This window comes from Staphylococcus sp. 231237_7MaSpsaltlick (assembly GCF_043107035.1).
The window spans coordinates 115,344-170,290 of the sequence record NZ_JBICNX010000003.1; the positions used below are offsets into that span (position 1 = coordinate 115,344).

Here is a 54,947-nt window from a genome sequence, read left to right on the forward strand (position 1 = left end):
TTATCTAATGATACAAATTGCATATAGTTACCATCATAATTCCCATTTAACACGACAGCTACATGTCCATGACCAGCACCGTAGTTACTGTTGAATACAACAATATCGCCTTCCTGTGCTTTGAAATCAACCGTATTTTCATACACAGTGGCTAAGCCATCAAAATTATTATCTGTCGGTATATTCTTAGCTTGTGCGCCCTGTAATGTTCTACCACTGATGTGTGACCAATAAAAGTTTGCTAGGTCGTAACATTGTGCTCCCCACCAACCATCATAATCTAAATATTTACCTTCTAATGACTTGAGATACGCGACTGCTTCTTTTTTAGTCTTTGTAATCGTCATTATTGTATGCCCCCATTATCTTTACTATCGTGGAAAATTTTACCATCTTTATTATCTTGTGTTGCATCTACTGTTGGTGTTGTCCCTTGCTTTTTATCGAGTTTCTTTTGTTTCATTTCAATGTTTGCTTCATGACCTTCTTTAGTCACTGGATTATCTTTATAAGCTGTATATAACGCTACGATAGTTAATAAGATTGAACTGATACTGTCTTCATCCACCGGTATAGGACTAATATTTTTAGTCGCTAACCACTGGTTAATTAATGCTAAAATTAATACGATAAATCTAACTGCTGCACCGATTGTCATTTTCATAAATTTAACCTCCAAAATAAAAAGCCGACCGAAGTCGACTTATCTAAATAATTGTGCTACTAGTCCAATGAGTGGGACGATGACAACACCAGCTGTACCAATAATTTTGATTAGTACATCTCTGTTACCTTTCGTCTCCGCGTCCAATTGTCCTTGTAAGCTTGTTATCTTTTCTCCATGTGCTTGTGTTTTATACTCTAAATCTGTCACTCGTGTACCAACCGTCGTCAAAGATTCACTAATCTTTTCTAAATGTTTCTCTGACTTTTCTTGTGATTCAAAGGATTTCTGTTGTAATAATGTTTGTTGATCTACTTTATTCAAAAGTTGGTTATAACTATCTGTATGCTTTTTATCTACATCATTAATACGTTGGTGAATCTTCCCCCGTGAGTTTTCCCATTCATGACGCAGTACATATTTATCTTCTGCCATAAATATCTACACCGCCCATAAAACCGACAAAACCTAGCCAAGCCGTCATAACAACAAATTGTGATGGAGTTAGCCAATTAATTGAGTTATATATACCTGCTGATGCCATAAGAAAATGAATAATAGCACTTCCTGTTCCACCAATTAACATAAAGTAGTTAGAAACATTATTGATTGAACGTTTCCCAAAGAATAAACTAGCTAGAATTAAAGATGCGCCAAAAACGAGTAACAAGAATCCCCATAACCATATCGGCATAACTTCATGTAGTGCTCTGTAGAATTCGCTTTCGTTCAGAACTGATTCTTGGTTAACAAACCAATAAACACCTCTTATATCTACAAACACACCTAAGCCAAATAAAGATAAAGTAGCTAGCTTTTGTGGTAACTCAAATTTACCTTCCATAGATTCACCTACTTTCTATATAATAAAAGCCACAAGCTATTCAGCCTGTGACTCTGGATATTTCTCTCCTGTAATCAATGCGTATTCTTCTTTATCTATAACTTCCATATCTACAAACCATTTTATTTGATTGTTCGTGTAACAACCCCAACCGTACATTGTTTTGATATCTTCATACTTCGGAAATAGCATCTTCATCTTTATCCACCTCTTTAATATCATCTATAGCTTGATTTAATCTTACTAACTCTTGTGATAATTGAGAGTTATGTTTAGACAATTGCATAACCATTGTATTGGCTTGCACTAACTGTACTTGCATTGTTGCGAACATTACACGTAGTTCCTCATCTGTACCAGGTGTGACAATTGTGGTTGGTAAGGTCGGCAAATTGATTTCAGTTTCTTCTTCAAAGTCACTATTTACTTCAATTGTCCCTTTATTGTACAAATAACGTTTAGGTTTGAAATAAATCATAAAGTCTTGTGGTACTATTGAATCATCAATTTCAAAATCCCCATCCAAACTACCAACTATGGCGTAATCAATAATTTCATTTTTCTTATTAATTAATATTCTCATTATTTATACACCCCTATAATTTTCTGAATGGTAAATTTGTTAGCATTAGCACCAGACCCTTCGCCAGTTAAAATGTTTACATAATTGTCTGAATTAATTTCTAATTTTTGTCTATTAATTTTCTTCAATGTACATTCATAGCTTATTGCGTCTGTCGCCTCCAAACCTACGATATTATCAGTGTTAATATTGATGTTACGTGTGCCAATTGGATTACCTAATGCAGAAAACTCACCACCAGGAAAGTCTCCAATAATATATAACATTATGAAATTGTCTAAATCTTCATCTAAATTAATGGCAGTACCGACACCACTTGCAGTACCTTCGAATAAAATTTTATTACGCTTATTATACTTTTCATCTGTATATTGTTTGGCATTATTTTCAGCTGTGTTAGCTTTCGCTTGTGAGCCTTGAGTTGTTTCAAGAGGATTTTCAGAATTTGATATACCAATTTTTTTCCAACCTCTATCCGCGCCACCACTATGGATAGTTTTTTGGTAAATATCGTTGTCATAACTCACAATTACTTGAATTTGTTTGCGTGAGTTATTTCCTTCTGTGATATTCACTTCGGCAAAGTATGACGCTTGGTTTGACATAATAGGCATATTGAAGTTGTTTGAACCAGCAGGTACAACACATTCATAATATCCTGGCGGATATGTTTCTATATTTTTCGAAAGATTGTCTAAATACGTACGTTTACCATCATTACCTGTCAACTTATACTTCTGCCAATCTTTACTTTGTCCTGTTGTAACTAATCCACTACCATTTACCGAAGATTTAAACGCTTCAAATTTTTCATCCATATATTGCTTATCTTCATCTAGCTGTTGACTATACGCTGTGCCTTTGTCGTCTAATTCCTGCATTTTAGCGACGTGGTTATCGTTGTAGGCTTTCTCTTTATCATTGATGAGTTTTGTGAGTGCCGTGATACCTTCTTGTGTTGTATCTTGTACTTGCGTAACATAGTCGTTCATATTTTCAAAGTCATTATTTAATTTCGTCATCATTTCAGCGACTTCTGCGCGCATGTCAGAAAAGTATTTAAACTCTCTAATTTTATCTTCGGCGGGTAAGTCTGCAATTAGGTCATTGGCAACGTTAAATGTAAATTGTCTTTGTACAACCACTTCTTCTTCGTCTAGAGTCGTTACATACACTTGCCCTTTAACTTCTGTCGCTAATTTCATAAAGTCGTCAGGGATTGTATAACTCACAACGCCATTTAGTTGATCTACAAAATCCAATTTCTCGTCTACTAAAAAACTATCCCCTGATTCAAGCGCGATGAAAACTTTAACGTTCTCTTCACTTAAAGCTAACGGATAGTCATTTCTAGTGATTTTAAATTGTAGTATTGCTGTCTCTCTATCTTGATTCCAAAACTGAACATTGAGCTTACTTAAACTTTGGTATTGGGCCGTTGTTTCAAGTTGTAAATTGGCTATTTTATCCATTGACATAGTTATGTCTCCTCTCATTATACTATTTTGCCCTCGAATAATGTCCAAGGTGAAATTCTTTCATTCTTTTCAGTAGAGAAATAAGCTTCATATGTTTGACCCACTGCCGTAGAATTTACACGGGACAATACAATTTTAAATCTACCTGATGTTACGCTTTCTACGTCACATGTCCATCCTGCTATACCAGGTGCAGGGTGATCCTTTAATTCACTTGAACGTTTCGTATCAATATACCATCGTTTATTAGTTATAATGCCTAATTGATTCATATCGGTAATATGACCAGGCACACTTTCGGCAGGACTATTCACGCTTGATGATTTTACTAGATTCCAATTAGTATAATTCTGACCTTGTCCGTTCATCTTATCTATAGAAACCATTCTTTGGAATATCATTAAATCACGTGAGTAACTATTTCTTGTTAATGTTTGTTTCACATCACCTGCAACGTTCGGAGCTGATACTTCTAAGAACCAACCAGCATCTCTCATTACTTTAGGTAATGGGAAATCAGTTAAATTTTGTGTATCTACCGTTGTCATATAATAATAACCAGGTTCAGTAACATCGGATAATTTAACATATTCAGAAAGTGGGAATGTTTTAGTTCTACCACCTGTTTCTGTCATTAATACTGGGGTGCTTTGTGCTGTTAATTTGTTATAAACATCTCTCATGAAAATACCGTGTATTTGATGTGCACGATAACTTACTTTCCCTACAGTAACACCAATTAATAGCGCTTTTTTACCTGTAGATTCATCGTAGTACATCTGCATGCCTTCAGCTTCTGCAAAATTACCAGGAAACTCATTCCCAATTTTCCCTACATCTGCTTGTTTTTGATATAGCTCTTTTCCCGTTTTCAAATCAAACACAGTTACAAAATTTGGAATATTAGGGTCTGAATCTCCTGTGTACCAATATAAGTTTTCGGAATCGAAAGTCACGCCTTGCATAGGTTGAGTTTTTTCTGTCAGCCTTAAAGGTATATCCATTTTATAAAGCACTTTATCTACTCTATTATCAACATCTTCTAATTTTCTAATTTCAATATAGTTGCGTGAATTTCTTGTTTCCCACTCTGATTCAGGATATTCAATTCTATATAGCATTAGCCCTTCGTGTTCATTGATAATAGGTGTAATATAAGGTAACTCTGGATGACCTGTAAATACTTCTTCCATATCATAATCTCCATACGAAAATTCTGTGTTAGGTCTGTATGAGAATCTGACTAGTTTATTAAATCCTTCGTCGTCTTTAATATGTGAGTAAATCCAAAGTTTATCGTCTATCCAACGGTAACCGTTATGGGTACCATGACCTCCATTTTTGATAAGCATTTTTGATAATGGAGCACCGTTTGATTGTAGTTTAGAAATCATATAATCTCCATCATAAGCTTGTGTCATATAAAAAACGCCTGTCTTATAATCTAAATGGAATGATTGCATAACCTTACTTACAAATGGAGATAAATTTGTAAGATATTGCCAATCTTGATTAGGTATATCGAAAGCAAATTCTTGTGCTAACACTTTTTCTTTTGCATCTTCTACTGATGCCATAATTTCATTTTTATCTGTTTCGAATCTTGTTGAATCTGATTGTAATCTATCAAAGAGCGTTGGATGCGCTGTTCCTTCATTATCGAGACGAGCGTCTTTCACCTCTTGTAAACTGTTTTTACCTTTGGATAACACTAAATTGTTGTAACGTTTGTTTATAATGTTTAATCCACGTTCTACAGTTTTAAATCGTTTATCCGTAATTTGTTCTGATCCATGCGCGTTTAATTCTTCATTTTTATGGTAACTAAATTGATTGTAGAATTGATTACTAAAATCTTCTACTCTTAAAAAGTTTGTGTGTAATTGATTTCTAAAATCTTGACCTAATGTAATTGTTAAACTTTTTTGTAGGTTTAATCTTCCCATCTGTTGTCCTCCTTATAATGTTACTGTCGTTCCTATAGGGAACCAATGTGTGTTTTCTATCGTTGATTGTGTAGCACCTTCCAAAACTATGTCGCCATTTGTTTGTATACGCCATCTAGCAAAATTAGTTGTACCACTTGTCTTTGAAGTGTTTTGTACAAAAGGTCTAGCATCAACGATATTATTAATCATATTTGCCGGTAATGTTCCTATAGTAGTTGAACCTTTTAATCCTTTGACAGCCCCTTTAAGCGATAAAAAAGAAACACCATTAACCGATACTAGACGGGCTTTTGGCGTTTCTTCTATACTATATTCAGTTATACCGCTATTCAAAGTTATATCTTGCCAATCAGTGCCTGTGACTGTCGGCATGTTTTCCACTACACTCTGTAGATTTTTAATTTGTGATTGAATTCCAACCATTTGACTATTAACGCCAGACAATTCTTCTTTTAAACTATCTATATCTAAATCACTTAAATTATCCGGCCATCCTTGTATTCCTTCTACGTGAACAAGTGGATAAAAATTTACATCATTATCATCTTTCATAAATACTATCGGTTCATTAGCCATCAGATAACACACTCCCAACTACATCTGTAAAATAATTACTTTTCACATTGTTATTAACATTCCAATTACCATTAGCTATTGAGTTTGTGGCTCGTTTCATTCTTAAGTCGATTTGATTTTGTATATCAATAATGTCTTTTTTAGCATTACTAAATTCTACTTCTACAGGTTGTCCCATGAACGGATGAAATTTGGTTAATTTAACTATTTTTAAATCTGTATTAAATCCTAATGGTTTGTGTATAAATCGAACTAAATTATTTTCTTTTAAATCTTCATTTGTTATATACCTACGTTCAAATGTATCTCCTAAATAATTAGTAGATAATTCAATCGTTGGTTCATCATTCAATTGTTCGATTAATTTCTCTCTTAAAGCACTTTTGGTAGTTACAGTATCATCAAACAAAGTAGGTGCTGTCATCTTGCCAAATGCTTCATAAGTGTTAGGCGATTTATATTCATCATAGGCGTAGTAAACATCTTTACCTTTCAATTTAGCTGTTAAGTTTAAAACGTTACCTTTTTCAGTACCTACATACATAACTGATTTTGTTTTATATTTAACGCTAGGGTCTGGACCTTTAAACACAGCTTTAAATGTATGCTCTCCTTTTTCTAAATTGTTAGCAATTACAATTTGTGTTGTTCTTGAAGTTTTACTATAACAACTATAGGTGCCTATTTTTTTATCATCAAAATACACATCAATCATTCCACCACGAGACATTTTTTTTAGTCCCCAAGTTAATGTTTCGTTACCCCATTTACATGTAAATGTTTTTGTATAGTAACTATTAGGTGTATCTACTCTCCATGTACCTTCTTTAAAAAAATTACCATTGTATTTCAAATCGGGTGGTTTGATTGGATTATAATTATTTGTTTCGGATTTTGTTTTCTTTTTACCAAATCCTCTGATATAAGTTTTCATATCAGTAGTTGTTATATCTACGGTCATTTCATCTGAATTACCACGATATATAATAGGTATATCTGACATTTGATAAAACATTTCTGGATGATAAAAATAAATTTTCTTGTTATCCGCAAAATAAATATAATTAAAGTATTCAGAACCTGCAACGATAAACTCCATTCCATTTTGACCACCTAATTCAGATACAGGAGCAACGCCATTAAACACGCCAATGATTTCATACTCAAAACCTAGATTATTGTTTTTAAATCCAAAGTCTAGGTATTGCTTTAAAGTGTAATTTGGTGCACTCTCGTCATCCATATCAGTATTTAATTCTTCACTTTCAATATCTTTATCTATAAAATGATTTTGAAACTCCATAAATATATGTTTTGCCACTATTTCAACAAACACAGTTTGACTATCATATTTAAGTGATGTGGATTTTATAACATAATACTGATCTTCATAAACGATGTAATTTTCATTTACTAACATATCAAAAATATCTTCGCTTCCACTTGCTTTATAAGCAGTAAATGAAATTGAACGTTCGTTATTTATTTCATATTCATATTTGAATGATGATAAATCATAGTCTTTTAAAATTTCCGCATAGCTTCCTGTTCGGTTCATTAGTATTAACTCTTTCATTTACTCACCTACCTATAAATAAAATCAAATTGAAATTCGACTGATACATTACTAACTCCTATACCATCGATTTCTATGTTATTAAATCCAGGGTCTAACTCAATCCAATCCCACTCAGTGTTAATGCCGACTCTGTTATCTCCAAGTATAGGATGGACGCCATTTAAAACAAGTGTTTGATATTCTTTCAAAGCACCTGTATAAGTAAATGTTGTTCCATTCATGTGGTTAGTCATTTTAAAGCCGTTTGGCGCATTTGCTTTTATTCTTATTATTAATTTGTGTTTTAGAGGATCTATCGCATCGTAACTTCCATTCCAAATTTCGAATCGTTTATTGTTATGTTGATACTTGATATCTCTATCAGTGATTAAACCATTTTCAAACTGCCAATTATCTGAAAGGAAATCAGTATCTAATGTGTCTTTTAATGACTCTGAATAACCTTTAATCACATTAAAAGTAACTTCAAATTCCCCGGCTTTTGAATTAACATCACTTATAGCATTACTTTCACATTGAACAGCGTATTTCTTACCAGGCATAAAAGAATGAACAATATAATAAGGCTCCCTTTTGAATAGGAGCCCTCTCATTTTGTGTTTCATTAAATTATAATCGTTTATATCATGGCCTTTAAAATAGAATCTTAAAACTAATTTAAAAGGTCCAAATGTACTTAAACCTGGAATAACACCGTCTCTGCCTTTCATCTCAATATTATTCGTTTGAACTTCCACATCTTCTTCTCTGAAATCTAATAGTTTCAAATATGGTAAGTCTGTAATCATAATATCGAATTTATTATTAAACATACGAGCTGTTTGTTTCAATAACTTACACCTCCTACAGACCGTAATTATATCCTCTTATTCTTTGTTTTTTACCCATAGCTTGAGTCACATCATCTGTGTTGAAACCTTTATCTTGTTGTTCGATATTCATCGTACTTGTAACTAATTGAGCTAGATAATCAATAGCTTGATGCATTTGATTAATTTGTTCATCTTGGCGTTCTACAACCTTTTTAAGCATAGAATCGTCATTAGACGTACTAGGTGATTTTAAATTGTTAGGTCGTTTATTACCTGTGGTAGATTTTCCGCCTTGAATATCTTGCGCTGCTAAAGCAAGTAATTTCATAGCGTCATTACGTCTACTAGGATCAGTAGGAATTACCCATTCTGGATAGCCTGCTTCAGCAATATTATACCAACCAGAATTTTTTATTAATCCACCTGTAGCAAAACGTCTATGTCCTGTTGGACCCCAACCGCTTTTGCCGTAAGGTAAATCACGTTTCCAGTTAGAGTTGTTAAAGAATGCAAGTAATTGGTCATAACCACTTTTAATGTTTCCGTGACCTTTAACTGCGTAGGATTTGAAAGTACTAGGTACATATTGTAATAAACCTTGCGCTGGTGTTCCTCTCAAGTTATTTATATCGCCTATGTTACCTTGAGTTACACCAGCATCACCATTAGATTCACGTTGTATTTGAGCTATGATACCTTGTAACTCTTTGTTAGATAAATTAACTTTCATTCTTTTGGCTGCTTTTCGAATTTCTGGTGCCCATTTAGAAGCTGCTTTTTTACCTCCACCAGTCAATCCTTTCAACCAACTCATTGGGTCTTTAGCTGTATCATTTCCCGGGTGATCACCTTTCATTAATTGGAAATGTAAATGTGCTCCTCGTACGAAATTACCAGTGTCACCTGATTTACCAATTAAATCACCAGCACTAACCTTTTGCCCTTTTTTAACTAATTGCTTAGACAAATGCATATACCAATTCCACATGTTTTTTCCTAATTGAACTTCTACTGACTTACCGCCACCGTAATCAGTCCATACATTAGAAACTTTACCGCCTGCAACTGCTTTAACATTAGTGCCTATTGGCATTCCGAAGTCCATACCGTAGTGTTTACCACCGTTAAAATTTAATCCGCCGGTGTAGTTACCGAATTTTTGCCATATTGGATGTTTGAATAACCAACTAGCATCTCCTTCTCCACCTTGAGCATCCTCTAACCAGCTTTTCAACAAATCAGTAGCACTTTGTTTTAATTTGCCAAACATCGCTTTCATCATATCAAAAGGTAAGCTTGCACCTTTAGGAATACCAAAAGATTTCATGTCTACCCCGAAACCTTCTAAAATTTTATTTAGTAACTTTCCAGGTTTACTTACCCAATCCATAACGTCTCCGACTTTATCGCCGAGCCACTTAGTGCCCTTACCTACGACACTTTTTGCACCTTCTAAAAATTCTGATGTTTTATCTTTTACACCATGGAATTTTTGCCCTGCTCCTTTACCAAAATCAGATACACCTTTTGTCACTTTATCAGCAACATTTTCGTACCAATGTTTCTTTTTATTTGTACCATTATGAAACTTAGGCATTGTTCCATTTGAAAAAGCTGGACTGCTACTTAGCGCACTATAAGTTTGAGCACCATTATAAACAGTTGATCCTTGTGGTAGATAAGCCGTTGTATCTCTATTAGGTGTAATAGCTGTTTTACCGTTTGGATAACGAATCATTTCATGTCGGAAACCGCCTGGTCCGTTACCTTTACCTTTATCGCCAACAGTAGCGAATGTGTCACGAGCGATTTTACCATTTTTCACAACATTAGTTGTAGTATTAGTATGGTCAGTACCGGTATGCAACTTAATAGATGGTAACTTTTTCATTCCAAGTTTATCGCCAACCCAGTTAACGCCTTCAATAAGTTTATTCAGACCTTTTTTAACTGCATTTACCATTCCGGTGATATGACCTTTGATTTTGTCGATAATCCCTTTCAAACCATTTTTCATGTTATTAAAAGTTTTCTTAACAGAATTCCAAATACTTGATGCAATTCCAGTTAATTTATTTTTAATTGTATTCCATACTTTTATAGCATTATTTTTAACACTTCCAAAAATATTCGAAACACCTTTTCTTAAAGAATTAAAAGTGTTTCGTACACCGTTCCATAAAGATTTAGCATAATTAACTACTTTATTACGAATCCAGCTCCATGCTTTGTAAGCTATATTTTTTACACCATTAAAAATTGCGGATACGCCTTTTCTTAAAGCGTTAAAAGTGTTTCGAACACCATTCCACAATGACTTAGCTCTTGAAATAACACCATTTTTTATAGAAGTCCAAACTTTTAGTGCAAAATTCTTAACTGCATTAAAAATTACAGAATTGACTTTCCTTACAAGTTTGAAATAATTAGTCACACCTGTATATAATAATTTAGCTAATCGAACTACTCCATTTTTTAAAGATGTCCAAACTCTAATTGAAAAATTCTTAACTGCGTTGAAAACTGTAGTAACGACCGTCTTAATCAAAGTGATATATAATCTCATTGCAGCTATCCAAAGCTTAACGATTTTTATAACACCTGATTTTATTGCGTTCCAAACCCATAATGCTGCTGCTTTTATACCGTTCCATATTGCAGATAAAACAATTTTTAATGCTTGAATTGGATTTTGTATAGCAAATTTAATGCCATTCCACGTTGCAATTGCTGCAGTTTTCAAACCGTTCCAAACTGCAATGCTTACATTTTTGATACCATTCCAAATACCGATAATATAAGGTTTTAAGAAACCAAATACTGATATGGCAGTAGCTTTAATTTGATTCCAAGCATTAATCACGAAATTACGGAAAGTTTCATTGTTCTTCCATAAATAAACGATACCTGCTACTAGTGCAGTAATAGCGGTAATAACTAATCCTATAGGACCTGTCATAAATTTAATAGCTAGACCTAAACCTTTGGTTGCTATAGTTGCTGCTTTTGTAACTCCTGTCCACACCACTGTTGCTGCTGCAGCAATTTTTGACTTAACTGCTTGCCCCATTTGCGCAACAGTTAATCCTTTAGTAGCATACATATATGCTATGGCTGCGGTTTGTGCAGCACTCATAACACCACGATATACAACTGTTGCTGCTCTTGCTACACCAGTGGCTATAGTTACACTGCCCATTACCGTTCTATATACGCCCCACATAGGAATGATTGCTGCTAATGTGCCACCTACAGCAGTCAATATACCTGTCATCATCCCCATTGTGTTATTTGCCGTCGCACCCTTAGCAATAAATCCAGTAATAGCAGTTGTAATACTAAGCACTACCGAACCAACTGGAGCCATACCTTTAACTAAACCAACAATAATGTTGCCAATGTTTTTTAATAACTGCCAAACTTTAGGGCCGTTTTGATTTAAATAAGCTATAAAGTTTTTAAATCCTTCAGTAGAAGATAAATTAGCTGCCCAATCTTTAAATGTTTTAGTTACTCCTGCCATACCCTGCATTACTGTTTGAGAATGACCACTAAAAGCTTGAAAAAGACTGATTATACCGCTGAATACATTACCAAATATTTGTCCTACAACAGGTAAATTCGTTTTAGTATACTCTATAAACTGAGCAATTCCTTTATCAGTACTAGTGCTATTTGCCCATGCATTGAATTTATTAGCTAGGCTTTCAATACCTTTACCAGTCCATGTAAATAGTGGACCAAATTCTGTAAACATGTGAGTTATACCATCACCAACACGCATTGCTGCATTGAGTAAATTTTGGAATATAGGAGGTCCTATATTATTAATAAGTTTGAAGGCATTTTGCGCATTTTCTGAAGAGGTAACCCAGTTACGCATTTCTTTAGATGCATTAGCAATCTTGTTAGTAGTCTGTGTAATGAAAGGTGTTAATTGTGTTAAAGCAATTCTTGCAATATTAATACCGTTAGCCATTGTGTTGAAAATTGCAGCCTGATTTGCTTTGACTAGATCTTTCCATTGGTTTTGTAAGCCACTTAATACATTTTTGTAGTTTCTGACTTCATTAGTAACACGTATTTCTCCGTCTTCTAACATTTTTAGTGCTGTTGTCGCTTGGCCTGTGAATGCCATAACACCACCTAATGCAGTTCCATATGCGCCACCCAAGCCAATAGCGCCACCAGCAGCTGCAGTTGCAGCACCACCAATACCAGCAATGGCACTTACTGCACTACCAGCAACCGGAATAATAGCGGAAATGTTCGCAATCAATCCACCCATAGCAATCCCTCTGACAACATAACCAACATTTCTAAAACTATTACCAATTTTATTGATTTTAGCATTAACTTCTTCCCAACGTTGACCCATTGCAGCAGCTGCTACGCCAATGCCACCAATGATTGTTTGTTTGCGTTGTAACTTCGATAATTCGTCATTAGTTTCATTAATTCTGTTTTGTAAAACATTATAAGCTAATGCATTTTCATAAACTTCTTTTTCTGCTTTATCTAACTTAGCGGGTAATTGGCCGACTTCTCGATTCAAAGAAGCGTAAGATTTTTCAGCATTATTTGCTTCTTTCTTAGCTTCAGTCATTGCAGTTTTAGCACTAACCATAGCATCATTATTTGCGTCACTGAATTTTTGTAATTCATTTTTCGCATTAGATGTGGCTATTTTAGATTCATTTAAATCTTTCTTTGCACTATCAACTGCTTTAGAAAGGTTGTTATAGTTAACCTTGGCCTTAGATAATTGATTACTTAAAGACGTTAATTCTGTTTTAGATGCTTTTCCTGATTCACTCAACTCTTTGAATTCTTGTTCTAATTCATCTACAGAACTTTTAGCGTTTTTCATTTTAGCACTTAATGCTGTAACAGTGTTTTGCATCTGTTTTTGAGCATTTTGTGCAGACTTAACACTAGATTGATGTTCTTTTAATTCATTATTCATCTTTTCATATGAATTACTCAAATCATCATATCGCTTTTTCGCATTTTGAGCGTTCACAGCCGATTCTTTAAGTTTGTCAGACATGTTTTCTTGTGCGTTTCTTAATTTATCCAATTTTTTCTGTGATTCTTCACTGACACGACCTTGTTGTGTAAGCTTTTTATTTAAACCTTCAAGTTCTGTTCCGTATTTATCTACTGATTTTTCGGCTTTATCAAAAGTTGATAAATTTGCTTTCATTTGTGCGTCAGCTGTTTTTAATTTACGTTGTAAATTAGCCATTCCTCTATCAATATCCGAGGTATCAATCCCTAAATCTATAGTAAATCCTTTTATATCACCTGCCATTTACATCCTCCTTTCTATAAAAGTTCATAAAAAAAGAGCTTAACTGGATTTACGTGGATCTTTACCAGTTATCGCTCCAATTAAGCTCTCGTTTGCTCCTACAGTTTTAGATTTGCTTTCTTTTTTATTTTTCAACTTCAATATTCTTATGAGTTCAAATATTTCTGTGTTATCTATATCTGTCATCTTCCATCCAGCTTCTAATAAATCTTGATAAATAATGTCTACGTTTTTAGACATGCTTTCGAAAGTCAAATCTTCTTTTGTTAGTGAACTACCATCTATTTTTTCTTTCCCGTGTCTTCGTTAGCTCCACTAACTTCAGTGATAATTGTTTCAAAGTATTTGTCACCATCAACGCCATCTTGCAATTCATCTACTGTGAATTGATTATTATATAAATCTTCTGCAATCATTTTCTCGATTTGATCCAACGTTTCTTCAAATTTTTCTGTTTGCTCAATAGTTAAACCTTCAGGATTTGTACTTAAAGCGCTCATTCTCATAGATAAACGTGTTCCCTTACGAGCTTGTTTACCTGTGAAACCACCTTGTTTATAAAACTTTTTCTCTTCACCGTTAATGTTTAATACTAATGCGTTTGCCATAATTTTATTTCTCCTTTTTCATCGGGTTTTCTATTCGACCGATTATTTTTATTATTTTTGTATACAAAAATAGGCGACCGAAGTCGCCTAAATATTATTCTGCTGTTACGTCTGCATCTGTTTCGTTAGAGTCTACATTTACATTCTGAGGTTCTTCAGGTGTAGCTTCTGAAACTGTTAAATTACAAGTAGCTGTCTTAGAACCATCATTCGTTGTAACAGTAATGTTAGCAGTACCTGCAGCTACCGCTGTTATTACACCATTTTCATCAACAGTTGCAATTGCATTATCTGATGTTGCATAAGTTAAAGTCTTATCTGTTGCTGTTGATGGTGAGACAGTCGCTTGTAAAGTAGACGAATCTCCAACGTTAAGCGCTAATTCTGTTTTATCTAATGTAACTCCTGTTACTTTAATAGGATTAGTTTTAAACGCCGGCACATTTACTTTAGTTGATTCTCCGTTTTCGTTAGCGAATGCCACTTGGAAAGTGCCTGCTGGGTAATCGGTATTAGCTTCTAATTCATTGATGGTAACACTAGCTGTTCCATCTGAACCTCTTTCTGCACTTCCTACTAAATCGGTACCTTTATAAACTTTTAATGTATCTGCCATTTCATTTCCTCCTTATTAATAATATGAACGCCCCTATTCTGCAGAGATTACAGCTGACTTGCTATTCACTGTAACCTCAACATTTTGGGGTTCGTTAGGGTGTTACCTGTTCGTTTGTATCAGGTTGCTCTGGAGTTTGTTCATTAGATACTTTACCGAAAATAGATTTAAAAATTGCATCTCTACCTTCAGTAGATCCTTTTTGGTCGTAGGCCATCATTACTGCTAAATCTTCATCAAAACCGCCTACTTCACGTTCCATAAATTGACCTTCAATTTCATCAGAACCGAATTCTACGCCATCTTCTTTAGTTTGCCCTTCCTTATTAGGACGTGTGAACACACCTTTAGATAATCCAAACCATTCTTTAGAACCGTCTTCCATAGTTCTTGGAATAGCAACAGCAGTATAAGTGATTCCGGAAGATTGACCAAAACCATATACATTACTTGTTTCTTTATGTTCGATTAATCCTAATAAATCTTTTTGAACATCAATAGGAAGTTTGTGGAATTTAAATGTTCCTTGAGTTTCTCCTGCTGATTTAGCAATTTCAGCTACCTTATTCGAACCGTATGCTTTTTCTAATTCTTCACCGAATTCAAGTGACATTTCTTGTACATAATCCACTACTTTAATATCACCTATTGTTAAATCGCCATTTGCTGTTTCAGATAATACTGCATAATAAAATTCACCTAATCCGGTATTGGCATTATATCTACCCATTTACATTTCCTCCTTAAATTTAGGCATAAAAAATAGCCCTCCGTTTATACGAAAGGCTTGCCTATTCAATTAAATCTTTATCTATATGTCTTAAACTATCAATCGTATATGGATTACCTCTATAACGTCTGGCATCCATATAAATTTTAATTTCATGATCATATTGGTCTGTACCATCTTGTTGACGAAAACCAATATTCCATAATGTTTTTCTGATTTCCTCTTGTAACAACTTTACGACACCGTAATTAGGACCACGTACATCGATTTGATATAAATATTCAGTCGATAAATTTGTATCACTTGCATATGTCGATGGTTGAGGTGCAATTAATGGACTAATCAATATATACGGTCCTGAAGTGTCGGCAGTTTCATCATAATAATACGCTCGAATGCGACCCTTACAATATTGAGCAATTGTTGCATTATTCAATAGGTATTTTTGTATAGTTTTCAACATATCAAACATCATAATTCACCTTCTAGCGTTTCTTTAATAATTTTTTTATATGGTTTTTCTGCCATAAACATAGTTCGCGCTATTGCACCTTTACCTCTAGGATTGGGATGTTTTACAGAGCCATATTCATTAAGATGAATAATAGCGTAACGATTCATAGAACCTTCCCAATGTAATTTGACCATTCGAACTTTACCGTAAATATAATAAGGACTTGTGACACTTATTTCATTTATACTTTCACCAGTATCTTTAAAAACTTCAAAATTCTCTTTCATAACACCTACAACATATTTAGAGCCTATCTTTAACGCTTCATCTTGCACTTTTAACATTTTCACTTCTCCATATTGCTCTCTAATCTTACGTAGCATGTTATGCGTCCCTTTAATTTCTACGCTCATTAACTTATATACTCGCCAATTATTTTTATATTTGAATGAAAATCTGTGTCGTCATCAATTTGAATAATATTGAATTTCTTTCCTTTATATCTAGGTAAATCTATTTCAAAATACATATCATCTCGGATTTCATATTCCATCGAATACCAAGTAACCATAGTAATTGTTGCTTTATTATCTGTCATGTCCAAATCTTTCTGTGAAGGAGGATAAACATTAGCAAAACATTGATAATATACTTCACTAGTATTTTCTCCAGGAAAAAAATCATCGTTTGGTTTTGCTATATAAAAAATAACCGGTGTGCGCATATCGCCACCAGTTACTATTTTTCTATGTGATCGCGTCATCATCTGATACCTCCATATTCATAATTTGAAATTGAACAATGCTAGATAAAAAGTTATCGTGAAATTCTTCTAATTTATCATTTAAAACATACCTTGTACGTTCATAAACTAACTCACGACCAAGATTATACTCTTCCATATTGAAATCACCGCATTTTGCTTTGATATCATTATATGAAAGCTCCAAATCAACTCTTATTCTTTCGTTTTCCATTTCATAGAATATTCTATTACGCTTTTTAAACTCTTCTACATGAATAGAATCAATCATTTAAAAACCCCCTATTCAGCTGAAATAGATGCAGATTTACTATTTGCATTTACTTCAACGTTTTGGGGTGCTTTAGGGTGTTTCAGTTCCTGCATCTGTATCAGTTGGTGCTCCATGTGATGAAAAGTCCACATCATAAACAAATGATGTTTTATTATCATCAGGTTCAGCATATAAGAATTGTTTCGCCGTATATAAATCCATATCTTCTAAAGCAAGCGTTTGGTCAAATTCACGTACAATAACTTCGCTACCTGCATAGAAATGATAACGTGATTTATCATAAGTAACAGCTTTACCTTTTGGTACGAATTCACTTTGTTCAAACGTTACATTAAACGGAATAGGACTAACAAATGCACCATTGTGTACTTGCATGAAAGCAACACCAGTATAAATATAATCTACTGGATTTAAAGCAATCACAACATTATTTAAAACATTTGCGCCTTTTGTTCTTTTAACATTGCCATCTTTATCATAATACTCTTTGATAGATAAATTACTAATGATATTTCCAATTTCTTTAATAGCAATTTCGGGCGTTTCTAAAGTTAGTTTCCCAGCGCTTGGCTTAGCTGAAACAGCTCCATTTGTACGGTTAATTTCATTTAATAAACCGACTGGTTGGTCTTTAGCTTTACCTTCACCTTGAATCGCTGTTTTTTCAATAGCTACTGCAAAAGCTTCTTTAATTTGCGCACGTACAAAACGGTCTACCCATTGTACGCCTGCATCTTTTAAATCTTTAGGTACTACTACGAAAGCAGTTGCTTTACCTAGAGAAATGTCTTGTTCATAGAATGAAGCCTCTAATTGGCCACGGATTTCTCCAAAGATTTTACCCCAAACTACTTGTCCTTCTGTTACTGAACGAATAACGCGTGTTCTTAAACCAGTACGTTCGATATTGATATGTTTTAATAATGGGTGGTCAGTTTCGATATCTTCAAAGATACGGTCGACAACAGTTTCAGGTAATAATTCCCCATCTTTCCAATTAGTATCTGTATTAACATGATCTTCTGATACTAATGCGTTATAGAATTTCTTTTCTTCATTCGTTAAACGATTTACATTTCGAGAATTTAGAACTGCAGTATCTCCAGTTTCATTTTTAATATCTTTTCGAATCGCATTGGCAAGTTCTTCACTATATGCATTCATATATTCAGTGTATTTCGCTTTAACTTCTTCGTCTGTTGCTTGTGGATTCATATTTGAAAATTCTTGTAAAAGTTTTTGAGAATTCTCGAATCCTTCTTTTTTCTCTAAATTAATAGGCATAATTTCATTCTCCTTTATTTTGTATTCATATTAAATAGTCTTGCAAAACTATTTTGAGGTGCTTCGTTAGGGTCTTCTTTCTTACCTTCTCCGCCCCCTTGTTCATTTGCTTTTTTGACTTCAGATAAAATTTCTTCTAGTTTATCCATTACATCTTCCACAGTGATTTGTTCCCCTTGTTTTTTAGGGTCCTGCGTTTGTTGTGTTGGGTCTTCATTACGGTACTTGCTCATAAACGTTTCACCTCCTAACATTGCTGATGTTGCAGCAGCAGCTACACGCGTACTTTTAGTTATGTTATCAATTAGCCCTAATTCTTTTGCATCTTTTGCTGTAAACCATGTTTCTTCGTCCATATATTGACGTAAAAGCGCATGATCTATATCAGGGTTTTTATCAACGTAACTATTAAAGACAACAGAATTAATACGTTCTAATGAATCGGCTTGTTTTTTAAACGTGTTAGAATCTCCTGCTATTTCAGTCCAAGCATTATGAACCATCATCATTGCGTTGCCTGGCATATTCACAGTGTCACCAGCCATCGCTATAACAGAAGCAATACTAGCAGCTAATCCATCGATATTAATCGTTATATGTGCATTGTGTCGTCTCAACATGTTATAAATAGCAACGCCTGAAAATACATCTCCACCATTACTGTTTATATTCACAATGATTTCATCGACATCTCCCATAACTTTCAATTGGTCTTTTATGGTTTGTGGACTGATGGTCATTCCTTCAACAGTTACATTATCGATAAAACCATATATATCTATTTCGTTGTTACTCATTTAAATCACCTCCTTCATTATCTGTAGTCTCTTCATCTACAGTTTGATAGTTTTTAGTGATTATAAATTTCTGCATTTCTTCACTACCTATAGGTTCATAGCCTGTGAGCTCACGAATCTCATCTCTATTAAAAGAACCACTAGCAATGAGTTTGTCGACTGCTTCACTCACTTCTAATGGTCCTTTTTGGTCTATTGAAATTGCTTTAATTCGTTTACCTTCTTTATAACCGCGTTCACTGAAAAGTTTTGCGTTTAATTCATCTGTGATCTTCTCAATTATTGGTTTGATACAAAACTTCATGTAGTTATTTGTCATCGCTTCTATATCTGCAGTTTCTCCGTTAATCAATCCAACGGGTATACCAAGATTTCGCGCAACGTAACTTAATAATTGGTTTGGTACTTTAGCTAAATCATCTATTTGTGATGAAGTTTTAGCACTGTTACTAGATGTATGTTCTTCATATTTATAACCTTTTTGAACAGGTACAATAGCGATATCATTACTTTCAAAAGCTTTATAAGCCTTATTTATGAACTTTTGCATATCATCATTACTAGCATTAGTTAATGGGGTATTTGCGTCCATACTTAAAGTTGCCCGTATTTGATTATTCATTAAATTAGCTGTGATTAATCGGCCGAATATATCGCCATAGTCACTAAATAATCCGTATAACATTTCAGTTATCGATTCGTTATTGTATTCAAGATATATAACATCACTCATTTTAAAAGTACGTTCGAATTCGTATTCTCCTACAATGACATGCTCAAATATATCATCATACAGTGCGTATTCGTCTCTATAAAAATCATCAGCTATAATTAAGTCTTTAGTGTCAGTGACAACAATTAAAACTTCGTTGTCATAAATCAACTTCCTAATAACCTTTTGCCAAAATGTAGCAGCACTTTCATCGGTATTAGGACGCACATTTAACTTATAATGAGTTGTTGAATTAGAATCCTTTTTACCATTCTCGATTATTTCGAATTTTGTTTGACTAATTGTTCTAGCAATATGATTAATACATGTATCTAAAGCCCAACGCTTTATATAAGCTTTATGTGAAGTTTCTCTTAATAGTTCAAAATCATAACTAAATCCAATTGCTTCATTACGTCCCATTATCCTATCGAATATACTCAATTTATCACCTCCTAAAAGCTAATATCTGCCATGATAAACGGTTGATCATACTCCAATATTTCATCCGCCCTATACAACGCATGTAACATAGCATGAAAACCATCTGTTTTACGTCTTACTTCATCCTTTTTGATGTATTTCTTACTTCCATCTGGTTGCATTTTTACTGCTACATTATTTGTGAACCATCGCATCAAAGGATTATCCCCGAAAACAATTTGTTTTTTTGCAAACATTGTATCTATACGTGGCGCTAATAAGCCATGTATAGCAGTTGGATTCTTAATAACTTCTAAAGGTATACCAGCTTCTTCAAATGGTCTGCGTACAATGTCAGTTCTGAAATTATCTGATATAACTTTAGTTAAATTGTACTTTTGTTGTTGCTGTAGAAACCAATTAACAATGTACGAAATATCGATAACATCATCATCAACTATAGTAAGCAGTCCATCATCAGCCCATTTCTCTATAGGCGGCTCAAGATGTGTAGTTTCTAAAAATTCTCGGCGTATAAACGAATGTGTTTTCCAATAATATGTGTCATTATCTCTGAATAATAATCCTACACTCGCAAAATCACGTACTAACGCGTAATCAAGACCGCCAATGCAAGCTTTGTTATCCAATTCTGGCATTACTTTATTGGTTGCAAGTATTTCATCCCAAGGGGCAACTACTTTTTCTTCATCTACTTCAGGTAAATTCATTCGTTTAGTCATAAATTCAGGTTTATTAGAACGATTAATGTGCAAAACATTGAATTCTTCTTTAATTTTACGCTTTAGATTCCTTGCATATCCTGTTAAAGGAGGATGTAACATCGGATTAGATTTTTCCCACATTGATTCATCTTCAACTTCTTTAGGGTCATCTAATTTACAATAAAAAGGAAATATACGGTCATCAGTATTTGTACCTTTCAATACTTCTAACACTCTATCTTTCATACTATCCATAAATCCTTCACGAACATAACCGTCAGTAGAAATATAAAACGTTCTATCATGCGGTACTTTACCAAGACCACCACGTTTTACGTTCACCATATCTGCCGTTTCATATACAGCAATCTCATCAAAAATAACACATCCTTCACGTCCGCCATCTTTGGTTTTCGTATTAGATGTGTTGTATTTGATAATTGAACCTGTAGCTCGATTTTTAATCTCTGTTTTACTAACTTCATATGGTGCTTTAGGTCTTTCACCTGTTTTGTTTCGTTTGTGTTCTAATAAACAATCATATATCTCATTGAATGATGTTTTTGCTTGGTCTTCACTATTCGCAACAATTGAAATATCATATTTCTTAATGCCATGTATTGGAGTAGTCATAAAATCACTAATTGCACTGATAAATCCATTCTTACCAGCACCACGCCCCATGAATAATGCGAATTCAGTAAAATAAGGTGTTTCAAGTTCATCATCCATTAAAAATATAAAAGCTATTACAAATTTTTGATAAAGTTGAACCGGAAAATACCATTTATTAATAAACTTGATACAATTTTCTATAGTATCTTCATCAAAATGAATATGATCTTTAACTAAGACTATTTCTTCCAAATACTTTATTAAATCAATACGTTCTTGATTGAGAATTATCTTTCCATCTCTCCATAATTGGATATATTCATCAACGTACTTGTTTCTAATCATACATAATCATCAACGGGCTCATCCGTTTCCTCAATCTTTTGTTCCTTAGGTAATAAATCAGAAAGTTGTTTAATAGCTCTCTGATAAGATTGGTCACGTGTATTGTATAACCTAGCAATGGGTCTTTCACGTTCGTATGGAGGAGCTTTATCTGACTGCTGGAATAAATCATATTCGCCATTTTCCTGTATGTCTTCCCACATATAGTTAAGCATCACGCGTAACCTTGCAGCTTGCACAATTAAACCAGTGGCCACTTTTAACTTTTCACTCGGTAAGTCTTTATATATTTCAAGAAGCCTTTTCTCCTCTTTTTTCACCAGTTTCTCACGTTCACGTCTTTGTTCCTCTGTAAACTCCACTTTATCACCTCTTTCTGCACATAGGGGGAGGGGGTACGGGTTATATGTGAAGAATTGTGAAAAATTCACAAAGTCGAGCCCACTCGCCGTTCTCCCTCTTTTGAAAAAATTGATAAATCTTTTGACCCGGGGGTATCGGATTTACCAGTTTTCATCTGACCATTTATTTTCTTTAGGCTTAAATTGATTTCCTCCATACTGAAATCGTGTATGTCTTTTGTTGTGACATGCTTTACACAATACACGTAAATTATCAGTATCAAGTTTAAGGTCTGGTCTATCTTGTAATTCTTGTATATGGTCAACCTCTAAGTTATCTGTAGTCACTTTTCCTTCTAACTTACACCATTCACATTCATAATTAGCACGTTTCAATACATATGAACGAACATCTGACCATGCTTTACTATTATAGAAACGTTTACGTTCTTTATATTCATTGTAATCAATCATAAGAGTTAAGCTCCTTAATCTAGATACATATGGATCACCTATGTTTATGACATAATAAAAGACACACCACTTAATGTGATGTGCCTAGCAAATTAATCCTTACTATTTGATAATATCAATATACATTATTTCCATGCGCAATTGGAGGTTCCCGGAATTGCGATTTAATCAAAGTGAATATATCCTATTCTTTTAGCTGTCTCTTCCATCATCTTTCTTCTTAATCTTAGTACTGAATAAACGCTTATTATCTTCCCGTCATTCCTCTTTTCTGTTAATGCTTGTGCTATGTCTTCCCATTCATATATCAATATGTCTTTCTCCCAGTATCTATAATCAGCTATCTCTTTTTGTTCTGGTGTAGCGTTTCTATATATATCCTCTATAGCTGTTATAGTCTTGCTTAGATTAGTGTATAACTCATCTTCATGTAATTTAATGACTTCACGTTCTATAGGACTAGATATCAGATTACTCTTCCCGCCCCCGATATTAGTATCAGTAGGTTGGTAAAGCAGTTCATATCTTCTATATGCTAACTGCCCTTTCATATTATTTAAATTCTCCCAAAACTCTTCTACTTTCTTTAAGTCTGGTTTACTTAGTTTCATCCAATACCTCCAGTTACTTTATACGTTTATCCCATGCGTCTTTGATTTGTCTTATCTCTTCATCGGTCAAATCTCTACGTGGTATTTGTCTTTCAAATATAATATGTGTTAAGTATGCCACCTCATATTCAAGTGCATCTATCTTAGTATCTTTCACAGCGTTATATATAAGTGAAAGGATTGCGATTACTCCTAGAAGAATAGTTGCTATTATCCAGAACATTATTTATCCTCCATATTCATTTTTAGTTTGAAATTGTTTAATTCTTTTATAGCTTTTCTCAACTCTTTAGCAGCACGTTGCACTCTTTTAGTAAGCAATGTTAATTCATTTATGTTTTCTACTGTTAAAGTCTTAGTATGTTTTTTCATTATTTACTCACCCCATTTAAATGTATATGATCATATATACTGAAATCTCTAGGAGCATCCACATCATCATTTGCTTGTAATCTTATAATCACTTGCTCAGTAATATATTTACTTAGTTCATATAAAGCTATGATTGTTAATGTTTTAAGTAACCGATTAGGCGTTTCAGATTTGTATGTGCCTTTGGTGAAATTATCTTTTATAAATTTCTTATTCATAAAGTGTTGAGTATTCACTTCGATATATTTGTGTTTCTTATCACCTAATATTACTGGGTGTTTTAATTTCTTAATCTCCATTATGTCTCCAGGTCCTACTAGGTCTTCATATCCAAGTTGCATTGGTTTCTTTGCCATATATTTAGTCATTCACTCACTGTCCTTTCTATATATGCATTGAATCTGTATCCCATCTTGTATCTTTACGAAATTCAAATTCTTCTTTGCTCTTAATTATCTCCAACGCCTCTTCCTTACTCTCTGCCTCAACAACAGTAAACGTTTCATTCTCACGTGCTTTAGTTACATGAGTGAAAGGGTGACCGGTTGAATCTGTTAAGGTGCGTATTAGGTATCGGGTCATCTTCTTAACACTTCCTCAAAACAGATTTTATCTTAAGATAAATATCACTTTCTTGTTCATCTGCATATTCAAAATTATAATTTTTCACTCTATTTCGAATACCTTTCAAGTTTTTAACTATATTACTTTGCTGTGCTCCTATATACCTTGATGCTTCATGTGCACTACTAAAAGTCATTAAAAATTCACCTGTTTTATAGTCAAACATATTTACAGGTATGCTTTTAGTTAATTTTCTTTCAATGAACCCCTTATCTTTATTTTCTTTCCACGATATAAACTGCATGTTTTCATAGAAGTAGCCCAACTTAGGATTAATGCGATCTACGCTAGGTGCGTAGAGTTTATCAAAATTATTATTTTTGTAGTTTTCAAATAGTCTTACAAAATCATAATGTTTACTATACTTATCCACGAAGTCCTTTAATGTAAATGGCAACTCTCCGAAACCTTTATTTCTGTTTCTGCATCTCATAGCATGATATAGATTTCTTAAATAACCATCTGGAGTTTTTGTGTATCTTTTTCTATATTCATTGTAGTAATTTTTATCATTATAATTTAATCCCTTTGTGATACCTAAACGAGATTCCCTCATCTCTTAACCTCCAATATAAATATCTTTCTTACAAGTCTGATTCTTTGATGAACGTTCCATTGATTGTCTTTCCAGTTCTTCCTTTAATTTCGTCATACGCGTACTGTAAACACTCCTCTAATGTCATTCCATGTTGTTGTGCCAATATAATTAATGTAACGACTGTATCGCCAATACCGTCTTTTAAGTCATCTAGTTTGTTACGTGATAAAGCTGCTCCAACTTCTCCTGCCTCTTCATAGAATTTCAATGCTTGTCTATCTGGATTACCTTTGTCTAGGTTTTTATCTTTACTCCATTGTTCTACTTGTTTTACTAATTGATCTAGTGTGTTAGTCATTTTTCATTCTCCCTTTTTCATAATCTAACATTGTTTGTCTTAACACTAATCCTGTACGTTCAATTCTAGTTTCTGATACAACATCAAAACCATACTCAAGATTTTCTTTTTTACGTTCTTCAAGGACTCTTATATACTCTTTACTTAATGCAATTAATGTGTCTAATGCGTTAGTCATTTTGTTTGTCCTCCAAATATTTCTCGATTACAGATTCGACATCGTGCATATAAGATTCCGTATCATCGTAATAACCTGTAATATCTGACTGTATTTCTATTTTTCTAATTGCATCAAACGCCTTTGCTTTGCGATAGACTTCTTGTAGTTCTCTGTATGCTTTTGGTGGATTTATCAATGCACTTGCTTTATTTTCTCTCTCATACTCATACGCCATCTAATCACGCTCCTTATATAAATATGCCTACAACGATACCTATACAAATCCCAACAAGTAATCCAGCTAATGACATTTCATATACAAATCGTCTAGAAATTTTAATAAATTCATTTGTGAATTGATTGTTAATTCTTTCTAAACCATCAGAATAGCGTTCGAATATTTCGGTGTAAGTCATTTCATCAAATTCTCTAACATTTTTATTTTCCATTTAATTCTCTCCCTTTTCCAACCTATCAATATAGTTAACCAGCGCAATATATCTATCTACATTCGGATTAGCTTCTGCTTTTTGGCGAATGTGGTCGGTTAGGGTGTTGTATAGTTTTTTAACAGTTTGCCACTCGTCAAAGTAAGTGTTAGCTTGTAAACGTAATGCTTTGTTTTCTTGTTCTAGTGACTTACTTCTTTCGCCTATACGGTTATATTCCTCGCAACATGTTTCTACCGTTTTATCTAACTTCTCATTCTCCCGTTCCAACCTCTTATTATTGGCACGTAACACTTCTATATCATCAATCAGTGTGTCGCGTTCTGATTTGTAGTCTCGTTGACCTCCAAAATCTTCATCTTCGTACATCACTCGCCATCACTCCTAACAAATCAAATCTGAATGTATTTTTATCGATATAATCTTTTACTTCTTGTCCAACAACAGATACTAATGGTTTCATCTACTCCACCAGCTTTCCGTCACGCCAGATTAACACTAGTTCTCTGTCGTCGTTTTCAATGTAAAAATGAGTTGCCTCTACACTTTCGGGGTTTACAAATAAAACTTTATTAATACTCTTATCATCATGTTCTACATAACGAAATGCTTCGTTTCCCTCATCATCGTGTTTCCATCGTTCTACTAATTTAGGTAATACGGTATCCTCCGTAATTTCTTCCTCGACTTCTACAGTGAAAGTTTCAGTTAAAGAAACGTGGTCGCATAGTATATCTTCGTTTTCATCAAAATGTACTGCATCGCCATATCTATCACCGAAGAATGATCTTTCATGCATATCATTTTTCATCGCCCACTCAATCAACTGTGGTAAGTTTAGTTGTTTCTTAGTTTTGATTTTCATTCCTTAACCCCTCCAACTATTTCAAAATACTTATTGAATATTGCATCTCTTTCGAAAATGTATTGATTGTTTTTAGAACTCTTAGGATTAATACAAATCATCCACACTGGGTATTTTTGAAAACGCATAACCCCAGTAAGTAATGTGCTATTACTAAAAACCGAAAATGTTTCTGTTTGTCTTTGGATTTCCTCGACATTATCTTCTGTAATATAAATAGCTTCTAGATTTTTATTTTTAGCAATTGGATGCTCTTTTAACTTTTTTATTTTATTCCATTGTTCATTCATTCCTTAACCCCTCCATTACTTTCATGTTATGTTCTTTATCCTCTGGCAACACTGCTACAATAAAGCTGCGTGCGTTTACAGACTTTAAGAATCCTCGAAATCCATAATATTTTAATAACTGTGCCATTTCCACCGTGTTCATCCCACAAGTGTTATATTTGTATCTAATATTTATCGTGTCGGATAGGATCATGACAGTTTATATTTCTCCATTACAATGTCGTACTTCTCGACAAACTTATATCTGTCTTGATGCAATTTCTCACTCCACTGTGTATATTCGTCCATTGCTTTAAGTTGTTCAATTAATCCTTTTATTTCTCTCTGCGTCTGTTCAGTACCAGCTACTGCTTTCCAATATCTACTTGTACCAACTTCTGCGTTATAACTTGTGTTGCTATACTTTAAGAATTGCTTATATGTTCTATCAGCTCTTTGGAATAATGATTTAACAATTAAGTCTGAATTTTTTAGTAGTATGTCATTAGGTGTCATTTACTTCACATCCCAATTCTCAAACGCACGCTCGATATACCATTTAGCTTTAGCCACATCTTCTTTACCATTCTTGTGTGGACTACGTGCAAGGTACTTAATAGCATTGCCAATGTGGTAAGCTACTTTAGGGTTATAGTGCTGTGCGACCTGTTCTATAAAATCAATCACTTCTATCTCGCCATAGTTATAATGTGATGGGTGATTGACTGTGTCTTGTCGTTTACGTTGTTGTAAATCAACAGATTTACGTGCTTTTATTTTTAATTCTTCAAGACCTCTTTTTCGGGCGCTTTCTAACCACTTATTAGCAGCTGTTTGTAGTCTATATCTATTATTCGGCTCCCAATCCTCGTTATTAAAATTAAATCTCTGACCAGGTTTAGGTATACTCACACTCTCCGTTATGTCCTTCATATGCTGCTCCCAATTATCAAAATAGTTTTCATCTGTAACTGTGTATAGATTACCGACCGAATCAATCACTGCCTTATTCTTATCATCGTCATCAAACTCTAATTCAATGACTTTACCTACAACTGTTATCCCTTCGCTATATTCACTCTTACCTAAGTCATACACAATGATATATTCACCTTTGTTCAAGTCTCTGATTTTCATTTAATGCACCGCCTTTGGGAAAATGTCGTTTTCCATCAGATACACACACCACTTGTTACGTTTATGGACTTGCGGTGTTCCATCGTATAACCATGGGCGGTCTCTTCTTCTCTTTTCTTCTATGAATCTATTTCTATCTTCTTCAACTTTCTTTTTCATTTTTTCCATATATCTGAAATCAGCTACCTTCATGTCGCGAGGTACAAAGCACGCCTCTTTAAGCGTCCAGCCGTATCTAATTCTCATACGTATAAGGGCTTTAGAAATACCGTTAATTTTTGCTTGTTCGATGTATTCGTCTGGAATTTCATAAACCTTATCTTTTATTCTCATTGCATTTTCCATTAGCTATATCTCCAATCCATAATTTTCACTTTGTCGAATTCAATAAAATATCCGTCGAGATAATCGTTTTTGTGTTTCTCCATGTCCTGCTCAATATATTCAGTTAAGTCTCTATTTTCATAATGATCATACACAGGAATCTCCACTTGTCGTTCAAACGTTGCGTCATAACGGATTGTGATTGTTTCCATTTTCATCTAATCACTCCTTAGCTTTCTTTCGTTCACGTCTTACTTCTTTCAATTCTTCGTAAGTTATCCATTCTTTACCTGTATATTTAGGCGCTTTACATATCCAAGTTAATTTCACATCTTGATACTTGAATCTAAATATCTTTGCCTTTAATTTAGCTGTTTCAGTGGCCATACCTTTAACATCTATAACCTCGATTAGCTTGCCGTCATTCCACAATGCAAAGTCTGCAATATATTCAGTTTTACGTTGTTTACCAAATTTAGGTATCAGCTCATATCTCGGTTGTATCTCGATATAGTCATAACCATCTATAATTAATCGTTGTTCCAAGTACTTGTAGTAATCACATTCAACCTTGCTATCGAACGTTATACCTTTATACTCAACTTTCTTTGCGTTGTATTTACTCAAGCGCGCCACTCCTATAAGAAATCAAATATATTCGTTTGATCTGCTCTTACTAAGTTGTATTCTTGTTTAATTTCTTCTAATCTTTCGTTTGTAATTGTGTATTCATCTAAGCCAAAATACTTATTTAATCCAAATACTCTGTTGTTATTTCCGTTCAATGGGATAACATCTATCTTTTTATTTGTATTAGCTTGCTTCAATTGATATTCAGTACTTAATCCCATTTACTTCACCTCACGTATAGCAGGCCTTGTATGACGTTCATTTAACTTTTGGATAAATAGGTCGTATGCTTTCTTTTCGTCTCCATTTGCCCACTCTATGATTTTCTGAGCGTATATATATGAACACTCAAGATTTTGTTTAATAAACTCTACAGTTATCAAAATTTGATACCTCGCATTCGGTAATCTTCACCGTCCATTTTGACTAATGTTGTATTCGACATCATACGACTGAATATACGTTGAGCGTCTTTATTTTTACTTAGCTCTTGCGCATTCAAATTCGTTGTATAAATGTTGTGCTTGCCTACTCTTGATTCAATCAGCTCAAACATCTTACTTGTCGCAAATTCATTCATATTAATACCGAAGTCATCGAATACCATTAAATCAACGTCACTGATTACTTGATTTAATTCTTGTTCTGTTAAGTTACTGTCTTTGTTGTATGTGCCTTTTATTGTTGAAATAAGTTGCGGTACATTCATGTAAAGTACTGAATAACCTTTCTCTTTCACTGTCTTTACTATCGACATACTTAAATGTGATTTACCTGTTCCGAATGATCCTTGCAGCAATAGCGATTGCTTATTATCTAATGTGAAGTTATTTGCATATCTTTCACATAATGCTTTTGCTCTCGCCAAGTCTTCATTCGTTGCGTTGTAATTATCAAAAGTACAGTTAGCTAAATCATCATTTATAATTGATTTCTTAAATATACTGTTGGCTTTTTGTGATTTATGCCGTTGTTCAAACGCTGCTTTTGTTTCTTTAGCTAGCTTTATCATTTCGCAATCACAACCATCTTTAACTACATAGCCTGTATCAAATTCATAGTAGTCATAAGTACGTCCACATTTACCACACTTCAAATTGTATTCTTGTTTAACTAATTCATTTTTAAATCCTACTTTACTTGCGATGCTTTCAAAGGGATTCATTTAACCACTCCCTAAAATAAATTGGCATATGGGTTATCATCTGATTTCTTATTACTTACTTGTTGATTAAGATATCCTTCAAACTTATTACCAAATAGCGTTTCCGGTCTTAGGAACTTCTCCATGTCCGTTCCTTTCCATTCAGCTACTTTGTTATCAATCACTTTTTTGAAATCGTCTTCTGTAAATCCTTCATTCCATCTAGCTTTAATTACAGTCTGTGTTTTATTAGTAGTGTGTTTATAGTGCTTACCGGTTTTTTCATTAAGATAGTTAATGATTGGTTGGTAATGTGGTTGATGCGTAGTCGGGTTGCCCGACAATGTATTACTCTTTTCTAGTTCTAATTCTTTATCTAGTTCTAATTCTTCTTCTGTTGCGTGACTGTCACGTGACTTCACGTGACTATCTGGTAATTGTTTTTGTTTCTCTCGTTGTCTTTGTTTACGTAGTCTATTTTGTTCTCTGATTTTCTCTAACCCTTCAATGTTTTGGTGTTTATCCCAATTAGTTACTTTGATTACACCACTTACATCTTCAACCATTCCTAATTTTTGGAAAGTTTGTATTGCTAATCTCACTGAATTAAGTGGTCTATTAAACTCGTTTGCTAACATTTCTGCGTTGTATGGCAAATTCTCCGATAACATAATGTAACCCTGCTCGTTATACTTACCGGCTAAAGTTAGTAACTTAACCCAAATTGTGATGATGGTATCTCTTTCGGGTAATGCTTCGATGTACTTAATTTTGCTATCGTCGAACATCCCTACTTTAAGTTTGATCCATTGGACTTCGCTCATACTTTTCACCTTCTCCATATAAAAGCCATTCAACTGTTGTGTTATAATCTTTTGCAATCTGCTTTAATTTATTCATTTTTGGTACGTGCACGCCATGTTCCCATCTAATAACTGCAAATCTATTAACACCGTATTTCTTGCCGAATACGACCTGCGTCAGATTTGATTTCGTTCTTAGAATCGCTATTCTGTAACCCATTAAACGCATGTCTCTATAGTTTAACGGTCTTGCTTTCATTGTTTTTCACCTCGTAACATACTATTGAGTTTGTCGTCTACTGCTATCCAACTATTATGCAAATGATATAAATCATCGAATGATTGAACACCTATATTATGTTGTTGGTTATGATGTCGTCTGCATAAAGCTAATACATGTTTTCCATAATGATTCATTTTATTGCGGTTCATGCCGCGTCCTACAGTTTCATAATGCGCTAAGTCAGCATTAGGCTCACCGCATATTACGCAGTTTCTATTTATCGTCGCCCAATACAACATAGCTTTATCACCTTTTAGTAACTTGCTTGTTTCCATTCTCATAGGTATTTGGTTATGGAACATAAAAGCAATGATTAATTCTATTAACTCGCTAGCTATACATTTGCTGCAGTTACTTAAACTTATGTGACTATATCCATTCATAATTTCTAATTCAGCTTGAAATCTTTGTCTCAATGCTTCTACTGGTTCGCCCCAATGCAGTTCAATATCTCTACACAATGCGAATACCTTTTTGCGTTGGTCAATTGAAATTAATTTATTGTCTGGAACAGTTACATCTGCGTTGACTGTATAACCGTTATCTATTAACTCGGTATGGCTATTCTCCAATTCAACACCAGTGGCAACAACGGAGTATGTTCCGTCGTTGTCTTTCTGGTATCTAGTAATTCTTTGCATTTATACCAACTTCTCCACTTTAAAATAATTGCCGTCTAAATCGGTTACTGTCGTAAATCCTTTTTTTAACTTTGTACTAATGTAACTGTGACTTCTGCCTAAAAAATAACTTGCTCTAGTCATACTTATAAATTGGTATTCAATACCTAAATGATTGATTAATTTAACAGACATGTTCGTCGATTGTAGCCCTATTTCAAACGCATGATTTGTGTTTTCCTTGTGCGTACACCATTCAAGATTGTTCACGTTATTATTTTTAGGATTTCCATCAATATGATTAATACACTCTTTTCCTTCGATAGCTGGTATAAAAGCAATTGCAACTAACCTATGAACCAAAAAATCTTTAGATTTACCATTTTTCCAAAGGTTAACTCTTACATCTCGACCATTTGGCGTTTTATCTTTTAAATACCGTTGTTTCCAATTTCTAATTCCATGCTTTTTTGTGAAAGTGGTTTTATTTTTATGTGTTCTAACTCTTCCGAAGTTGCTAACTTCGTAAATGTTTTCATATCCAACAACGTCCGTCCAAATTTCTTTCATATAAACACCTCATTAGAACGGAAGGTCTTCTGACTGAATATCAATCGGACCATTAGCATTTGCGAATGGATTTGATTCATTGCTTAGCGAATCTTTAGACTGATTATTTCCTTGTTGTTCTGCACGTTTCATTTCTTCGGTTTTTGGTTCTGGTTTATTAATCACTTCGTCACCTTTATTCCAAACTTTCACAAAAGAAAGTCTCACAAAGTACTTGCCTTGATCTTCATTAAATTTATGTTTTAAAACAATTGTTCCCATTTTATTAATCAAATCATCAGTATTAAATGTTAAATCTGGTAAGTTTAATTTGATTCCTAATCTACTTAAAAACTCTACATATTGTTTTTCTTGGAAGTCTTGTTGGAATGGTGGTACAAATTGATTGTGCTTATACTGTTTACCTTCACTATTTTCAAATACGACTGTGAAATATCTGTTTTGACTGTCATTGAATTCAATATCTTTAACTTTTACTGTAAATTCTCCAGCTCCTAAGAAGTCTCCGCCTTTTAAGAAAGTCTCTTGATTAGTTTCTTTAATGTGTTGTGCTTGTCCTGAAATATTCATAATTTAATACCGTCCTTTTAATTTGTTTTAATTTCCGTTTCTTATTGCTTCTACTACGTCTGTAATACTTGGATTAATAAATTTTTTATTGCTTATAGTCACACTTGGTGAGTGTCTAATTTTCGTTTCAAATGTTTCTGATGGCTCTGCATTTAGAACGTATTGATACTTTACTTCTCCACCTTCTTCATAGTTTTCAATTAACATTCTTGCTAATACATCACTTTGAGAAAGTACAGCTTTACGTATTTGATCTTGTGCTTCTAATGTGACAATTGGATTGATTATTGCACCATCGTCATTTTTCTCTTTGTTAATACCTTCATGGCCTGACACTGCAAAATGGAATTGATATTGTTCTTGGAATTTAGCAACTAGTCTATACATACTTACTATGCGCTTAGCTGCTTCTCCCCAGTCGTTAAATGTAGGCTTTTTAGTGGAACCTTTCATTACATCTTCCATTGTCATATCACGCAGTTTCTGTAGGGTTTCAATTACTACTACATCAATTTGTTTACCTTTATCTCTTAAAGCTTGTATGACTTGTGGCAATGCTTTAATTACGTATATAAAATGTTGATAATTCTTAATTGATACAACTGCTCCATCTTCCGAAACAGTTGTCCCATCTTCATTTATGTCTAAAACAAGTGCGTTTTTATCTTTGGTTAAGAATGTTGTTTTACCAGTTCCAAACTTGCCGTATATAGCAAATTTATAATATTTATTTGCATTCTTTTCACTAATATCTTGAATGTGCAACTTACTAAGGATGTCTTGTTCTTCACTCATTCACTTCAACCCTCTCACTTCTTTGTATTCTTATATGAGTTGTTTCGCATATAATCTTGTCGTGTTTAGACCAATCAATTTGCAAAACTTCAAAATCTTCATCAAAGAATTTACGTGCTGTTTCTAAATCATCTGTATATTCAACTTTTGGTGCACGTTCGGTTGGTCTATTATCTACATAATGATCTACACTTTTATGAACGATGTAACAGTACTCCTTTTTAAACATAGACTTTTCTTTTACCATGTCATCACCGCAGTTATTATATTGTCGGCTTCGTCAGTGTTTTCTTCTAACCAGTTGAATACAGCTTGCCCTAAATAATCACGAGCATAATCAAAACCTGTCATCTCATCAATGTTGATTTCATCTATTACTTCATGTTGTAATGTTTCGATAGAAATATTAACTTCGAATTGCGTTATCTTCTTAACTCTCAATGTGAAATGGAATCCTTGTATGTTAACCACTTTCTTAGTTTCTTCGTTTATTTCGTAATACATTTGACTACCTCCGTTATTTTGGGGTATATTATCAATGTTAGTTTATTGATAAATACCTTGTATCGACTGTTAAGCGCTGCAACGCTTAGCGGTCTTTTTTTCTGCATAATATGCGTTCCAAAATGCGTAACTACCGATGTAGCTTGCAATTGCGAATATAACACTGTAATGAAAATCAAAAGTTATCATTGAGAAAATCATTGTGCTTAGTATTGCAGTTGACCATGCTAAAATATGTCTCATGTTATCCCTCCTTTAAAAATTACGTTTAGCACGTTTTTTTATTTCTTCGTCATATTCATTCAAAAACTCTTTCATTTTCTTTCGATTAAATGAATATTTACCCCCACCGTTTTTGCTAACAAAAGTACTGAATGGTTCTATTTTTCTTCTGAAATAAGGTTCTGTAATAATATGTTTCGTGATCCAAGGTATGGAATAGTTATAATAATTCGCTACTTCTGTTAACGTCATATTCATTGGTTGGTTATCGATAAGTTCTTGGTATTCTATTTTAGAGATGATTATGTGCGTTTCCGGTATTGGTACAGTCACGTTAATTGTTTGTAAATCACTCATTCCATTTCCTCCTACTCTGATAAAAATTTATTGATAAAGTATTGTTGTCCTTTACCTGTAACTTTTGTTGTTCTTGTGACTCTGATGGATCCATCTGGATTGTTTTGAGTTCTCTTTTTGATATCCATGATTTTTAAATCCATACTTCTTTGAGTAGGTAAATTATATGACTCACCTTGTTTTTTAATTAAATATCCATTATCTCTTAACCACTGGAACAATCTATTTTGTCCAATTTTCACTCCGTTCTGACTAATTAACTTAGCAAGTTCTCCTACAAGTATTGAACTTGTACTTGTATCTACTGCATCTGCAAACATTACTTTTGGTTTGTTCTTCTCAATCTGTGTTTCTAACTGGTTGATTGTACTATTCGCAATTTTCAATGCACGTTGCATTATCATTTCTGGACTATTCCATGCTTTTTCAACTTGGATGAAATAATGTCTTGCTCGTTTACCAGGTTCGCTTCGTTGAATCATTGCTATTTCTTTTGCAGTGTCTAATGTGAGTGCGTGATCTAAGTAGTTAATCGAATTACCTTGAGCTGTTACTCTTTTTTGAGTAAGAGCTGTATAATCGATATTTTCTTCGAAACCGTAATTAACCATTCTTTCAAACCAATCGTTATATCTTGTCTTCACTTCTAAAGCTTCATGTAGTTCTCGACCACTGATTGCAATTTCTCCATTTTCTTTTTCTTGAATATTGAATATTCTTGATATGTTCGATTTGTTTTGTAAATCTTGCATTTGGGCTTCCTCCTTTTTAACTTAAAGTTAATCGAGTGGTAAATTTTTTTGTCGAATATCTATGTTTTCGATTTCTACTTCATAAAGCTTAGCAAGTGCATAAATAACTAAACCTTTGGGTTCAACATCCCCTTTTTCCCACTTTATTACTGTGGGTTTGCTGACACCAAGGATGTCTGCAACATCTTGTTGGTTCATCTCTTTATTTATTCGCAAAGCTTTAATTGATAATTTTGTCATGTCATCACCTCCGATAACCAAATCTTAATTTACTTAAAGTTAAAAGTCAAGCGCAAAAGTTAAATTATTTTCTTTAAAGTTAATTTACTTATTGTAATTATTTTTAACTTATGGTAAATTAGTATTACTTTAGTAATACTAAAAAAAGAAAAGAGGGCCATAAAATGACACAAAAATCAGCTAGAAAAATTTTTTCAGAAAATCTTTTGTCACTTTTGCATCAAAAAGGAATTGACCAAAAACAGTTAGCTATGGATTTAGGGATATCTCCTGCATCAGTTACACATTGGATTAAAGAAAATAAATATCCTCGTATTGGTAAAATTGAAGAAATAGCTGAGTATTTTAATGTTCCTATGTCTAGACTTACTCAAGATCAGAGCAAAACAGAAATTAATCAACAAGACACAATTGCAGCTCACTTTGATAAAGATGGCTTAACAGAAGATGAAATAGAAGAAGTCAATAAATTTATAGAATGGGTTAAGAATAGAGATAAATAAGGGGTTTTTGGATGGGACTATACGAAGATTTGTGTATTGCAAACGACAACATAGAAATTAAAGAAACCAGTCGCTTACCTAATTTTCAACCTGGTTGTTATATGAATGGAGAAATTTTTATAAAAAATAATTTACCTGATACTCGAAAAGCAGAAGTATTATACGAAGAATTGGGTCATCATGCAAAAACTTATGGGAATATATTAGATCAAAGCAAATGGATTAATCGTAAATTTGAAAGTTATGCAGTAAGACATGGTTATGAAGCTTCCTTACCCTTTCATTTGATAATAGAAGCGTATCATTATGGAGTAAGTAATTTATATGAATTATCTCAATATGTTCAATTGAGCGAGAACTATATAACTAAAGTTTTAAAATTTTATAAACAAAAATACGGATTGGATATATATTATAAAGGTTATGTAATTAAATTCGAGCCTTTACAAGTGTTTAAACATTACGAAATAAATTAACCAACCTTTAACGTGTATCCTTGTACACGTATGTCTAATTATAGGTTGTTTGATATAAATTAATTTTATTATTAGGGAGTGTTAATGTATGAAAAAAGTCTTGTTTTTAATTTTAGCTAGTTTTTTAGTATTAGCAGCTTGTGGGCAAGAAGAAAGCAAGTCGGAAGATAAAAAAGAAACAAAATCCTCATCAAAAGATGATAAGAAGAAAAACGAGGATAAAAAAGCTAAAGATGATAAAAAGGAAAAATCTAAAGCGAACAATAATACAGAAAATGAAACACAACAAGAAAATACAGAACAAAAAACTCAAGTTGTAAATCAACAAGAAACAACACAAGAACCTGTTCAATCACAACAAACTCAACAATATCCAAAACAACAACTAACACCCGAAGAGCAACAAAGAGCTGATGAATTAAGAGCAAATGAAAATTCTCAATATAGTGATGATTGGACCGAAGAAGACCAAGCGCAAGCAGAATCTCGTACGGACGGTTATGGTATGGCAGATGATACTGGTGACTCCGTCGATGAAATGATGAAACGTAGCGAAGAATTCAATAAAGAAATGGGATTAGAATAATTTTACGGGCAGTTCCCTACTGCCCTATATATTTTTATCTTTTTTAGGAGGTGAGGCTTATAAAAGTAGGTTTTCATATATAAAATTTAGGAGGAATAGAAATGAACGTAACAAAACGAACTAACAAATGGCAATATGATTTCAGGTATAAAAATAAGCGATATCGTAAAGGTGGATTTGGGACCAAAAGAGAAGCTACTACTGCTGGAAACGAAAAGTACAATGAATTAACTAAAGGCTTAAAAACTGACACCGAACTATCTTTCATAGAATATTATCATGATTGGTTGAGAGTGAATAAAGAAAATAGAGTAAGTAAGTCATCCTATAATCGTTATTTATATTCAATTAAGGCATTCGAAGAAAAGTTTGGCGATATTGCTATGAACGATATTACTCAATTGAAATACCGTGAGTTTCTAAAAGAATACGGTGAAGGCAAGTTTCTAGAGGATGGTGGTAGAAAAGTTAGTAAGGAAGGCAGAACTACAAACAGTGTTCAAAAATTACATTATTGTTTGAAATCTTCATTGCAAGATGCATTTAGTGATGGATATATACAACGTGACCCTACTTACAATGCAAAGCCTATCGGAACTAAAAGTAAACAATCGGAAGAAGTAAAATTTATGTCATTAACTGCTTTTAAGAAACTTAAAGCAAGAGTATCAGAAAGTAATGAATTATCACACTTAGTAATCTATATTTTGATATGTACAGGTGCAAGGTTTGGAGAAATTCAAAAACTGAAATACGATGATATTTTAAGAAAAGATAATTTAATACACATACCAGGTACAAAAACAGAAAATGCAGATCGCACAATTCCTATATCTCGTAAAGATATGAAACATATAACTAACGTTTTAAATTCCCGCGCCATTTCTTTCAATGGATATATATTTAATACCGGTGCTAATTTAATAAGTAATAATGCAGTAACTAAAGTTTTACATCGTTTTTGTTTAGAAGAAAATATTGGGAGATATAATTTACACGCTTTACGACACACACATTGTTCAATGTTAATTCATGAGGGTATGGCAACACATTATATAAGTAAACGTTTAGGTCATTCTAATATTACCGTTACTCTATCTACTTATAGTCATTTGCTTGAAGAAGAACAATTACAAGAAGATGAAAAGTTATTAAGAGTATTAGATAATTTTTGATTTGGTCACACATTATGGTCACAACTAGTCTCTTGTGTCCACGACGTGACCAAAATAAAATATAATCTATTTTTAGTATATTTGGACAAAATAAAAAGAACACCGAAACAACGGCATTCTTTGTAATAAGTGGCAAATGAAATTTTAGTATTTTTTAGTACAAGATGGAGACGGCGGGATTTGAACCCGCGTCCAGAGGTCCTGATACTAACCTTTCTACGTGTGTAGTCTATCAATCAATTTCGCATGATGATAGGAGATAGACAACCAACATCATACTAGTTTGATTCATCTCTTCTAGACAGACTTCAAACGGCAGTGTCTAGCGTATCCTACTTAAGGTTGAATCGCGTTAACTGCACATAGGAGATGCAGTTAGGCGATGCAGAGTGCTATTAGGCAGCTACTGCGAAATTATTGTTTGATTTGCCAGTTATTATTAACTGTGTGTGTTGTTGCGGAGACAACCCTCCGACACGCTTAATTAGCTCGGGGGACCCCTGTCGAATCCAAGAACGTCCCCTTAATATGAAATTAATGTACTTTCTGATGTGTTAACACTGTGTTTACATTTCAGAAAGCACATTTAATATTACCAAAGATGGAGACCTTTGGCAATATTTTCGCTTAATAACGGGCTTTCATTGCTCTATCTATATCACGTTTTACTGCTTTTTCTTTCAATGCTTGGCGTTTGTCATATTTTTTCTTACCTCTTGCAACACCAAGTAAGACTTTACAGTGGCCATGTTTTAAATAAAGTTTTAATGGGATGATTGAGTAACCCACTTCTCTTGTTTGGTCACCAAGCTTGTTAATTTCACGCTTGTGAAGAAGCAACTTACGTGAACGACGTGGATCATGGTTAAATCTATTACCTTCTTCGTATGGTGCAATATGCATATTCTGAAGGTAGATTTCACCGCGATTGACTTGTGCGTAACTATCTTTCAAGTTGGCACTGCCACGACGAATGGATTTAATCTCTGTCCCTTGTAACACAATGCCCGCTTCAATCGTGTCCTCAATAATATAATCATGTCTCGCTTTACGATTTTCAGCTAATGTTCCAGGTGATTTTTTCTTTGGCATTGAGTTTCACCTCTTTGTTGATTTATTTTTTCTTTTTACGTGCTTTTCTTTTAACTTTCTTGTCTTTGTAAAAAGGTTTGTGTTTAGTATTACCATCACTATGTTTCTCTTTGTTACGACGGTTTTTACCTTTACGTTGTTTTTGCTTTTTGCCCTTTTGATCTTTAGAGCTGTCTAGTGATTTACCACGTGTTTTTGCTTGTATTGTCTTACCGCGCGCTGGTCTTTGACTACTGCGATCGTTATTTTTAGGTAATGGCATACCTACAATTTGGAAATCTATCATGCGTTCATCTACATCAACGTTTATGACCTTGATCTTAACTGGGTCACCGATGCGGAATACTTTAGCTTGGCGTTCTCCAATCATTGCCATTTGACGTTCATCAAAGTGATAGTAGTCATCCGTCATGTTAGACACGTGGACCATACCCTCAATTGTGTTTGGCAATTCGATAAACATACCAAAATTGGCAACTGAACTGATGATGCCTTCGTATTCTTCACCTAAATGTTGAATCATATACTCTGCTTTTTTCAATTCATCTGTATCGCGTTCTGCTTCAATGGCACGACGCTCACGTTGTGAAGTATGTTCTGCAATTTCTGGCAGCATATCTTCCCATTTATTTAAAGTCTTATTGTCCATAGATTTTTCTATAAGGTATTTACGGATTAATCTATGCACGATTAAATCAGGGTAACGACGGATTGGTGAAGTGAAGTGTGTATAGTATTCAGCTGATAATCCAAAGTGACCTAAATTGATATCATCGTATTTAGCTTGTTGCATTGAGCGTAGCATCATTGTTGAGATAACCATTTGTTCGGGTTGACCTTCAACTTCTTGTTGAATTTTCTGTAATGTTGAAGGATGGATATCTTCTCCAGTACCTTTAATCATAAGTCCGAAATTAGTTATAAAATCAAAGAATTGACGTAAACGATCTGATTTTGGTTGTTCATGTACACGATATATAAACGGAACGTCTAATTTGTTAAAGTGTTCTGCAATCGTTTCATTGGCTGCAAGCATAAATGATTCAATTAATCTTTCGCCTTCTCCGCGTTGTCTTAATTGAACTTCAGTAGGAATACCATCTTTATCAACTAATACTTTTGCTTCATTAATATCAAAGTCAATTTCTCCACGACGTCTACGCATGTTAATTAATCGATTTGATAAATCTTGTGCCAGATCGAGCATTGGTGTAACTTCTGCATAATGATTGCGTGTAGCTGCATTCTGATCGGTAATAATTTCATTCACTTCATCGTAAGTCATTCGATAATTAGAGTGGATAACACTATCAAATATTTCGTGTTTCACAACTTCTCCGCGTTCATTCAATTCCATTTGACAACTTAGAGTTAATCGGTCTACATCAGGATTTAATGAACAGATTCCGTTACTTAAACGATGCGGAATCATTGGGATAACACGGTCTACAAGGTATACACTAGTTGCTCGACTATAGGCTTCTTCATCTAATGCAGAGCCTTCTTGAACGTAGTAGCTCACGTCAGCAATACTTACAGTCAATTGTGTGTGACCATTGCTTAACTTTTTAATGCTTATTGCATCATCCAGGTCCTTTGCGTCCGCGCCATCAATTGTAATTGTAAGTTCATCACGTAAATCTCTGCGACCTTCTATTTCATTTGGATTGATTTCTTCTGGTACAGCTTTTGCCTCAGCTAACACATTATCTGGAAACTCTATTTCGATACCATGTTGATAAATAATAGATAAGATATCAACGCCTGGGTCATTTTTATGTCCAAGTATTGCTGAAATATGGCCTTCAGGATTGTCTGTACCATCTGCATATTTAGTGATTTGTACTAATACTTTATGGCCATCAACTGCACCTAAATTTTGACCTTTAGGAATAAAGATATCTTGCATGATACGTTTGTCATCTGGTAATACGAATCCGAAGTGACGTGCTTCACTGTAAGTTCCAACAACTTGCTTTACAGAGTGGTCTTCAATTGATTTTACTTCGCCTTCTACTTTACCTTTATGTTCACCTTTCGAATTCTGGATTTCAACAGTTACGGTGTCGCCATCCATAGCACGATTAATCTTTGTTGGTGGGATGAAAATATCTTCCATATCCTCATCTTCAGGACGTAAGAATGCAAATCCTTTTTTATTTTGACTCAATTTTCCTCGAATCAATTTAGTTTCTTTTGACTTAGCAGATGCTTTACGTTGATATCTATCTGTCTTCGTACGTTCAATTAGACCAACTTGTTCTAGTTCAACAAGTACTTTAATTAAATCTCTAAATGAATCTGCACTGCTTAAGCCTAAGGCATCTTGAAAATCAGACACTGACATCGGTTCATAATCTGGTTGTTTGATTATTTCTTCAATGGATTGTTTTAAATTCATTATGCCCCTCCTTTCTATATTTTCTACGTTTATATTTTAATTTGACCAATCTAATGATTCTAAAAATTGATATACATCTTCAAATACTAATTCCTTTTCTTTATCTATTGTAATTACATGTCCAGAATTAGCATACCATTTAATTGCTTTGTCATCAGATTCGCTCTCGTTGTATATAATGTTTGCAGAATCTGTATTTATCATTTTATCTTGTTCAGCTTGAATCACTAATAGAGGATCCATTACTTCATCTATATGGTCACGTACATCTTGTATTTGACCTTGTAATTCTTTTAATGTGTCAGTTGGATGAAAGGCAGCCATTTCTGACTCAATTGTGTCTTGGTCCTTGCCTTCGTATTTTTTAAAATTACGTGCATAGTCTAAGACGCCTTCAAACATAGCACCTTCTGTCTTAATATACATAGGTGAACACATGGTTACAATACCCTTTACATCTCTATTTAAGCTTAATTTCAACGCAAAACAGCCGCCTAAAGATAAACCTACTACAACAATTTCTTCGTAGCCCTTTTCAACTAAAAAGTCATAGCCATCTAATGCATCTTTATACCACACATGTGGGCTAGATTCGAGAATTTCTTCAGGTGGTGCAGCATGGCCTTCATATTGTGGCGCATAGCTCGTATAGCCCTTCTTCTGTAAAAATCGACCTAATTGACGAACATCTGCAGAATTCCCAGTAAAACCATGTAACAATAACACAGCTCGAGGACCTTCTTCAAAGAAGAACGGTTTTGGTAGTTTGATTTGCATTGTGATTCAATCCTTTCGCATATGCTTGTATCAATATTACTTTAATAATTATTAATTTACTAAACCAAATCAATATAGAGTCCTACTCTATACATTATAAATAAAAAAGCCCGACTTTTACATTGTCGGACCTTATATACCCAAATAACTTATGCCTAACATTAACAAGAAGAAAATGACAGACAATACAATTGTTAATCTATGCAAGAATAAATCGATGCCGCGTTGCTTTTGTTTTCCAAATAACTGTTCGGCGCCACCACTGATTGCACCTGAAAGTCCATTACTTTTACCTTCTTGGAGTAACACAACAGTTATTAATGCAATACAATCTATAATTAAAAGTATGATGAATAATGTATGCATGAAAATTGTCCTCCATTCATTATATACGAATCGCATTATATCACACGTTCGTTGAATTTAGCAAACTTCTATCTATTAAATGTACTTTTACGCTTTACTGAAACGACAAACATATAAATTGCTAATAATAATGACATCACTAACACTATCGTTAATGGGAAAATGTTGATTGTTCCCTTAACATCTAAGATAGCACCATAAACTGAGCCTATATTAATTAAGTTGTATAATATTTGTGATGTAAATACTGCAAACATAAACCACCATAAATATGTGTGTCTATTCCAAATTGCAATCACACCAGCTAAATTAGCTAATATATACATTACGCCAGTAAATTGAAAGCTATTTCTAATTGTACCAATTGCATTCTCTGATGGCTGTTGACCACTATTAGCTAACATTTGTTTAACTACACTATCGTCTAATATCACAAATAAATGTATTGCATAAAGTATTGCGATAATTAAAGAACAGTAAGCAATCATATGAGCAGTCTTGGTTTCCCTTGATTTTGCTTTTGCCTCCATAATAAGTTCGTGCTCCTTCTTTATATTACATCTTTAATTATATCAGTTTCAGACCAAAATATGAATAAATTAAATAGCATATATAACTTCAATTGAAAGTGATATCAGTTCTATATAAATAATGAAATAAAGTGATTGATCTATAGATAAGACATAATGCATAAACACACAATAATCTATTTGTATTCGACTCGTATCACCAAAAATAAAGAGAGCCGATTGAAATCCTTAAATTTCAATCGACCCTCTATTGTCTAAGATTTAAATCTTAAATTTAAGCGCGTGAACTCTCATTTATGAAATCTTAGCTTTATTATTTAGATAAGTTATAGAAAGATTTAAGCCCGTCAAACTTGCCTGTTTCGTATAATTCATCTTCGATACGTAATAATTGGTTGTATTTTGCAATACGGTCAGTTCTTGATAATGAACCAGTTTTGATTTGTCCAGCATTTGTTGCCACTGCAATATCAGAGATTGTAGTGTCTTCTGTTTCACCTGAACGGTGTGATACAACTGCTGTGTAACCAGCTTTTTGAGCCATTTCAATAGCATCAAATGTTTCAGTTAATGTACCGATTTGGTTAACTTTGATTAAGATTGAGTTACCGATACCTTTTTCGATACCTTCAGATAATTTAACAGTGTTTGTAACGAATAAATCGTCACCTACTAATTGAACGCGATCGCCGATACGGTCAGTTAATACTTTCCAACCATCCCAGTCGTTTTCATCCATACCATCTTCGATTGTGATGATTGGATATTTGTTAACTAATTCTTCTAAATAGTCAACTTGTTCTTCGGCAGTACGTTTTGCACCATTTTCACCTTCGAATTTAGCATAGTTATATACGCCATCTTCGTAGAATTCAGATGAAGCACAGTCAAATCCTAAGAATACATCTTTACCTGGCTCTAAACCTACAGCTTTGATTGCTTCTAAGATTGTTTCAACAGCGTCTTCAGTACCTTCGAATTTAGGAGCGAATCCACCTTCGTCACCTACTGCTGTTTCTAAACCACGGTTTTTAAGGATTGATTTTAAGTTGTGGAAGATTTCAGCTCCCCAACGTAATGATTCTTTGAATGATTCAGCGCCTACTGGCAATACCATAAACTCTTGGAATGCGATAGGAGCGTCTGAGTGAGAACCACCATTAACGATGTTCATCATTGGAACTGGTAATTGTTTACCATTGAATCCACCTAAATATTTATAAAGTGGTTGTCCTAATAAATCAGCTGCTGCACGAGCTACGGCGATTGATACACCAAGGATAGCGTTAGCACCTAATTTACCTTTATTTTCTGTACCGTCTAATTGAATCATCATTTTATCAATAGAAACTTGTTCTAATACTGAGAATTCACCTTCTACGATTTCTGGTGCGATGATTTCGTTAACATTTTCAACAGCTTTAGTAACACCTTTACCTAAATAACGTGATTTGTCTCCGTCACGTAATTCAACTGCTTCATGTTCACCAGTTGAAGCACCTGATGGAACTAATGCGCGACCAAATGCGCCACTTTCAGTTAACACTTCAACTTCAACTGTTGGGTTACCACGTGAGTCTAAGACTTCGCGAGCGTAAACATCTGTAATAATTGGCATGTTTATAATCTCCTTTTTTGTAAGTAGTTTAGAAATATTAAATTTCATCTTCATTATAGCTATTAAAGCCATAAATACAAGTAATTTAATTGTCTATAAATTTAGCAAGATGTCCTCTTCCTCAATCTATTTTTTAAAATAAAATTAAAGTCACAGAACATCTTGAAATTTCTATAAGTTAGTCCTGTTAATTATTCATGGTTAATTAGTGATTCACCAGTCATATCTTCTGGTTGCTCAACATTTAATAAGTCTAATAATGTTGGAGCCAAATCTCCTAATCTTCCCGTTTCTCTCAATGTTAATCCTTCTTTAGTAACGATGACTGGTACCGGATTTGTTGTATGCGTAGTCATTGGTTGATCATCATCTGTTAGGACCATATCTGAGTTACCATGGTCTGCAGTAATAATCGCTTGTCCACCCATTTCGATAATTTTATCTACAACTTCTCCAAGACATTCATCAACAGCTTCAATCGCTTTGATTGTTGGTTCTAGCATTCCACTATGACCTACCATGTCAGGGTTAGCAAAGTTTAAAAGAATTAAATCTAAATCACCTTTAGCTAATTCTTCTAATAATGCATCTTTAACTTCATAAGCACTCATTTCTGGTTTTAAATCATAAGTTGCTACTTTTGGAGAATCGATTAAACGACGTCTCTCACCTTCAAACTCATCATTTCTACCACCACTCATAAAGTAAGTTACATGTGGGAATTTCTCTGTTTCAGCAATACGTAATTGCTTTAAGCCATTGTTTTGCGCAACTTCACCAATCGTATTTGTTAGATCAACTTTTTCAAATACAATTTCAGCGTCTACATTATCATTGTATTTAGTGAAAGTCGCATAGTATAAGTCATTTACACGGTCAACTTTGAATCCGTCAAATGCCTTATCTGTGAAAATTTCAGAAAGTTGTCCTGCTCTATCTGGTCTGAAGTTGAAGAAGATAACTGCATCTCCGTCATTCACACCATCATTTTGATCAGCTACAACGAATGGTTCAACAAATTCATCTGTTAAATCTTTAGCATAGTTTGCTTCTACACCTGCTTTAGCAGAATCGAATTTTTCACCACCAAAGTTGCGAATAGCATTGTAAGCTTTTTCTTCTCTATCCCAACGTTTATCACGGTCCATTGCGTAATAACGACCAGAGATAGAAGCGAATTGACCAACGCCAATTTCTTTGAATTTAGCTTCTGTTTCTTCAATATATTTCAAGGCAGATTTTTGATCTACGTCACGTCCATCTAAGAAACCGTGAACATAAACTTTTTCTACACCTTGTTGTTTCGCTAATTCTAAAATAGCAAATAAATGTTTATAGTGACTGTGAACTCCACCGTCAGATAATAAACCAAAGACATGTAGTCCTGAATTATTATCTTTAACATGTTGCATTGCATTATTTAATACGCCATTTTCAAAGAAATCGCCGTCTTCAATTGATTTATTGATACGAGTTAAACTTTGATAAACAACACGTCCAGCACCAATATTCATGTGTCCAACTTCTGAATTACCCATTTGTCCTTCTGGAAGACCAACATCTAAGCCACTTGCTTCGATTTGAGTTGTTGGGTAGTTACTGTAGTAACGGTCAAAATTGGGTTTGTTAGCTAGTTTTACGGCATTGCCATGCTCACTTTCTCTATTTGCAAAACCATCTAAAATAATTAATGCAGTTGGTTGTTTTGCCATATTATTTTGCACCTTCCAACAATTGTACATAATCATCTACTTTAAGAGATGCGCCTCCAACTAAAGCACCATCGATATCTGATTCAGCCATGTATTCTTTGATGTTGTTTGGTTTAACACTACCACCATATTGGATTCGAGTTGCATCTGCTACTTCTTGGCTAGCTACATCAGCAACTGTAGTTCTAACGAATGCACACATTTCGTTTGCATCTTTAGCTGTTGATGATTTACCAGTACCGATAGCCCAAATTGGTTCATATGCGATTACAACTTGTTTCAATTGTTCTTCAGATAAACCAGCTACTGCTTTCTTAACTTGTTCTCCAATAACTTCATTTGCTTTACCGCTTTCGCGTTCTTCGTCAGTTTCACCAACACAAATGATAGGTGTCATACCATGATTGAATACAGCATGTGCTTTTTTGTTGATTTCTTCATCTGTTTCATGGAAAATTTCACGACGCTCAGAGTGTCCAATAACAACATATTTAACACCTAAATCAGCTAATGCTACAGGTGATGTTTCACCAGTAAATGCACCATTATCTTCGAAATAAGTGTTTTGAGCACCGATTTGTAGTCCTTGTGCTTTACCATCATTAACTGCTGATACTAATGCATCTAATTGAATAGTTGGTGCACAAATAACAGATTCTACTTCATTTGTATCAGGTAAAGTTGGTAATGCATCGATAAAATCTTTTGCTTCTTGAACAGTTTTGTTCATTTTCCAGTTACCTGCGATAATTGGTTTTCTCATTATATTACACTCCTATTAGTTAAATTATGATTAAATCTGTAACAGACCTTTAATCAAAGTTTCTCAGTTATGAGTTGCGTGTATTATTTATCAGCGATTGCTACTACGCCAGGTAATTCTTTACCTTCTAGATATTCTAATGATGCACCGCCACCTGTTGAAATGTGACTGAAATCATCAGCATAACCTAAAGAAATCGCAGCTGCAGCTGAATCGCCACCACCAATGATTGTATTAGCATCTTTAAGTCCTGCAATTGCTTCACAAACACCAATTGTACCTTTAGCGAAATTACTTAATTCAAACACTCCCATAGGTCCATTCCATACAACTGTATGTGCGCCTTGAAGTTGTTCTTTAAATAGTTCAACTGTTTTAGGTCCAACATCCATCGCTTCTTGATCTGCTGGGATGTCATCAACTGAAACTTCTGTAATTTCAGCATCGTTTGAGAATTCTTTTGCGACTTTACAATCTACTGGTAACACAATTTGGTCTCCAGCACGTTCTAATAAGTCTTTTGCAAAGTCTACTTTGTCTTCTTCTAATAAAGATAAACCAATTTCTTTACCTTGTGCTTTGAAGAATGTATATGACATACCGCCACCAATAAGTACTTTATCTGCAATGTTTAATAGATTAGTGATGACACCAATTTTATCAGAAACTTTAGCTCCACCAAGGATAGCTACTACTGGCTTCTCAGGATTTTCGACTACGCCGCCGATATATTTAATTTCTTTCTCCATTAAGAATCCTGCAACTGTTTCTAAATTAGATGCAATACCTACGTTTGAGGCATGTTCACGGTGAGCTGTACCAAATGCATCATTTACAAAAACATCACCAAGTGAAGCCCAATATTTACCTAATTCAGGATCATTTTTAGATTCTTTTTTGCCATCAACATCTTCGAAACGTGTATTTTCTACTAATAATACATCGCCTTCTTTAAGATTATTAACAGCTTGTTCAAGTTGTTCGCCGCGTGTTTCTGGTACAAACACAACGTCTTTACCTAATTTTTCTGTTAAAGCTTCTGCAACAGGTTTTAAAGTTAATTCGGCTTTATCGCTTTCTTCTTTCACTTTTCCTAAGTGAGAGAACAATACAACTTTTCCACCTTCATCAATAATATACTTGATAGTTGATAATGCTTGAACGATACGGTTGTCGTTTGTGATTTTTCCGTCTTTCATCGGCACGTTAAAATCAGCACGGACAAGTACAGTTTTACCTTTTAATTCTAAGTCAGATACAATTTTTTTAGCCATCTAAACTTCCTCCTCTTAATGGAACAATAAAGTAAAATAAGCGGAGAAGCGTTTGTGCTCCCCGCTTACTCCTAAGCCTATTGCTAAAATTTAATACAGCACACTGGGCTTGCTAAATTAATTTGACATTAATTATTATTTAGCTTGAGTTGCTAAATGTTCTAATGTACGTACTAATTGTGAAGTGTAAGACATTTCGTTATCGTACCAAGCTGCAACTTTAACTAATTGACGATCGCCAACAGTCATTACACGAGTTTGTGTTGCATCGAATAATGAACCGTAAGTGATACCAACTACGTCAGAAGATACGATTTCGTCTTCAGTGTAACCGAATGATTCGTTTGAAGCGTTTTTCATTGCATTGTTAACGTCTTCAACGCTTACGTCTTTTTCTAATACAACTGTTAATTCAGTTAAAGAACCAGTAGCAACTGGTACACGTTGCGCACCACCGTCTAATTTGCCGTCAATTTCAGGGATAACTTTACCGATTGCTTTAGCAGCACCAGTTGAGTTAGGGATGATATTTTCAGCAGCTGCACGAGCACGGCGTTTGTCACCTTTAGCATGTGGAGCATCTTGTGTATTTTGGTCACCAGTGTAAGCGTGAATTGTAGTCATAAGACCTTCAACTAAACCAAAGTCATCATTTAATACTTTAGCTACTGGAGCTAATGAGTTAGTAGTACATGAAGCACCTGAAACAACTGTTTCTGTACCATCTAATTCGTTATGGTTAGTGTTGAAAACGATTGTTTTCAAGTCACCAGTTGCTGGAGCTGAGATTAATACTTTTTTAGCACCTGCATTGATGTGAGCTTCTGCTTTAGTTTTGTCAGCGAAGAAACCAGTACATTCTAATACTACATCGATGTCTAAGTCACCCCATGGTAATTTACTTGGGTCTGGCTCAGAGAATGATTTAACTTCTTGACCGTTAACACGGAAACCGTCTTTTTCAACTTCAACTTCTCCAGTGAAGCGACCTTGCATAGTATCATATTTTAATAAGTGAGCTAACATTTCGTCATCTGTTAAGTCATTTACTGCTACTACGTCGATTCCTTCAACGTTTTGAATTCTTCTGAATGCTAAACGACCAATTCTACCAAAACCATTAATTGCTACTTTTACTGCCATTAAAATGGCCTCCTTTAAAAATGATATTTAAAAAGTGAAATCACTTTTTAGTACTATTGTTTGCAATAACTCTAGCCGCACCTTCATCTGTAATTAATACAGTGTTTTTAGGAGCAATTGATAGGTAAGCTTTAATCGCTTCTCCTTTTGATTTACCCCCTGCTACGGCAAAAATAAACTTCTTCGACTCAAGATCTTCTAACTGTAGTCCAATCGTTTTCACTTTATGAACCACATCGCCTTGATCATCGAAATAATATCCAAATGCTTCTCCTGAGGCATTGTGATGTTGAAGTTTATTTATAACTTCACTAGGTGATTGACGTCTACGCGCCATCTTCAGCGCATCACCAATGCCGTGGATTGTAATATTGGATTCTTTAATCTTTTCAAGTGTATGGATGACTGAAGGTTCTAACATAAGTGTGTTATAAGTTGTCTCACTTACATTATCAGGCACGTATAATGTCGTATAATCCCCGCCGGTTTGTTGCGCCATACTTGCCGCAATTGTATTGGCTTGATAAACAACATTTTCTCCTAAACCCCCACGCGCTGGCACGAAAAACACATCAAATGGTTGATCATGCATCGCTTCACTTACATAAGCCATAGTTGACCCACCCGTAACGGCAACAATCGCTTGTTCATAGAGAACATCTTCAACAAGTTGACCTGCCTGTCTCGATAATTCAATCTTAACAGTCTTATCTGTATCAGAATCTCCAGGTATTACATAGACATCTTTGATATCATATGCGTCTTTGATTACTTGAGCCAGATGATGATCATCCGAATAACTATTGAAATAACTATTCAACTGTCGAATCGTTGCTTCTCCTTCGTCAGTAATCTCCATACCTGTTGGTTTCACTTTAACAAGCTCTTGCTTCTTTAATGCATCTGTTTCCGACCTTAACACACGTTCAGTTAAATCCATATATTCACTTAAACTACGTCGACCTACTGGTTGATACTTTGAGATAGTAGTGAGGATTGAAAAACGCCGATACATTTTTTCAACAATTTCAGGAACTAACTTCTGTTGAATTTTTATCAAGTCTTTCACTACTATCCTCCTCCTTATCAATTTAAAGGGTCAAGTTCTAACCATAGATTGACTTTTTACGTCCCTGGTGGGACAAAAAAATATAACCTTTTATAGTTGCAATACTACTACTATATATTCGAAATTGCAAGGGAAATACAACGTTAAAAATTAATGATAACACTTACATTTCGTTACTCATTTATTAATAGGCTTTACAATTTACAAATTACCCTTTTAAGTACAATCTTAATCATTAAATTGCACTTTATATTTATATTATTGTAATAATTCGAGTCATAAGTCAAATTTCATAACTTGTTACCTTTATTTTGCCTAGATGGAGCATAAAAGTTAAACTAAAAGCAACTATACTTATAAGGGGGTCGTGTTATGTCCAACAATGAAGAACCTAAAGTTTTAACGCCTGGTGATGGTCAATATAAAGATGATAGCTATTTTAAGCATCATCGACATAGCAGCAATAATCATGATGCCAAAGGCTACAGTCGCCATTATCATTATGGTACGAGAATTGGATGTGGTCCTTTCGGTTGTTTGGGCGGTTGTTTGACTTTAATACTATTACCTATAATTATAATTTATTTCTTACAATTATTCTTTTGATTTTTCCATTGAAAATATAAAAAGACACGCCACGTAACTATAGTATTGCTGTACCTCTATTAAGTAAGTTGAGATTATGCATACTTACTATTAGATGTACCACACTCGTCAATCGTGTCGTGCCTTAATTTAAATTAATATGTTAGTCTTCATCTGAAGATTGGCTACTCTTTTCTGAGCTGTTATTACCTTGGCTACTTGAACTAGATGATCCTTGACCTGAATTCTGAGTTGATTTTTGTTGTGTTGATGGTTGTTCTGTGGATTTTGGTTCAGTTGTCTTTTTTTGCTGTGTTGACGGTTGCTCTGTTGTTTTCTCTTCGGTTGATGGCTCTTCAGTAGTCTTTTCTTCAGTGGATGGTTCCTCAGTAGTCTTTTCTTCAGTTGATGGTTCCTCAGTAGTCTTTTCTTCAGTGGATGGTTCCTCAGTAGTCTTTTCTTCAGTTGACTTCTCTTCGGTTGAAGGTTTTTCCTTTGTTTTCTTCTCTTGTGTAGTATTACGTTCTACTGTTGCTGGTTGTTGGGTCTGTTGCTGTGTTTGTTGCGTTTGTTGCGTTTGCTGAGTTTGCTGGGTTTGCTGCATTGTTTGTTGTGTTTCTTCGGTTGATTTATCTTTTTTCTTTTTTTCTTCCTTAGTCTTCTCTTTTTTCTTTTCTTTCTCTTCTTGCTTTTGATCACTTAAGCGTTCATTCGCTCTATTAGAATGATCTACAAAAGCAAAGATTGCGAAAACAAGGCCGAATAAAAGTAGGAATACTATAACCCCACTAACGATTTTGGCAAACAAGCTCATCTTCTTTTTACCACGACCATCAAAATCATTATTTTGATTATGCTTTGGCATATGCTTCCCTCACTTTAATTTTATATCTATTTAATCGTAAGCTCTGTTAAATTACAATTTACTATTGTCAAAAATATATTTTACAACATTTCAAAGTTGATTAAAACTTATTACCACTTTTTTCACTAGTTAATATCGAAATTACATTTACAATTGTAGAATAAAAACACAAAATATCTTATTATTTATTGTAAATCCATTTTAAGTTAAAAGAAGTCACCCTTTCAATAAAACAAATGAAAACAAAAATTTTTTAATAAATTATAGCTCGAGTAAGGATGTGTCATAATAAGTGGAAAATAGTGATTTATTCAAAGATTTAAACGATCCACAACAATTTAAGCAGCATGGTATTCGACAAATGATGAGAGAAAATGATGAATACGAATCAACAGATAATGATAAGTCTAGTCACAAAATAATACCAATCACTTTGGCTTTACTAATTATTATAGCTATTACTCTAATTACCTTTTTTATATTTTTATAACCATAAATGATTATGTATTATTCTCTTAGTATGATTAATTCATTTTTCAAAGTTATCAAAATTCAAAAAGATAATTTTACAACAATAATTGAGATAACATAAAAAAGGTCTATACTATAATGTATAGACCTATACTAAAGGGAGTCAAAATTTTACCTTCATTGTATATTATGGGGTATACTCGAATAATTAAGAAAAGATTAATTATTATTGAAGGTACTTTTATTATAACTTATACACTATGAATATAAAGGCTTCTATAGGTTAGTTAATGACATATTAATGAACAATTTTTGAAAAAATTATGACCTTCTATTTTAAAGTAACGAAGAAGATGAATAATTAAAATGAAATGCAATTTATTTTAGAGGTGATACGATGAAACAGTATTTAATCACAGGTGGCACTGGTATGATTGGCAGTCAATTAATTGATGCAATCGTAGAAAGTGATGCGCATATTACTGTATTAACAAGACAAAACAAAATCAATTCCCACCCAAAAATTTCCTATGTGAATTGGACTGAACCGGATTGGGAAAGTAAAGTTCCAGATATAGATATTGTGATAAATCTAGCTGGTGCAAGTCTTAACCATAGATGGACTAAGCAACATAAACAACAAATTATGTTAAGTCGTATTCAAGCAACTCAAACATTATATGAATTGTTTAAATCAAGAACAAAACGCCCAGACGTATTTTTCAATGCAAGTGCCGTTGGGTATTATAAACCTGATTATAACCGTACCTATACAGAATTATATAAATCGTTACCTTTTGACTTTCTTTCTGAGGTCGTCTATCAATGGGAACGACGTGCAAAACAATTCGAATCATTAGGTTCACGCGTAGTCATCGGTAGATTTGGTATGGTGTTATCAGACAAAGGTGGCGCATTACCATTAATGAAGCAAAGTTACGACTATTATGTTGGTGGCAAATTAGGTTCTGGTCGCCAATGGTATTCATGGATTCATATCGATGATTTAGTTAGAGCCATTCTATATACAATTAATGACGAAAACGCTAAAGGGGCATTTAATTTCACTGCGCCAATTGTAGAACGTCAAAACTTATTTGGTTATACATTAGCTCGTATTACTCATCGCCCTCACTATACATGGGTGCCGTCACTAGCTTTGAGATTAGTACTAGGACAAATGTCCACTGTTGTTTTAGATACGCAAAAAGTAATTCCAAACAAACTTCAAGCACTAGACTTTAAATTTAAATATCCTGACTTGAAAATTGCACTTGAAGATTTGGTACATTAATTTAAATATAATGAGAGGAGATATACATGAAGCAAGATAGTGTTACTCATATCCTTTTATTAATTGCAGGCATACTTATATTTATTAATG

80 protein-coding genes and 1 other RNA gene (2 of these 81 cut by a window edge) are annotated in these 54,947 nt (G+C 34.0%); 8 read left to right on the top strand and 73 right to left on the bottom strand.

Annotation, left to right across the window (positions count from 1 at the left end; genetic code table 11):
* The 60 genes from ACF91D_RS06520 to ACF91D_RS06815 all read right to left on the bottom strand — a co-directional run.
* A protein-coding gene (locus ACF91D_RS06520; RefSeq protein WP_392436711.1) for a CHAP domain-containing protein crosses the window boundary here: on the bottom strand, positions 1 to 347 show its 5' portion. Its footprint begins 247 nt before the window's first position; only the first 347 of its 594 coding nucleotides appear in the window; the start codon lies at positions 345 to 347; its stop codon lies beyond the left edge, outside the window.
* Positions 347 to 658, bottom strand: a complete 312-nt coding sequence (locus ACF91D_RS06525; protein WP_392436857.1) for a phage holin — start codon at positions 656 to 658, stop codon at positions 347 to 349. Before ACF91D_RS06525 ends, ACF91D_RS06520 begins: the two co-directional genes overlap by 1 nt.
* Before the next feature lie 45 nt (positions 659 to 703).
* A complete protein-coding gene (locus tag ACF91D_RS06530; RefSeq protein WP_232161358.1) occupies positions 704 to 1,099 on the bottom strand; it encodes a hypothetical protein in 396 nt (131 codons plus the stop codon).
* Positions 1,086 to 1,508, bottom strand: a complete 423-nt coding sequence (locus ACF91D_RS06535; protein WP_232161357.1) for a hypothetical protein — start codon at positions 1,506 to 1,508, stop codon at positions 1,086 to 1,088. Before ACF91D_RS06535 ends, ACF91D_RS06530 begins: the two co-directional genes overlap by 14 nt.
* A 36-nt stretch (positions 1,509 to 1,544) precedes the next feature.
* Positions 1,545 to 1,706, bottom strand: a complete 162-nt coding sequence (locus tag ACF91D_RS06540) for an XkdX family protein (RefSeq protein ID WP_232161356.1) — start codon at positions 1,704 to 1,706, stop codon at positions 1,545 to 1,547.
* On the bottom strand, positions 1,681 to 2,091 hold the full coding sequence (locus ACF91D_RS06545; RefSeq protein ID WP_232161355.1) for a DUF2977 domain-containing protein: 411 nt from the start codon (positions 2,089 to 2,091) through the stop codon (positions 1,681 to 1,683). Before ACF91D_RS06545 ends, ACF91D_RS06540 begins: the two co-directional genes overlap by 26 nt.
* Positions 2,091 to 3,569, bottom strand: a complete 1,479-nt coding sequence (locus ACF91D_RS06550) for a BppU family phage baseplate upper protein (protein ID WP_392436714.1) — start codon at positions 3,567 to 3,569, stop codon at positions 2,091 to 2,093. The genes ACF91D_RS06545 and ACF91D_RS06550 overlap by 1 nt, the downstream gene beginning before the upstream one ends.
* Positions 3,570 to 3,586: 17 nt before the next feature.
* On the bottom strand, positions 3,587 to 5,515 hold the full coding sequence (locus ACF91D_RS06555) for a phage baseplate protein (protein WP_392436716.1): 1,929 nt from the start codon (positions 5,513 to 5,515) through the stop codon (positions 3,587 to 3,589).
* A 12-nt stretch (positions 5,516 to 5,527) separates the two neighbouring features.
* Positions 5,528 to 6,094, bottom strand: a complete 567-nt coding sequence (locus tag ACF91D_RS06560) for a hypothetical protein (RefSeq protein WP_392436718.1) — start codon at positions 6,092 to 6,094, stop codon at positions 5,528 to 5,530.
* The gene (locus tag ACF91D_RS06565) at positions 6,087 to 7,670 is read right to left on the bottom strand and encodes a phage tail protein (protein ID WP_232161351.1); all 1,584 of its coding nucleotides are present in this window, start codon (positions 7,668 to 7,670) and stop codon (positions 6,087 to 6,089) included. The genes ACF91D_RS06560 and ACF91D_RS06565 overlap by 8 nt, the downstream gene beginning before the upstream one ends.
* A gap of 8 nt (positions 7,671 to 7,678) precedes the next feature.
* On the bottom strand, positions 7,679 to 8,503 hold the full coding sequence (locus ACF91D_RS06570) for a phage tail family protein (protein WP_232161350.1): 825 nt from the start codon (positions 8,501 to 8,503) through the stop codon (positions 7,679 to 7,681).
* A 13-nt stretch (positions 8,504 to 8,516) separates the two neighbouring features.
* Entirely contained in the window at positions 8,517 to 13,799 is a 5,283-nt protein-coding gene (locus tag ACF91D_RS06575) for a peptidoglycan DD-metalloendopeptidase family protein (protein ID WP_392436721.1), read from the bottom strand.
* Positions 13,800 to 13,838: 39 nt separating this feature from the next.
* Entirely contained in the window at positions 13,839 to 14,039 is a 201-nt protein-coding gene (locus ACF91D_RS06580; protein ID WP_232161348.1) for a hypothetical protein, read from the bottom strand.
* Between the two features lie 41 nt (positions 14,040 to 14,080).
* Positions 14,081 to 14,407: a phage tail assembly chaperone G gene (gene gpG / locus ACF91D_RS06585; RefSeq protein ID WP_052495412.1), complete on the bottom strand. Its 327-nt coding sequence runs from the start codon at positions 14,405 to 14,407 to the stop codon at positions 14,081 to 14,083.
* A 94-nt stretch (positions 14,408 to 14,501) separates the two neighbouring features.
* Positions 14,502 to 15,023, bottom strand: coding sequence for an Ig-like domain-containing protein (locus ACF91D_RS06590; RefSeq protein WP_232161347.1), 522 nt, complete (start codon positions 15,021 to 15,023; stop codon positions 14,502 to 14,504).
* A gap of 94 nt (positions 15,024 to 15,117) precedes the next feature.
* Positions 15,118 to 15,753, bottom strand: a complete 636-nt coding sequence (locus ACF91D_RS06595; protein ID WP_042738335.1) for a major tail protein — start codon at positions 15,751 to 15,753, stop codon at positions 15,118 to 15,120.
* 61 nt (positions 15,754 to 15,814) lie between these two features.
* Entirely contained in the window at positions 15,815 to 16,228 is a 414-nt protein-coding gene (locus ACF91D_RS06600; RefSeq protein WP_232161346.1) for a hypothetical protein, read from the bottom strand.
* On the bottom strand, positions 16,225 to 16,620 hold the full coding sequence (locus tag ACF91D_RS06605) for a hypothetical protein (RefSeq protein WP_232161345.1): 396 nt from the start codon (positions 16,618 to 16,620) through the stop codon (positions 16,225 to 16,227). Before ACF91D_RS06605 ends, ACF91D_RS06600 begins: the two co-directional genes overlap by 4 nt.
* Positions 16,620 to 16,973: a phage head-tail adapter protein gene (locus ACF91D_RS06610; protein WP_232161344.1), complete on the bottom strand. Its 354-nt coding sequence runs from the start codon at positions 16,971 to 16,973 to the stop codon at positions 16,620 to 16,622. The genes ACF91D_RS06605 and ACF91D_RS06610 overlap by 1 nt, the downstream gene beginning before the upstream one ends.
* Positions 16,954 to 17,241 carry a hypothetical protein gene (locus tag ACF91D_RS06615; protein WP_232161343.1) on the bottom strand — a complete coding sequence of 96 codons (288 nt, stop codon included), beginning with the start codon at positions 17,239 to 17,241 and terminating at the stop codon, positions 16,954 to 16,956. The genes ACF91D_RS06610 and ACF91D_RS06615 overlap by 20 nt, the downstream gene beginning before the upstream one ends.
* Before the next feature lie 72 nt (positions 17,242 to 17,313).
* The gene (locus ACF91D_RS06620; RefSeq protein WP_232161342.1) at positions 17,314 to 18,528 is read right to left on the bottom strand and encodes a phage major capsid protein; all 1,215 of its coding nucleotides are present in this window, start codon (positions 18,526 to 18,528) and stop codon (positions 17,314 to 17,316) included.
* Between the two features lie 14 nt (positions 18,529 to 18,542).
* On the bottom strand, positions 18,543 to 19,325 hold the full coding sequence (locus tag ACF91D_RS06625; RefSeq protein ID WP_232161341.1) for a head maturation protease, ClpP-related: 783 nt from the start codon (positions 19,323 to 19,325) through the stop codon (positions 18,543 to 18,545).
* Positions 19,318 to 20,481, bottom strand: a complete 1,164-nt coding sequence (locus ACF91D_RS06630) for a phage portal protein (protein ID WP_392436726.1) — start codon at positions 20,479 to 20,481, stop codon at positions 19,318 to 19,320. Before ACF91D_RS06630 ends, ACF91D_RS06625 begins: the two co-directional genes overlap by 8 nt.
* Before the next feature lie 11 nt (positions 20,482 to 20,492).
* The gene (locus ACF91D_RS06635; RefSeq protein ID WP_232161339.1) at positions 20,493 to 22,145 is read right to left on the bottom strand and encodes a terminase TerL endonuclease subunit; all 1,653 of its coding nucleotides are present in this window, start codon (positions 22,143 to 22,145) and stop codon (positions 20,493 to 20,495) included.
* On the bottom strand, positions 22,142 to 22,507 hold the full coding sequence (locus tag ACF91D_RS06640; protein ID WP_042738327.1) for a hypothetical protein: 366 nt from the start codon (positions 22,505 to 22,507) through the stop codon (positions 22,142 to 22,144). The genes ACF91D_RS06635 and ACF91D_RS06640 overlap by 4 nt, the downstream gene beginning before the upstream one ends.
* A 141-nt stretch (positions 22,508 to 22,648) precedes the next feature.
* Positions 22,649 to 22,960, bottom strand: coding sequence for an HNH endonuclease (locus ACF91D_RS06645; protein WP_107512449.1), 312 nt, complete (start codon positions 22,958 to 22,960; stop codon positions 22,649 to 22,651).
* Between the two features lie 164 nt (positions 22,961 to 23,124).
* Positions 23,125 to 23,571, bottom strand: coding sequence for a transcriptional regulator (locus ACF91D_RS06650; protein WP_042738325.1), 447 nt, complete (start codon positions 23,569 to 23,571; stop codon positions 23,125 to 23,127).
* Positions 23,572 to 23,584: 13 nt separating this feature from the next.
* Positions 23,585 to 23,794 carry a hypothetical protein gene (locus ACF91D_RS06655; protein ID WP_392436729.1) on the bottom strand — a complete coding sequence of 70 codons (210 nt, stop codon included), beginning with the start codon at positions 23,792 to 23,794 and terminating at the stop codon, positions 23,585 to 23,587.
* Complete coding sequence (locus ACF91D_RS06660) at positions 23,794 to 23,943, bottom strand: hypothetical protein (protein ID WP_392436731.1); 150 nt, start codon at positions 23,941 to 23,943, stop codon at positions 23,794 to 23,796. The genes ACF91D_RS06655 and ACF91D_RS06660 overlap by 1 nt, the downstream gene beginning before the upstream one ends.
* Complete coding sequence (gene rinB / locus ACF91D_RS06665) at positions 23,943 to 24,311, bottom strand: transcriptional activator RinB (protein WP_392436733.1); 369 nt, start codon at positions 24,309 to 24,311, stop codon at positions 23,943 to 23,945. The genes ACF91D_RS06660 and rinB overlap by 1 nt, the downstream gene beginning before the upstream one ends.
* 16 nt (positions 24,312 to 24,327) lie before the next feature.
* The gene (locus ACF91D_RS06670; RefSeq protein ID WP_392436735.1) at positions 24,328 to 24,525 is read right to left on the bottom strand and encodes a DUF1381 domain-containing protein; all 198 of its coding nucleotides are present in this window, start codon (positions 24,523 to 24,525) and stop codon (positions 24,328 to 24,330) included.
* A 4-nt stretch (positions 24,526 to 24,529) separates the two neighbouring features.
* Positions 24,530 to 25,123 carry an NUMOD1 domain-containing DNA-binding protein gene (locus tag ACF91D_RS06675; protein ID WP_107590344.1) on the bottom strand — a complete coding sequence of 198 codons (594 nt, stop codon included), beginning with the start codon at positions 25,121 to 25,123 and terminating at the stop codon, positions 24,530 to 24,532.
* Between the two features lie 28 nt (positions 25,124 to 25,151).
* Positions 25,152 to 25,463 (bottom strand): MazG-like family protein, encoded by a 312-nt coding sequence (locus tag ACF91D_RS06680; protein WP_107590343.1) that lies wholly within the window; start codon positions 25,461 to 25,463, stop codon positions 25,152 to 25,154.
* On the bottom strand, positions 25,456 to 25,641 hold the full coding sequence (locus ACF91D_RS06685; protein ID WP_107526815.1) for a hypothetical protein: 186 nt from the start codon (positions 25,639 to 25,641) through the stop codon (positions 25,456 to 25,458). Before ACF91D_RS06685 ends, ACF91D_RS06680 begins: the two co-directional genes overlap by 8 nt.
* Positions 25,634 to 25,858: a hypothetical protein gene (locus tag ACF91D_RS06690; protein WP_392436737.1), complete on the bottom strand. Its 225-nt coding sequence runs from the start codon at positions 25,856 to 25,858 to the stop codon at positions 25,634 to 25,636. Before ACF91D_RS06690 ends, ACF91D_RS06685 begins: the two co-directional genes overlap by 8 nt.
* Positions 25,859 to 25,871: 13 nt before the next feature.
* Positions 25,872 to 26,072 (bottom strand): hypothetical protein, encoded by a 201-nt coding sequence (locus ACF91D_RS06695; RefSeq protein WP_392436739.1) that lies wholly within the window; start codon positions 26,070 to 26,072, stop codon positions 25,872 to 25,874.
* Entirely contained in the window at positions 26,073 to 26,444 is a 372-nt protein-coding gene (locus ACF91D_RS06700) for a hypothetical protein (protein WP_392436741.1), read from the bottom strand.
* Between the two features lie 91 nt (positions 26,445 to 26,535).
* Complete coding sequence (locus tag ACF91D_RS06705; RefSeq protein ID WP_392436743.1) at positions 26,536 to 26,937, bottom strand: hypothetical protein; 402 nt, start codon at positions 26,935 to 26,937, stop codon at positions 26,536 to 26,538.
* Positions 26,934 to 27,227 (bottom strand): hypothetical protein, encoded by a 294-nt coding sequence (locus tag ACF91D_RS06710; protein WP_392436745.1) that lies wholly within the window; start codon positions 27,225 to 27,227, stop codon positions 26,934 to 26,936. The genes ACF91D_RS06705 and ACF91D_RS06710 overlap by 4 nt, the downstream gene beginning before the upstream one ends.
* Positions 27,220 to 27,360 carry a hypothetical protein gene (locus ACF91D_RS06715; protein WP_158001736.1) on the bottom strand — a complete coding sequence of 47 codons (141 nt, stop codon included), beginning with the start codon at positions 27,358 to 27,360 and terminating at the stop codon, positions 27,220 to 27,222. The genes ACF91D_RS06710 and ACF91D_RS06715 overlap by 8 nt, the downstream gene beginning before the upstream one ends.
* A gap of 56 nt (positions 27,361 to 27,416) precedes the next feature.
* Positions 27,417 to 27,722, bottom strand: coding sequence for a DUF1140 family protein (locus ACF91D_RS06720; RefSeq protein WP_042740102.1), 306 nt, complete (start codon positions 27,720 to 27,722; stop codon positions 27,417 to 27,419).
* A complete protein-coding gene (locus tag ACF91D_RS06725; protein WP_371861069.1) occupies positions 27,723 to 28,343 on the bottom strand; it encodes a DUF3310 domain-containing protein in 621 nt (206 codons plus the stop codon).
* Complete coding sequence (locus ACF91D_RS06730) at positions 28,344 to 28,688, bottom strand: SA1788 family PVL leukocidin-associated protein (protein WP_052495460.1); 345 nt, start codon at positions 28,686 to 28,688, stop codon at positions 28,344 to 28,346.
* Positions 28,688 to 28,885: a hypothetical protein gene (locus ACF91D_RS06735; protein WP_107591336.1), complete on the bottom strand. Its 198-nt coding sequence runs from the start codon at positions 28,883 to 28,885 to the stop codon at positions 28,688 to 28,690. Before ACF91D_RS06735 ends, ACF91D_RS06730 begins: the two co-directional genes overlap by 1 nt.
* Positions 28,886 to 28,889: 4 nt before the next feature.
* Complete coding sequence (locus tag ACF91D_RS06740) at positions 28,890 to 29,294, bottom strand: DUF1064 domain-containing protein (RefSeq protein WP_107591335.1); 405 nt, start codon at positions 29,292 to 29,294, stop codon at positions 28,890 to 28,892.
* Between the two features lie 11 nt (positions 29,295 to 29,305).
* Positions 29,306 to 29,518, bottom strand: coding sequence for a hypothetical protein (locus ACF91D_RS06745; protein WP_107591334.1), 213 nt, complete (start codon positions 29,516 to 29,518; stop codon positions 29,306 to 29,308).
* On the bottom strand, positions 29,519 to 29,680 hold the full coding sequence (locus tag ACF91D_RS06750; protein WP_232153956.1) for a hypothetical protein: 162 nt from the start codon (positions 29,678 to 29,680) through the stop codon (positions 29,519 to 29,521).
* Positions 29,677 to 30,462, bottom strand: coding sequence for an ATP-binding protein (locus tag ACF91D_RS06755; RefSeq protein WP_392436750.1), 786 nt, complete (start codon positions 30,460 to 30,462; stop codon positions 29,677 to 29,679). Before ACF91D_RS06755 ends, ACF91D_RS06750 begins: the two co-directional genes overlap by 4 nt.
* Before the next feature lie 11 nt (positions 30,463 to 30,473).
* A complete protein-coding gene (locus tag ACF91D_RS06760) occupies positions 30,474 to 31,265 on the bottom strand; it encodes a phage replisome organizer N-terminal domain-containing protein (RefSeq protein ID WP_107527532.1) in 792 nt (263 codons plus the stop codon).
* Positions 31,237 to 31,503 carry a helix-turn-helix domain-containing protein gene (locus ACF91D_RS06765; RefSeq protein WP_107527531.1) on the bottom strand — a complete coding sequence of 89 codons (267 nt, stop codon included), beginning with the start codon at positions 31,501 to 31,503 and terminating at the stop codon, positions 31,237 to 31,239. The genes ACF91D_RS06760 and ACF91D_RS06765 overlap by 29 nt, the downstream gene beginning before the upstream one ends.
* A complete protein-coding gene (locus ACF91D_RS06770) occupies positions 31,500 to 32,168 on the bottom strand; it encodes a putative HNHc nuclease (protein WP_392436752.1) in 669 nt (222 codons plus the stop codon). The genes ACF91D_RS06765 and ACF91D_RS06770 overlap by 4 nt, the downstream gene beginning before the upstream one ends.
* Positions 32,169 to 32,717, bottom strand: coding sequence for an NUMOD4 domain-containing protein (locus tag ACF91D_RS06775; RefSeq protein ID WP_107527529.1), 549 nt, complete (start codon positions 32,715 to 32,717; stop codon positions 32,169 to 32,171).
* 12 nt (positions 32,718 to 32,729) lie between these two features.
* Positions 32,730 to 33,287, bottom strand: a complete 558-nt coding sequence (locus tag ACF91D_RS06780; protein WP_107527528.1) for a single-stranded DNA-binding protein — start codon at positions 33,285 to 33,287, stop codon at positions 32,730 to 32,732.
* A 27-nt stretch (positions 33,288 to 33,314) separates the two neighbouring features.
* Positions 33,315 to 34,082, bottom strand: a complete 768-nt coding sequence (locus ACF91D_RS06785) for an ATP-binding protein (RefSeq protein WP_392436755.1) — start codon at positions 34,080 to 34,082, stop codon at positions 33,315 to 33,317.
* A complete protein-coding gene (locus tag ACF91D_RS06790; protein WP_107512308.1) occupies positions 34,075 to 34,329 on the bottom strand; it encodes a DUF2483 family protein in 255 nt (84 codons plus the stop codon). Before ACF91D_RS06790 ends, ACF91D_RS06785 begins: the two co-directional genes overlap by 8 nt.
* Positions 34,323 to 34,586, bottom strand: coding sequence for a DUF1108 family protein (locus ACF91D_RS06795; protein ID WP_107512309.1), 264 nt, complete (start codon positions 34,584 to 34,586; stop codon positions 34,323 to 34,325). The genes ACF91D_RS06790 and ACF91D_RS06795 overlap by 7 nt, the downstream gene beginning before the upstream one ends.
* A gap of 69 nt (positions 34,587 to 34,655) precedes the next feature.
* The gene (locus tag ACF91D_RS06800; RefSeq protein ID WP_157947219.1) at positions 34,656 to 34,829 is read right to left on the bottom strand and encodes a hypothetical protein; all 174 of its coding nucleotides are present in this window, start codon (positions 34,827 to 34,829) and stop codon (positions 34,656 to 34,658) included.
* Between the two features lie 12 nt (positions 34,830 to 34,841).
* Entirely contained in the window at positions 34,842 to 35,165 is a 324-nt protein-coding gene (locus tag ACF91D_RS06805; RefSeq protein ID WP_107512310.1) for a DUF771 domain-containing protein, read from the bottom strand.
* A gap of 11 nt (positions 35,166 to 35,176) precedes the next feature.
* On the bottom strand, positions 35,177 to 35,917 hold the full coding sequence (locus ACF91D_RS06810) for a phage antirepressor KilAC domain-containing protein (protein ID WP_107512311.1): 741 nt from the start codon (positions 35,915 to 35,917) through the stop codon (positions 35,177 to 35,179).
* A gap of 27 nt (positions 35,918 to 35,944) precedes the next feature.
* On the bottom strand, positions 35,945 to 36,157 hold the full coding sequence (locus ACF91D_RS06815; RefSeq protein WP_107512312.1) for a helix-turn-helix transcriptional regulator: 213 nt from the start codon (positions 36,155 to 36,157) through the stop codon (positions 35,945 to 35,947).
* Positions 36,158 to 36,321: 164 nt separating this feature from the next.
* On the opposite strand from ACF91D_RS06815, the gene ACF91D_RS06820 reads away from it, so the two are divergent.
* The 4 genes from ACF91D_RS06820 (at position 36,322) to ACF91D_RS06835 (ending at position 38,897) form a co-directional block, all read left to right on the top strand.
* Complete coding sequence (locus ACF91D_RS06820) at positions 36,322 to 36,660, top strand: helix-turn-helix domain-containing protein (RefSeq protein ID WP_107512313.1); 339 nt, start codon at positions 36,322 to 36,324, stop codon at positions 36,658 to 36,660.
* An 11-nt stretch (positions 36,661 to 36,671) separates the two neighbouring features.
* Positions 36,672 to 37,136, top strand: coding sequence for a toxin (locus tag ACF91D_RS06825; RefSeq protein WP_107512314.1), 465 nt, complete (start codon positions 36,672 to 36,674; stop codon positions 37,134 to 37,136).
* An 88-nt stretch (positions 37,137 to 37,224) separates the two neighbouring features.
* Positions 37,225 to 37,722: a hypothetical protein gene (locus ACF91D_RS06830; protein ID WP_107512315.1), complete on the top strand. Its 498-nt coding sequence runs from the start codon at positions 37,225 to 37,227 to the stop codon at positions 37,720 to 37,722.
* Between the two features lie 101 nt (positions 37,723 to 37,823).
* Positions 37,824 to 38,897, top strand: a complete 1,074-nt coding sequence (locus tag ACF91D_RS06835; RefSeq protein ID WP_107512316.1) for a tyrosine-type recombinase/integrase — start codon at positions 37,824 to 37,826, stop codon at positions 38,895 to 38,897.
* Between the two features lie 162 nt (positions 38,898 to 39,059).
* Here the strand turns inward: ACF91D_RS06835 and ssrA are convergent.
* The 12 genes from ssrA to ACF91D_RS06895 form a co-directional block, all read right to left on the bottom strand.
* Positions 39,060 to 39,420, bottom strand: a transfer-messenger RNA (tmRNA) gene (gene ssrA, locus ACF91D_RS06840).
* Positions 39,421 to 39,524: 104 nt separating this feature from the next.
* A complete protein-coding gene (gene smpB, locus ACF91D_RS06845) occupies positions 39,525 to 39,989 on the bottom strand; it encodes an SsrA-binding protein SmpB (protein ID WP_042739643.1) in 465 nt (154 codons plus the stop codon).
* Between the two features lie 22 nt (positions 39,990 to 40,011).
* Complete coding sequence (gene rnr / locus ACF91D_RS06850) at positions 40,012 to 42,390, bottom strand: ribonuclease R (RefSeq protein ID WP_107527234.1); 2,379 nt, start codon at positions 42,388 to 42,390, stop codon at positions 40,012 to 40,014.
* A gap of 36 nt (positions 42,391 to 42,426) precedes the next feature.
* Positions 42,427 to 43,167, bottom strand: a complete 741-nt coding sequence (locus ACF91D_RS06855; RefSeq protein ID WP_042739641.1) for an alpha/beta hydrolase — start codon at positions 43,165 to 43,167, stop codon at positions 42,427 to 42,429.
* Between the two features lie 132 nt (positions 43,168 to 43,299).
* On the bottom strand, positions 43,300 to 43,533 hold the full coding sequence (gene secG, locus ACF91D_RS06860; protein WP_042739640.1) for a preprotein translocase subunit SecG: 234 nt from the start codon (positions 43,531 to 43,533) through the stop codon (positions 43,300 to 43,302).
* Between the two features lie 68 nt (positions 43,534 to 43,601).
* Positions 43,602 to 44,063, bottom strand: a complete 462-nt coding sequence (locus tag ACF91D_RS06865; protein WP_042739639.1) for a hypothetical protein — start codon at positions 44,061 to 44,063, stop codon at positions 43,602 to 43,604.
* 313 nt (positions 44,064 to 44,376) lie between these two features.
* Positions 44,377 to 45,681: a surface-displayed alpha-enolase gene (eno, locus tag ACF91D_RS06870; protein ID WP_042739638.1), complete on the bottom strand. Its 1,305-nt coding sequence runs from the start codon at positions 45,679 to 45,681 to the stop codon at positions 44,377 to 44,379.
* Between the two features lie 191 nt (positions 45,682 to 45,872).
* Positions 45,873 to 47,393 (bottom strand): 2,3-bisphosphoglycerate-independent phosphoglycerate mutase, encoded by a 1,521-nt coding sequence (gene gpmI, locus ACF91D_RS06875; RefSeq protein ID WP_107527233.1) that lies wholly within the window; start codon positions 47,391 to 47,393, stop codon positions 45,873 to 45,875.
* A gap of 1 nt (position 47,394) precedes the next feature.
* Entirely contained in the window at positions 47,395 to 48,156 is a 762-nt protein-coding gene (tpiA, locus tag ACF91D_RS06880) for a triose-phosphate isomerase (RefSeq protein ID WP_107527232.1), read from the bottom strand.
* Positions 48,157 to 48,239: 83 nt separating this feature from the next.
* Positions 48,240 to 49,430, bottom strand: a complete 1,191-nt coding sequence (locus tag ACF91D_RS06885) for a phosphoglycerate kinase (protein ID WP_042739635.1) — start codon at positions 49,428 to 49,430, stop codon at positions 48,240 to 48,242.
* Positions 49,431 to 49,565: 135 nt separating this feature from the next.
* The gene (gap, locus tag ACF91D_RS06890) at positions 49,566 to 50,573 is read right to left on the bottom strand and encodes a type I glyceraldehyde-3-phosphate dehydrogenase (protein ID WP_042739634.1); all 1,008 of its coding nucleotides are present in this window, start codon (positions 50,571 to 50,573) and stop codon (positions 49,566 to 49,568) included.
* Between the two features lie 40 nt (positions 50,574 to 50,613).
* Positions 50,614 to 51,642, bottom strand: a complete 1,029-nt coding sequence (locus tag ACF91D_RS06895; protein WP_107512320.1) for a sugar-binding transcriptional regulator — start codon at positions 51,640 to 51,642, stop codon at positions 50,614 to 50,616.
* 372 nt (positions 51,643 to 52,014) lie between these two features.
* Between ACF91D_RS06895 and ACF91D_RS06900 the strand changes: the two genes are divergently transcribed.
* Complete coding sequence (locus tag ACF91D_RS06900) at positions 52,015 to 52,248, top strand: hypothetical protein (RefSeq protein WP_107513454.1); 234 nt, start codon at positions 52,015 to 52,017, stop codon at positions 52,246 to 52,248.
* A gap of 142 nt (positions 52,249 to 52,390) precedes the next feature.
* On the opposite strand, the gene ACF91D_RS06905 is transcribed toward ACF91D_RS06900, so the two are convergent.
* A complete protein-coding gene (locus ACF91D_RS06905; RefSeq protein WP_107527231.1) occupies positions 52,391 to 53,092 on the bottom strand; it encodes a DUF4887 domain-containing protein in 702 nt (233 codons plus the stop codon).
* 292 nt (positions 53,093 to 53,384) lie between these two features.
* Here ACF91D_RS06905 and ACF91D_RS06910 point away from each other — a divergent pair, with 292 nt between their 5' ends.
* From ACF91D_RS06910 to ACF91D_RS06920, 3 genes are all read left to right on the top strand, one after another.
* Positions 53,385 to 53,582, top strand: a complete 198-nt coding sequence (locus ACF91D_RS06910; protein WP_107513321.1) for a hypothetical protein — start codon at positions 53,385 to 53,387, stop codon at positions 53,580 to 53,582.
* A 378-nt stretch (positions 53,583 to 53,960) separates the two neighbouring features.
* Entirely contained in the window at positions 53,961 to 54,857 is an 897-nt protein-coding gene (locus tag ACF91D_RS06915) for a TIGR01777 family oxidoreductase (RefSeq protein ID WP_107513320.1), read from the top strand.
* A 26-nt stretch (positions 54,858 to 54,883) separates the two neighbouring features.
* Positions 54,884 to 54,947: the 5' end (the start) of a hypothetical protein gene (locus ACF91D_RS06920; RefSeq protein WP_042738245.1), read on the top strand. 119 nt of this gene lie beyond the right edge of the window; the window shows 64 of its 183 coding nt (coding positions 1–64); it begins with the start codon at positions 54,884 to 54,886; its stop codon lies off the right edge, out of view.

Coding starts and splice junctions, on each gene's coding strand:
- ACF91D_RS06525 (WP_392436857.1), bottom strand. CDS start 658: ATGACAATCGGTGCAGCAGTTAGATTTATCGTATTAATTTTAGCATTA.
- ACF91D_RS06530 (WP_232161358.1), bottom strand. CDS start 1,099: ATGGCAGAAGATAAATATGTACTGCGTCATGAATGGGAAAACTCACGG.
- ACF91D_RS06535 (WP_232161357.1), bottom strand. CDS start 1,508: ATGGAAGGTAAATTTGAGTTACCACAAAAGCTAGCTACTTTATCTTTA.
- ACF91D_RS06540 (WP_232161356.1), bottom strand. CDS start 1,706: ATGAAGATGCTATTTCCGAAGTATGAAGATATCAAAACAATGTACGGT.
- ACF91D_RS06545 (WP_232161355.1), bottom strand. CDS start 2,091: ATGAGAATATTAATTAATAAGAAAAATGAAATTATTGATTACGCCATA.
- ACF91D_RS06550 (WP_392436714.1), bottom strand. CDS start 3,569: ATGTCAATGGATAAAATAGCCAATTTACAACTTGAAACAACGGCCCAA.
- ACF91D_RS06555 (WP_392436716.1), bottom strand. CDS start 5,515: ATGGGAAGATTAAACCTACAAAAAAGTTTAACAATTACATTAGGTCAA.
- ACF91D_RS06560 (WP_392436718.1), bottom strand. CDS start 6,094: ATGGCTAATGAACCGATAGTATTTATGAAAGATGATAATGATGTAAAT.
- ACF91D_RS06565 (WP_232161351.1), bottom strand. CDS start 7,670: ATGAAAGAGTTAATACTAATGAACCGAACAGGAAGCTATGCGGAAATT.
- ACF91D_RS06575 (WP_392436721.1), bottom strand. CDS start 13,799: ATGGCAGGTGATATAAAAGGATTTACTATAGATTTAGGGATTGATACC.
- ACF91D_RS06580 (WP_232161348.1), bottom strand. CDS start 14,039: ATGTCTAAAAACGTAGACATTATTTATCAAGATTTATTAGAAGCTGGA.
- gpG (WP_052495412.1), bottom strand. CDS start 14,407: ATGGCAAACGCATTAGTATTAAACATTAACGGTGAAGAGAAAAAGTTT.
- ACF91D_RS06590 (WP_232161347.1), bottom strand. CDS start 15,023: ATGGCAGATACATTAAAAGTTTATAAAGGTACCGATTTAGTAGGAAGT.
- ACF91D_RS06595 (WP_042738335.1), bottom strand. CDS start 15,753: ATGGGTAGATATAATGCCAATACCGGATTAGGTGAATTTTATTATGCA.
- ACF91D_RS06600 (WP_232161346.1), bottom strand. CDS start 16,228: ATGATGTTTGATATGTTGAAAACTATACAAAAATACCTATTGAATAAT.
- ACF91D_RS06605 (WP_232161345.1), bottom strand. CDS start 16,620: ATGAGCGTAGAAATTAAAGGGACGCATAACATGCTACGTAAGATTAGA.
- ACF91D_RS06610 (WP_232161344.1), bottom strand. CDS start 16,973: ATGATGACGCGATCACATAGAAAAATAGTAACTGGTGGCGATATGCGC.
- ACF91D_RS06615 (WP_232161343.1), bottom strand. CDS start 17,241: ATGATTGATTCTATTCATGTAGAAGAGTTTAAAAAGCGTAATAGAATA.
- ACF91D_RS06620 (WP_232161342.1), bottom strand. CDS start 18,528: ATGCCTATTAATTTAGAGAAAAAAGAAGGATTCGAGAATTCTCAAAAA.
- ACF91D_RS06625 (WP_232161341.1), bottom strand. CDS start 19,325: ATGAGTAACAACGAAATAGATATATATGGTTTTATCGATAATGTAACT.
- ACF91D_RS06635 (WP_232161339.1), bottom strand. CDS start 22,145: ATGATTAGAAACAAGTACGTTGATGAATATATCCAATTATGGAGAGAT.
- ACF91D_RS06645 (WP_107512449.1), bottom strand. CDS start 22,960: ATGATTGATTACAATGAATATAAAGAACGTAAACGTTTCTATAATAGT.
- ACF91D_RS06650 (WP_042738325.1), bottom strand. CDS start 23,571: ATGAAACTAAGTAAACCAGACTTAAAGAAAGTAGAAGAGTTTTGGGAG.
- ACF91D_RS06655 (WP_392436729.1), bottom strand. CDS start 23,794: ATGTTCTGGATAATAGCAACTATTCTTCTAGGAGTAATCGCAATCCTT.
- ACF91D_RS06660 (WP_392436731.1), bottom strand. CDS start 23,943: ATGAAAAAACATACTAAGACTTTAACAGTAGAAAACATAAATGAATTA.
- rinB (WP_392436733.1), bottom strand. CDS start 24,311: ATGACTAAATATATGGCAAAGAAACCAATGCAACTTGGATATGAAGAC.
- ACF91D_RS06670 (WP_392436735.1), bottom strand. CDS start 24,525: ATGACCCGATACCTAATACGCACCTTAACAGATTCAACCGGTCACCCT.
- ACF91D_RS06675 (WP_107590344.1), bottom strand. CDS start 25,123: ATGAGGGAATCTCGTTTAGGTATCACAAAGGGATTAAATTATAATGAT.
- ACF91D_RS06680 (WP_107590343.1), bottom strand. CDS start 25,463: ATGACTAACACACTAGATCAATTAGTAAAACAAGTAGAACAATGGAGT.
- ACF91D_RS06685 (WP_107526815.1), bottom strand. CDS start 25,641: ATGACTAACGCATTAGACACATTAATTGCATTAAGTAAAGAGTATATA.
- ACF91D_RS06690 (WP_392436737.1), bottom strand. CDS start 25,858: ATGGCGTATGAGTATGAGAGAGAAAATAAAGCAAGTGCATTGATAAAT.
- ACF91D_RS06695 (WP_392436739.1), bottom strand. CDS start 26,072: ATGGAAAATAAAAATGTTAGAGAATTTGATGAAATGACTTACACCGAA.
- ACF91D_RS06705 (WP_392436743.1), bottom strand. CDS start 26,937: ATGAAAATCAAAACTAAGAAACAACTAAACTTACCACAGTTGATTGAG.
- ACF91D_RS06710 (WP_392436745.1), bottom strand. CDS start 27,227: ATGAATGAACAATGGAATAAAATAAAAAAGTTAAAAGAGCATCCAATT.
- ACF91D_RS06720 (WP_042740102.1), bottom strand. CDS start 27,722: ATGACACCTAATGACATACTACTAAAAAATTCAGACTTAATTGTTAAA.
- ACF91D_RS06725 (WP_371861069.1), bottom strand. CDS start 28,343: ATGAAAATCAGAGACTTGAACAAAGGTGAATATATCATTGTGTATGAC.
- ACF91D_RS06730 (WP_052495460.1), bottom strand. CDS start 28,688: ATGGAAAATGCAATGAGAATAAAAGATAAGGTTTATGAAATTCCAGAC.
- ACF91D_RS06735 (WP_107591336.1), bottom strand. CDS start 28,885: ATGAAAATGGAAACAATCACAATCCGTTATGACGCAACGTTTGAACGA.
- ACF91D_RS06745 (WP_107591334.1), bottom strand. CDS start 29,518: ATGGGATTAAGTACTGAATATCAATTGAAGCAAGCTAATACAAATAAA.
- ACF91D_RS06755 (WP_392436750.1), bottom strand. CDS start 30,462: ATGAATCCCTTTGAAAGCATCGCAAGTAAAGTAGGATTTAAAAATGAA.
- ACF91D_RS06760 (WP_107527532.1), bottom strand. CDS start 31,265: ATGAGCGAAGTCCAATGGATCAAACTTAAAGTAGGGATGTTCGACGAT.
- ACF91D_RS06765 (WP_107527531.1), bottom strand. CDS start 31,503: ATGAAAGCAAGACCGTTAAACTATAGAGACATGCGTTTAATGGGTTAC.
- ACF91D_RS06770 (WP_392436752.1), bottom strand. CDS start 32,168: ATGCAAAGAATTACTAGATACCAGAAAGACAACGACGGAACATACTCC.
- ACF91D_RS06775 (WP_107527529.1), bottom strand. CDS start 32,717: ATGAAAGAAATTTGGACGGACGTTGTTGGATATGAAAACATTTACGAA.
- ACF91D_RS06780 (WP_107527528.1), bottom strand. CDS start 33,287: ATGAATATTTCAGGACAAGCACAACACATTAAAGAAACTAATCAAGAG.
- ACF91D_RS06785 (WP_392436755.1), bottom strand. CDS start 34,082: ATGAGTGAAGAACAAGACATCCTTAGTAAGTTGCACATTCAAGATATT.
- ACF91D_RS06790 (WP_107512308.1), bottom strand. CDS start 34,329: ATGGTAAAAGAAAAGTCTATGTTTAAAAAGGAGTACTGTTACATCGTT.
- ACF91D_RS06795 (WP_107512309.1), bottom strand. CDS start 34,586: ATGTATTACGAAATAAACGAAGAAACTAAGAAAGTGGTTAACATACAA.
- ACF91D_RS06800 (WP_157947219.1), bottom strand. CDS start 34,829: ATGAGACATATTTTAGCATGGTCAACTGCAATACTAAGCACAATGATT.
- ACF91D_RS06805 (WP_107512310.1), bottom strand. CDS start 35,165: ATGAGTGATTTACAAACAATTAACGTGACTGTACCAATACCGGAAACG.
- ACF91D_RS06810 (WP_107512311.1), bottom strand. CDS start 35,917: ATGCAAGATTTACAAAACAAATCGAACATATCAAGAATATTCAATATT.
- ACF91D_RS06815 (WP_107512312.1), bottom strand. CDS start 36,157: ATGACAAAATTATCAATTAAAGCTTTGCGAATAAATAAAGAGATGAAC.
- ACF91D_RS06820 (WP_107512313.1), top strand. CDS start 36,322: ATGACACAAAAATCAGCTAGAAAAATTTTTTCAGAAAATCTTTTGTCA.
- ACF91D_RS06825 (WP_107512314.1), top strand. CDS start 36,672: ATGGGACTATACGAAGATTTGTGTATTGCAAACGACAACATAGAAATT.
- ACF91D_RS06830 (WP_107512315.1), top strand. CDS start 37,225: ATGAAAAAAGTCTTGTTTTTAATTTTAGCTAGTTTTTTAGTATTAGCA.
- ACF91D_RS06835 (WP_107512316.1), top strand. CDS start 37,824: ATGAACGTAACAAAACGAACTAACAAATGGCAATATGATTTCAGGTAT.
- smpB (WP_042739643.1), bottom strand. CDS start 39,989: ATGCCAAAGAAAAAATCACCTGGAACATTAGCTGAAAATCGTAAAGCG.
- rnr (WP_107527234.1), bottom strand. CDS start 42,390: ATGAATTTAAAACAATCCATTGAAGAAATAATCAAACAACCAGATTAT.
- ACF91D_RS06855 (WP_042739641.1), bottom strand. CDS start 43,167: ATGCAAATCAAACTACCAAAACCGTTCTTCTTTGAAGAAGGTCCTCGA.
- secG (WP_042739640.1), bottom strand. CDS start 43,533: ATGCATACATTATTCATCATACTTTTAATTATAGATTGTATTGCATTA.
- ACF91D_RS06865 (WP_042739639.1), bottom strand. CDS start 44,063: ATGGAGGCAAAAGCAAAATCAAGGGAAACCAAGACTGCTCATATGATT.
- eno (WP_042739638.1), bottom strand. CDS start 45,681: ATGCCAATTATTACAGATGTTTACGCTCGCGAAGTCTTAGACTCACGT.
- gpmI (WP_107527233.1), bottom strand. CDS start 47,393: ATGGCAAAACAACCAACTGCATTAATTATTTTAGATGGTTTTGCAAAT.
- tpiA (WP_107527232.1), bottom strand. CDS start 48,156: ATGAGAAAACCAATTATCGCAGGTAACTGGAAAATGAACAAAACTGTT.
- ACF91D_RS06885 (WP_042739635.1), bottom strand. CDS start 49,430: ATGGCTAAAAAAATTGTATCTGACTTAGAATTAAAAGGTAAAACTGTA.
- gap (WP_042739634.1), bottom strand. CDS start 50,573: ATGGCAGTAAAAGTAGCAATTAATGGTTTTGGTAGAATTGGTCGTTTA.
- ACF91D_RS06900 (WP_107513454.1), top strand. CDS start 52,015: ATGTCCAACAATGAAGAACCTAAAGTTTTAACGCCTGGTGATGGTCAA.
- ACF91D_RS06905 (WP_107527231.1), bottom strand. CDS start 53,092: ATGCCAAAGCATAATCAAAATAATGATTTTGATGGTCGTGGTAAAAAG.
- ACF91D_RS06915 (WP_107513320.1), top strand. CDS start 53,961: ATGAAACAGTATTTAATCACAGGTGGCACTGGTATGATTGGCAGTCAA.